Raw genomic sequence first — 55,010 nt, 5'->3', positions numbered from 1 at the left:
ACGGCGAAGAGCGTACGGTACTGCCTGGAACGACCCTGGAGGATCTGATCGTCGCCATGGACCTCGCCGGGAAACGTGTGGCCGTCGAGCTGAACCTCGAAATCGTGCCACACGGCGACTATGGTTCCCGGGTCCTCCAGCCCGACGACCGGGTGGAAATCGTCCACGCCATCGGGGGGGGGCAGGGCGATCCGCTGGTGATCGCCGGGAAGGCATACACTTCACGCCTGCTGGTCGGGACTGGCAAATACAAGGATCTGGCGGAAACCCGGGCCGCGGTGGAAATGTCCGGTGCGGAGATCGTCACGGTGGCGATCCGGCGCACCAACATCGGCCAGGACCCGGGCCAGCCCAGTCTCCTGGACGTGATCCCGCCCGACCGCTACACCATTTTGCCCAATACCGCCGGCTGTTACACGGTCGAAGACGCCGTGCGTACCTGCCGGCTGGCCCGCGAGCTGCTCGGGGGGCATCGTCTGGTCAAGCTGGAGGTGCTGGGCGACCCGACCACCCTCTTCCCGGACGTGACCGCGACGCTGGAGGCGGCGGAGATCCTGGTGCGCGATGGATTCGATGTCATGGTATACACCAACGACGATCCGATCATCGCCAAGCGCCTGGAAGAGATCGGCTGCGTCGCCGTGATGCCCCTGGCCGCCCCCATCGGATCGGGGTTGGGGATTCGCAATCCCTACAACATCCTGACCATCGTGGAAAACGCCAAGGTCCCGGTCCTGGTCGACGCGGGCGTGGGTACGGCTTCCGATGCCGCCGTAGCGATGGAACTCGGCTGCGACGGCGTGCTCATGAACACGGCGATCGCCGAGGCTAAAAATCCAGTACTGATGGCATCGGCGATGAAGAAGGCGATCGAGGCCGGGCGTGAAGCCTTCCTGGCGGGCAGGATGCCTAGGCGCCGGTTCGCGTCGGCTTCGTCCCCGCTGGCGGGGTTGTTCTTCGATTGAGCACCCGTGAGGGTGGGGTGGTTTCGGGTGCCGACGAGTTGAAAGCGGCAATCCGGCAGCCGTAGTGTACCTCCCATGCCCTTCCTTCGGCAGCGGCTCGCCGGAACGCAGGGCTTTCATCAGGGCGCCCGGCCCGAGGTTGTAGGCGGTCAGCGCCTTCTCCGTGTCCCCGCCGAACAGGTCGGTCAGGTCCCGGAGATACCGGGCCGCGCCGTTGGCGGCCTGCTTCAGGTCGTGCGGGTCGGTCACGCCGTACTGGGCGGCGGTCGCCGGCATGAGCTGGAACGCCCCGCGGGCGCCCTTCGGGCTGACCGCCGCCGGGTTCAGGCCGCTCTCGACCAGCCCCACCGCCTTGAGCAGGGCGGGATCGAGGTTGTTGTCGATCGCCGCCTGGTGGATGACCGCCTCGGCGTCGGACGGGGCCGCGGGGGCGGAAGCGGGGGCGGAAGCGCCGGACCCGGCGTCGAGCATGCGCTCGATGTCGAAGGCGTCCCGCAGCCGCAGGCCGCGCTTCTGCTCGTAGCGCGCCCGGTCCTGCGCGAGCCGGCGCTCGAGGGCGGAAGCGGCGAAGCGCCGGTCCGCGTCCTCGGCCGCCTGGGCGCGGACCATCGCGTCCTGGTACAGCGCGTTGCGGTTCGCGGCCTGGAGCCCGGGGCTGACGCCGGCGAAGGTCTCGTTGCCGTAGGGATCGACGGAGATCTGGACGCCGTTGGCGGAGAGCCGGGTCTGGGGAAGGGCTACCATCTTGACCAGGTCCTCCGGGGGGAGTCCGTTTTGCGCCGCGAGGCCTAAAATCTGTTGGCGTTCTTCAGGAGTCCGGGCGTTCTGGAGAATGCCTGCCACTCGGCGAAGCTTCGCCTGATTCAGACGGGTATTGACGTAATCGGCCAGGCCGCGATCCTTCGCGTAGAGCGAAGACATCACGGCGTGGTGCAGCGTGTCGGCGTTGACCAGCTTGACTGGATCGTCGTCGCGGTTGGTGCGCCCTTCGGTGATTGGCCCGTGGGACAGCACGTTGCCGTCCCCGTCCAGCCAGGACACCCGCAGGCCGTAATGCGGGTTGCCCCGGTCGTCCTTGCCCGTGGGCACCACCTCATCGACGCGCACCTTGGCGACGTTGTCGGGCACGCCGTGCTTGAGCTGGCCCTGGAAAAACGGATGGTTGAAAAGCTCCAGCGCCTCGGGGGACCGCAGCGCCTCGTGCGCGTCCTTCGTGACGAGGTTGCCCGCCGGGTCCGTGGTGGTGTACAGCGAGAGGTACTTCCCGGCGACATCCTGCGCGTCCCGCAGTTCCGCCGCCTCGCGCCGTTGACGGTCCTGTTCCTGGAGGGCTACGATGTCGCGGTAAGCGCCGAGAAAGCTACCGAATGGATCGCCGATGTTGTACAAAGCCATGAAGAACTTCCTGTTCCTGGTTGCGCTGTTTCCCGTGACGGCGGCTGCCTTCGACCCTGCTGTAGATTCGAGCGATCCTTACGAACGGGAACTCGCCCGCCGCCGCGCGGCCAACGGAGGGTTCTACCCCTTCCACGATCCTATGGACGACATCCGGGAACGGCAGCGCCGCTCCGCGATCTATGACGTCTGGGAGACGGACTCCCAGGGCCACTACCGCCAGTACCTCGTCATTCCGGACGAGTACGGCAGGCCGAGCCGCATCACGCCCGGATTATCCTCGGGCCGCTAGGAAGGCTGCAAACCGTCTGGCGGGTCCTGCGCCACCGCCTCCAGGAACGGCCTGAGCTTCCCGCTCTGCCGCGCTACCTCGTCCCAGACGAGTCCGGTCTTCGCCTGCAGGAGCCGGTGCGCGTCGGGGTAGTTCTTCCGGATCCATTCGACGCGCTCGACCTCGGCCACGGAATTCCCCCACGCGGTGCAGGTCGCGCAGTCGAGCGAGTGGGTCACGCCCTAGAGACGAACGTTGTCTGGGAACTGTTCGCAACTCCCCCCTTTTGATGCTCAAGATCGCCCTCGCTTCAGAAGATGTCGAGCGCACTCTGCCGGTCCAGGATGATCCGACCGTCACGGAGCGAGGCTTCTTGCCTTGTGGCTTTTCGCGCACCTTCGGAGACAGGGAATCACCTTGCCCCTGATGGGGGGCTGTCGTGTCTCGAATAGTCGCGTAGTCGGTCGGCTGCCGACGATGACCCGCATCAAGCAGGGAGGGCTTAAGCCGCCTCCTTGACTTATTGTTGATCTCTCTACATTCTTTTCTCCATCTCAAATCCGGGTGAGATGGATCTCGCCGTTGAAGGGAGGAATTGGGATGGTACGGCGAACCATTTGGGCCGCACTGGCCCTCATCTGTATCCTGAGTTTTTCGCGCCCGGCCGGAGCCGCGGGATGCCCAAGCGAACCCGACTGGTCCTACAGCGGCGCCAACGGCCCCAGCAACTGGAACACCCTGTTTCCCATTCAGTGCGGGACAGGTTCGCGGCAGTCTCCATTCGATATCGTCACCGCCAACGTCACCAAGGCCGACCTGCCCAAGCTTAGCTTTCACTACAATGTCGCCGACGTGTTGTTTCTCGACCACGACGATCAGGTCGCCTTCAACCACGGCAACGGCAACTTCATAAAGATCGGGAAGGATCGCTTCGACCTTATCAACATCCACGAGCATACCCCGAGCGAATACACTCTAAACGGCCAACAGTTCCCGATGGAGATTCATCTCGTCCATCAGAACAAGCAGACCGGGCAGCTCGCGGTGATTGGCGTCTTCGTCGTCACGGGCAAGGAAAACAAGGGCGTCAAGGAGGCTCCGAGCTTCAACGACCCCTCGACGGTCGCTCTTAAGCTGACCGGGTTGATTCCCAAAAAGCGCAATTATGTGCGCTTCAACGGTTCCCTTACCACCCCAGGCGAAAACATCGCTCTGCCCAGATGCGCTGAAGGTGTGCTGTGGACGGAGATGCTGACGCCGATCGCGATGTCCTCCGACCAGATCGCCGCTTTCCAGGACTCGGCCCAGGTCTGCTGGGGCACCAGTATCACGAATCGTCCCCTCCAGCCCTCCAACAACAGGTTCCTGCTCTCGCCCAGGAACGTCGATCCGTGAGCCGCCCGCGTTTAACGCGCAGGCCGAAGGATAACCTCAGCGCGTGCGCTTTGCGCTTGCGCAGCTCGACCCGCCTGATCTTTCCGCTCACGGTCTTCGGCAGTTCGTCCAGGAACTCGATTTCCCTCGGATAATACTTGTAAGGAGCGGTCGTCCGCTTAACGTGCTCCTGAAGATCTCTCGCCAGGGTGGCATCCTTCGCCCCCCCCCCCCCCCGGTTTGAGGCGCACGAAAGCCTTTCACGATCGCGCCCCGATCCGGTGTATTCATAGTACGCATTGAACGCTAGCCCAAGATTGGAGGCGTCCCCTGGCTCTCCGGTGGGAATAAGCGTAGTTTTCCGATATGGGATGATGACGGGAAAGGCGGGCCGATGAGCATCGGCCCGCCCCATTAGCGGGGTTCGTCCCTAAACCCGACTTCCGTCTCAGGGCGCGGCTTTCAAGTGGGTGACGGCTTCCTCGGCCGATTTCTTGGCGATGTCGGCGTGCCCCATCTTCCCGTGCTCGATGGCGCTGTTCAGGCTCGTGATCGCAGCGTCGTAGTGGGGACTTTTCTTTTCCGCATTGGCGGCGGCGGCATGGGTCTTCGCGGCCTCCGCATGTTCCGCCACGCCTGCCGCATTGCCGGCCGCCACCGCGGCTTCGGCATGTTTCAACGCCTCTGCCTTGTGATCTTCCGCCGCCTGCGCCGCGCTCAGGCCGAGCATCGTGGCGAATGCCGCGGTCAGCAGCCCTTTGATGATGCCTCTGTTCAGAACGTTCATCGTGCTTTCCTCCTCTCGTGGGTGGTAAGGCTTCATGGTCGTCGGATGCATTGCACTCGGTATGTCCGACGGGAACACGGATACCACAGTCATTTTTCGGCGTCCATAGGAACTCTCCGGCCGTCGTTCGGAGCCGGCCCTGTCATCCGCCTTTAACTTCGAGCAAATAAGATCGCCCGCTCATCCGGACGGTGCAGGCCGTACGGTATAAAGATCATCATAATATTTCGAGGGGTTTGAAGATGATGAAAAAAAGATTTCTGGCTACGGCGGTCGGTATGGCTCTGGCGGGTGCGGGGGCATCCCCTGTCATCGCCGCCGTCAAAGGCGCGATTCCGGTGAAGTCAGTGGAGTTCATCGGGATGGCGGCGCCCGAAACCGCCGAACAAAGGGCTGCTGCCTACACCAACGCCAAGGCGAAGGTCACTTTCAAGAGCGGAGGGAGCCGGATCTACGATCTCAATTACAACACGCTCTTCTATAACACCGACACCATTGGCGGCGTGACTGCCGGCGCGATCTATGATGTGACCGGTACGCCATTGCTGGATTCGAACGGCAATCCGATGATCTCCGAAAGTCCGGACGCGAATAGTCTGATCCGCATCCCCGCCAGGGGCGGTGACAAGCTTTTTCTGGTTACCCATTTCGAATACGACTGGCTGGACACTGCCGGCGTCGATCAGTACGGCAAGCAGCCGATGACCATGAGCCTGGCGAGCATCGCGCAGGACGGGAAAACCGGGGCGCTGGCGGCGACCGGCCTCAAGAACATCGACATGTCGGCCATCGATGGCTTGTGGATTCCCTGTGCGGGCTCCCTCTCGCCCTGGAATACCCATCTCGGCAGCGAGGAGTATGAGCCGGACGCCCGTTGCCAAGTGGAAAGCTCCTGTGCAAGCGGATCCATTGGTCTGGAGGGGATGGAGCGTTATCTTGCCGGGACCAAGGTGGCCAACGTGTACAACTACGGCATCGTGCCTGAAGTGACAGTCGACGGAAGCGGCGCAACCCGCGTCGTCCGCCATCGGGCCCTGGGTCGCGTGTCCCGCGAGCTGGTTCAGGTGCTGCCCGATGAACGCACGGTGTTCCAGGGCGATGACGGTACCTATAACGTGCTGACGATGTTTGTGGCGGACCGGAAGCGTGATCTGTCTGCCGGGACGCTGTATGCCGCGAAATGGCAGCAGATCAGCGCCGAGAATGGCGGCGAAGCCGATCTGGCATGGGTCCGTCTCGGCCATGCCAGCGATGCCGAGCTGGATTCGCTGGTGGCGAGCGGCGTGACCTTTGCCGACATCTTCGAAACCGCCCCGGTGAACAAACTGGCCGATGGTTCCTATGAAGCGCCTCCGGCAGGTTTCAGGCAGATCATCGCCGGCCACAACAAGGGGCTGGTGGAAAATCTGAAGCTGAAACCCGGGATGGAAACCGCGGCGGCCTTCCTGGAGACACGCCGCTTCGCCGCGTATATGGGGGCCACCACGGAATTCGAAAAATTCGAGGGCGTGACGGTCAACGCCCGCGACCGGAAAGTCTATCTGGCGATGACGCGCCTGAGCAGTGGCATGGAGGACAAACCGAAGGATCCGGCCAACCACATCCGTATCCCCAAATTGCTGGCAGGCGCGGTCTACCAGATGGATCTCGCGACCTGGAAGCTGGACACCGAAGGCCGCAGGATCGACAGCAAGTACGCAGGGACTCACATGAAGGCCTTGGTGCTGGGACAGGACATCGCCAAGGATGCCGCGGGAAATACCGCCGCTGTCGACAGGATCGCCAATCCGGACAATCTGAAATATTCGGAAAAGATGCGCACCCTGTTCATCGGGGAGGACAGCAGTACGCTCCACATCAACAACTTCCTGTGGGCCTACAACGTGGACACCGGCAAGCTCTCGCGCATCCTCTCCCTGCCGGCGGGGGCCGAGAGCACGGGGCTCCAGGCCATCGACTCCCTCGGTGGCTATTCCTACATCATGAGCAACTACCAGCATGCGGGCGAATTCTCCTCCAACATCGACCCGGCCCTCAAAGGCCAGCTCGAGCCGCTGATCGACAAGTCCAAGGCGGCGGTCGGCTATCTGGGAGGCATGCCGGCTTTCAAGTGAGCGGCGTCAGCCTCGATCCACAAAAAAACGCCGGGGTGACCCGGCGTTTTTTCATTTTGCGATGGTGATGCTGGGCGTCCCGAAAGTCGGCAGATCGGTCACCGTCATCTGGTAAAGCTGGTAAAGGAGGCGGAAGGCTTCCAGATTCCATTGATGGCCGGATTCAGGGCGCAACGAGTAGTAACGGCCGTCGAATTCCACGGCGAGTCCCGCGGTCGACGGACGCGAATCCGTCTCCACGATGCCGACGGTTGACACGGGATTCTCCTTGACCGGCGGTGTTCTGGGGTCCGGGGCGACGTCGTACTCCGGTTCTTCCGCAATGGAGTTGCCGATGAAGCCGAGAATGCTGTGGAAGCTGCGCAGCCGGAACGTGCCGTGGATCGGGAATTCGCCGCCGGGGTAGTCCTTGCGGATATCCACCGCGATTTCGTTGGGCGGGCCGGTTTCGGCCTCCCGGTTCAGCCGGATGCGCTCCGCCTCGGGCAGGTTGTTTGGATCGTAGTTGGTAATCATCAGGCGGCCGGTGACCTTTTTCGACAGGACGTAGCTGTTCGTGTCCGGATCGAACCGGACCCCATAGTCTTTCTCCAGTCCCGCGAACCCTTCCGGAGTCATTGTAGAGGCCGGGAGCGTCCAGGACTGGGTGAAAAACAGCGGTTCCACGTACAGCCGGTTGCGGTCCTGGATGGAGGACAGGTGCAGGACGAGGCGCCGGAAGAATGAATAGCCGGCCCGGTCGGAGGGTTTATTGACATAGGCGACTTCTTCGCCTTCGCGGAACGTTCGGAACTCCTGCGCCATGAGACGTAGAGCCATGTCCACGTCCATGCCCTGGCGCAGCAACAGGGTCAGTTTGTTTTCCTGCAGCGGCGCCAGCATGCGCTTGGTGAAGGCTTCCCCCTCGACGGGGACGATGCTCACGGTCGGATTTTCGGCGACGGAGCCGCCAAAGACCGGCATCATCAACCCGCCCGAGTTGCCTGTCAGTGCCGGTGTGGCGCCTGCATTGAACGTGACGTTGTAGGTCGCCGCGATGCTGGACAGGGCGGTGAAATGAATCGGCTGGTGGCGGGCGGCACGGGCGATGTTCAAAAGGATCTGTTTGTCGATGATGTCGGTCGCGGCTTCGTTATAGGCTAGGACGGCATGGTCGAGTGCCGTCGGCGCCAAGCATCCGGAAAGGTTGGCGGCGGCCAGCCCCACGAGCCCTGTACGCCGAAGGGATGACAGGGAGGTTTTCATCGCACCGAAGGACATTTTCACAAGGACGTAGCGCGGCGGCCCGATTTCTCTGACATTGCCGAAAAAAGAAAGGGATGAAGTATAGCCCAGGCCGTACCGTGGTTCGTGTGGTTTTCCCTGTCAGGCAAGGTATCGACAAATCTCGCTGCGGCGTCATGAAACCGTCACAGCAACCTGATAGCTTGAACGGATAACACATATCTTGCGGATATCCCACCAATTCGCGTTTTCCTTTTCTCAAACACTCGATATGCGTTCAGCCAAATCAAAGCGCGTGCTCCCTTTTGCACTGACTCCAGATGACCGGCGGGCCTTGCAGCGGGCGTTCGATCACCTTGAATACCCCAGCTTCGCGGCGAGGCTGTCCGGCGTGGTCGGAACGCCCATCGAAATGGCCGTGAAGCTGCTGCCGCGCTCGTGCTACATGGCGTGGCATCGGGGCGTCGATGCGGCCGTTGCCAAGGCTCTGAGCATGGCGATCGGCAGCCTGAGCGCGTCGGCCGCGCCGCTGGCCGACCGCCGCTACTGGATGATGGGTGCCGTGTCCGGTGCCGTCGGTGGCTTCTTCGGTGGGCCGGCACTGCTGCTGGAAATCCCGCTGACGACGGTCCTCATGCTGCGGGCTATCGCCGACATTGCCCGGCAGGAAGGAGAGGACGTGGAGTCGCTCGAAGGCCAGCTCGCCTGTCTCGAAGTCTTCGCGTTGGGGGGACGATCCAGTGAGGACGATGCGGCCGACACAGGCTATTACGGCCTCCGTCTTGCGCTGGAGCTGCCGCTATCCAGCGCCGCCCGGCATATCGCGCGACGTGGCCTGGACCGCAGGAGTGCGCCGGCCCTGGTCAATCTGGTCGGCCATGTTTCCGAACGTTTCGGCGTGGCGCTTTCGGAACGGGCCGCCGCGAAACTTATTCCCGTTGTCGGCGCCTTGGGGGGCGCACTTATCAACAGCGTGTTCATTCAACACTTTCAGGATACCGCGCGCAGCCACTTTACTATTCGTCGATTAGAGCGAAAATATTCGAGATCGCTTATCGAAGCGGAATACAAGAAGTTGAAACGCCGGCCCGGAAAAGCCTCCGTCCGGTATACTGCATTGGCTGCCTGAGGAATTTGCCATGCCCCCGATCAAAGAGTTTTTCGACCAATTGCCGCCGGTCAACGAGGTTTTGAACAACGACATCGTCAAGGGTGTCGCGATCGGCGCTGGCGTCGTGGCCTTGGCCGGTCTGGCGCTCCCCGCCGCTGCGCGGGCCGCGCGGCCGATGGCGCGGTCGACCGTCAAAGCCGCCATCCTGCTTTCGGAAAAGGGGCGCGAAATCTTGGCTGAAGCCGCCGAGAATCTCGAAGACATCGTCGCGGAAGTCAAGGCCGAACTCGCGGCCGGTGCCGCTGCCGGTGCGGCGGCGGGTGAAACCGCGGCAGAAGCCAAAGGAGTCGAGGCCGCCGACTGATATGCTGAGGGCGGAGATCGTTCACTGCCTGCCCGGCAGGCTGCGGCTGCGCGTCGCCGAAAAACGCGGCGATGAAGCGGCGTTGCGGGAACTGGCAAACGGTTTGGCCGCGCATCCGGAAGTGGCATCGGTGGAAGTCCGGCCCGTAACCGGCGGTCTGCTGGTGGTCCACAATCTGGGCGAGGCGTGGCAGCCGATCACCCGCTATGCCGCCGACCGGAACTTGTTCGCCGTCACCGCGCCCGCGGCGTCGGTTTCCCCGCTTTCCATCGCAGATGCCACCGTAGCTGGCCTCAAGGTCATCGATCGCCGGTTGCGTCGGGCGACCGGTGGTGCGCTCGATTTCCAGTCCGCGATGTTTCTGACGTTCGTCGGGTTCGCGGTTCATCAGGCCCGGCAAGGCCACATGCTGGGTCCGGTGTCGACCCTGTTGCTCAATGCCTACGGTTTCCTAAAAGAGAAGGGCCGCTGATCCTAGGCGGCCGGCATCGGCCCGTTGCGGGGACAGGCGTCGGCAATGTTCTGCGGGATCGGGATATGTCGTCCAATTCATGAAGTTTCTTCTGGTCTTCATCCCGCTGGCCGTCATTTTCGAGCATTTGGCCTCGGTGCCGGCGGGTTTTCGGTTCGCGGCGGCCGCTCTTGCCATCATCCCGCTGGCCGCGGCGATGGTGGACGCCACTGGACGGGTATCCCATCGGGCGGGCCCGACGGTTGGCGGTCTGCTCAACGCCACTTTCGGCAACGCTCCGGAGTTGATCATCTCGCTCATGGCCCTGCGTGCGGGGCTGATCGAAGTCGTCAAGGCGTCGATCGTCGGGGTCATTCTCAGCAATCTCTTGTTCGTGCTCGGGCTGGCCTTCCTGCTGGGAGGATTGCGTTTCCATGTCCAGAAGTTCAATCGGCATGGCGCGCGGATTCAGCGGGCGGTATTGATGGTCGCAGCCATCAGCATCGTGGTGCCGAGCGTATTCGACAATTTCATACCGCCGGAAATGATCGATCGCGAAGACGGCCTCAATGTCTGCGTCGCGTTGGTGCTTTTGGCGACCTATGCGATGACCCTGGTTTTCATGCTGAAGACTCACCCCGATTATTTCGTGTCGGAAGAAACCGCTCCGGACGCGAATGTCGAGCCGGGCCGTACGGACGCCAAGTTAGCCGTGGCGCATCTGGCGATCTCTTCGGCAACACTCGCGATGATGAGCGAGATACTGGTCGGTTCGATCGAGGAAACCGCGGCCGGCCTCGGTATGTCGAAGGCATTCATCGGCGTGATCATTCTTGCCTTGATCGGCGGCGCTCCGGAAAGCGTGGCGGCGGTGACCGTGGCCCGCAGGAACAAACTGGATCTCACCATGGGCATCGCCGTCGGCAGCAGTGTGCAGATCGCACTGTTCGTCGCCCCGCTGCTCGTGCTGGCGAGTTATTTCATGGCGCCCCGGCCGTTGAACCTGATGGTCGGTAATGCCGGCATCATGATCATCATGCTCCCGGTTCTGTTGCTGTCCATGCTGGTCGGAGACGGCAGGTCGAACTGGTTCAAGGGGGTGCAGCTGTTGAGCGTGTACCTCCTCATCGCGCTTTTTTGCTATTTCCTCCCCGATACTCCGGGCACGTCTTTCTCCAGCCCTTGACGCAGCGGACGAAAAAGCGGTCCGGGGACCGCTTCTTTTGGGTGACGGGGAGACGCCCCCTCAATGGCTATGCTGTCCGGTTATCGCCATGGTCTTGTCGTTGCCCGTGGCCGAGTCGTGGACGTTGACGTACAAGGTGCCGGCATCGGCGCCGAAATAGATGCCCGTACCCACCGCCTCGGCATCCTTCAGCGAGGCGAAAAGCTTCACGCCGCTGCTCAGGCCGCCGGCTTCCGTATGGGTATCCGCCACCCAGATGTCGCTCGGCTGAGTGTCCTCCGTGATCCAGAGTTTCCCGTCGGGTCCCGCCGCGAGGGTTTCCGGACGGAAGAAGCCGGTGATTCCAGCTGCCGCATTCTGGATGGGAACGTTCTTACCGACCTCGACGAAATAGGCCACTTTGGGCTTGTTGCCCAGCGTGACGGACAGGATCACCCCGGGGCCGTCGACGCCGTCGATGCGGGGTTCGCACTTCACCGCCACGTACAATTTCTGGCCGATCAGTTCGATGTCCTCCGGATTGCAGTAGGGTGTCGCATTGGCTGCGCGCGCCGCCTCGTGCGCATCGATCCGGGCCTGGTTCATGTTGAGCGGAACCCATTTCGCGCTGCCGGTCTGGCCACCGTTCTTGACGCGCAGCGCGTATAGTTTGCCTTTGCTCAGGTTACCGCGCTTTTTCGGCACGAACTTATAGATGTAACTGTCCCGGTTCGAGCTGGACAGGTAGACATTGCCTTTGTGGTCGAACTCGACCGCTTCGTGGCGGACGGCTCCCAGCGAGGGCAGGGCCGTTACCGACTGGGCCACGGTGGGGTCGTCCTTGTTCAGCTTCAGCTCGTAAACGAGACCCCGTTTGGCATCGGGATAATCCGGATCGGGGTATTGCGGCTCGTCGGTTTCCTCTGCGAACAGCAAGGAACCCCAGGGCGTCCAGGTCAAGCCGTCCAGTACCTCCCAGTCGGCGCGGGTCGCCAGCAACCGGGTGGCGCCGGTTTCCAGGTCGACCACCGAAAGCGCCCCGCCGGATCTCCCGTCCAGATGGGCGTCCTTGCCCGGATAGGTTTCATGGGTGCGGTAGAGGTAGCGGCCTGCCAGCGGGCCGGTTTCGTTCGTGACGATGAAGGCCGGCCGGTCGTTGAGCTGGTAGATGTCCAGATCGGTTTCGTCCGAGACGATGCGCTGGGAATAGCCATCCGGAATGAGCCAGGGCACGGTGTCGAGGATCGTCTTGTCGGTCGTGGCTTCCGCGTAAGCCGAGGCGGGAATCGGGTCGAAGTCCATTGCTTCGGCTTTGGCAGCGCCGACGTAGCTGCATATTGCAGAAGCCGCGACGGTGGTAAGGATGTTTCGCATCAAATATCTCCGCTGTTGTCTTTCTTGGCAGCCTTCCGTTGTTCCCAAAATGAAAAACGCGCTACGGTGAAATGGGTTGGCTGATACGAAGGAGTTAGAGTGGATGTTCCGGGAAACGTTCCGCTGTCGTATGGGCAGTTGGCGTGCTGTCCGGAAACGAGGAGGATGCGACGCCGATCCGGCCGCTCGCCGTGAGTCGATGTGGAGCGGGTGATGGGAATCGAACCCACGCTATCTGCTTGGGAAGCAGAGGTTCTACCATTGAACTACACCCGCCTTTGCGGAAGCCAACAGTAGCATTGTAGGGCGTCTCTGGCAATCTCCTCGTACCGTTCAGGGAGCAGGCAGCGTGCGGCGCAGAAAGTCCAGGGCCAGCGCTGCGCTCAGTGCTCGCCGGTATCCGGGGTTTCCGGCCAGGCTGTGCCGCACCCTGGCGGTTCCTACCTCGGAGGCGACCGCGATGACCAGTTCGGACGGATTTCGCGGCGATTCCATGCAGGCCAGCGCGTGGCTCGTGCCGTGCCGCCTGCGCAGGTGTGTGGCGATCGCTGCCACATCCAGAGGACCGTCGGACGGGCCGTTGCCGGGGGACAGTTCGAGGTGCTGGACGACGGCGCGGCCGTCGGGGACGACCAGCCCGTAAGTCCACCAGCCGAAGGCACCGCAGAGTTGGGCCAGATGGCCGCGGCTCACGGTTTCCAGGGTCGCCAAGCTGGCGTCGGCGTGGCGCATCAGCCGGTCGACGCATTCGATCAACGTGCCCTCCGGCCGCTCCGGCGTGTCGATGCTGAAGACTGCAGTCCCGATGGCGCGCCGTATTTCGTCGATCAGCAGATCGCGTTCCGGGACCGGAAAATCCGCCGGGAACTGCAGCTTGACGTGGTTTTCCGGCGGAACGGTGCGAAAGCCCAGCTTGATCCCGGGCGGCAATGCGAAGGGATCGAGCCGCTGCTGGAGGGTGGATTCCCCGATCCCGAGCACTCGCAGGGTCACCCGTTGCATCGGTCGGGTGGGGAAGCTCGACTGGATGTCCGCCTTCACGAGGCGTTCGAACATGCATTCCATTTCGTGGGGGACGCCGGGCAGAAAGAAAAACCGGCAGCCGCCGTGATCCAGTGCGAAACCGGGCGCTGTGCCACGAAGGTTGTCCAGCCGCCGTGAGCCTTCCGGCAGAAATGCCTGCTTACGGTTCGGCTCGGGCATGGGGTCGGCCCGGCCGGCGAACCAGGCCTGGATCTGCCGCAGGGCCTCCGGATCTTCCTTCAGGGGGCGGGCGAAGGCCTGGGCTACCGCTTCCGCCGTCAGGTCGTCGAGGGTGGGACCCAGGCCGCCGGTGCAGACGCAAAGGTCCGCGCGTGCAGCGATTTCCCGGAGAACTGTGGTCAGGGTGTGGACTTCATCGCCCACCGTGGTATGCCGCGTGACGGCGAATCCGAGTTCCGTCAGCCGTTCCGACAGCCAGGCACCGTTGGTGTCGGCGATCTGGCCCATTACCAGCTCGTCGCCCTGGGAAAGGATTTCGGCCTGGGGCTGCGTCATGCCGGGCTTCCGATGAAGGTTCCGAGCAACAGGTGCCAGGCGGGCAGAGACACTAGGGCAAGCAAGGTGGTCGTCGTTGCGAGCATCGCGTACAGCCCCGCATCCAGCCGGTAGCGGTCGCAATAAACGATTCCCAGCAGCATGCTGGGCATGCCTGCCTCCAGCACCAGCGCGGCGCGGGTGTCTCCGGCAATGCCCAGACCGTGGGTCAGGCTCAGGCCGAACAGGGGCAGGGCGATCAGTTTCAGTCCCGATGCCAGGGCCACCAGCCGAGTGTTTTCCTTGCGCCAGGAGTTCCATCGCAGACCCAGCCCCAGGGCTAGCAGCATGAGGGGGGCGACGGCCGAGGCGGCGGTTTCCAGGAGCGGTTCCAGGACGGCTGGCCGTGGAATGCCGAAGTCGCCGAGCATCAGAGCCGCGAACGCCGTCCAAAGCGGGGGATTGAGTAACAGCGCCCGGAGCGCAGTGGAAAGATTCGCCCGCACTTCACCGTAACGGGAGGCGATGTACACGCCCAGCGTGAAGACCAGCGGAGCGGTGGAAAACAGATCGATCTGGATGACGATGGGGCGGGCGAGTTCCGGGCCGAAGAGCCGTTCCAGCACCGGCAGTCCCAGAAAGGTCACGTTGGAGAAGGCGATGCCGAGCAGGGTCGCCCCCGTTTGCCGTCGGTCCAGGTGCAAGGCCCGGTCCAAGCATAGCGCCACGCTGAGGCCGAACAGGACGGTCGCCGCCCCGAACAGAGATATCTTCCATCCCTGGGGATGTGCGCCGCCGCCCCAAAGCGCGGACAAGACGAGCGCGGGAAGCAGGGCATTGAAGACGAGACCGGTCACGGTTCGACGCAGGCGTTCGGGGTCGACGCCGAGAGGCTGAAGCCGTTGCAGGGCCATGCCGCAAAGAATCAGGGCGCTCATTTGCGCCAGTACGCCCGTCATTGAGATGCCGTCCGGAAACTGCGATGTGCCCATTTTATCGGCAGTCGCCCTCATTGGGGGCGCAAGGGTCCTAGGCAAAGCACGCCGTTGGCTCCATAATTCGCCGTGACGGCGCGAAAGGCGCCGTTTTTCTTGACTGCCCCGACGAACCCGACATGCCGAATTTCCTTTCGAACAAGCCCATTCCCGTGGCCGATCGCCTGATCATGGCGCTGGACCTGCCGGATGTCTCCGAAGCCAAGACCTTGGTGGAACGCCTCGGCGACGCCGTGAGCTTCTACAAGGTGGGGCTGGAGCTGTTCATGTCCGGCGACTGTTTCGCTTTGGTGGATTGGCTCAAGGCCAAAGACAAGAAGGTTTTCGTCGATCTCAAGTTCTTCGACGTGCCGGAGACCGTCGGCCGCGCGGTCAAGGCGCTGAGCCGGCGCGGGGTGGATTTCGCCACCGTGCACGGCAACGATGCGATCATGGAGGCGGCGGCCCGCAACAAGGGGAGCCTCGGCATTCTGGCGGTCACGGTCCTGACCAGCCTGGACCAGGGGGATCTGCGTGATCTCGGCTTCCAGTGCGACGTGCAGGAACTGGTCTTGTCCCGTGCCCGGCGCGCCCTGGCAGTGGGTTGCGACGGGGTGGTGTCGTCCGGGCTCGAGGTCCCGCTGTTGCGCGGTGAGATCGACCACGAGCTAATGGTCGTGTCGCCCGGCATCCGGCCTGTCGAAAACCGTCCTGAGGACGACCAGAAGCGGGTGGTGACGGTCGATCAGGCGTTCCGCAACGGTGCCGATTACATCGTGGTGGGCCGGCCGATCCGCGATGCAGCCGATCCCCGCGAGGCCGCCCAGCGGGCACAGGCGCAGATCCGCGACGTGTTCGCGGCAGGCTGAACTCGGTGGCCGGGGCGTTTCGGCCTGTCGGCCCCCGGGCATTTCTGGTATCGTTTCGCTCCCATGCACCCTATCGAACAAGCTTTTAGCACGTCCTATCTGGTCGCTCTGCTGATGGGACTGTTCAGCGCACTGCACTGCCTGAGCATGTGCGGCTCCATCATCGGATCATTGACGCTGAGCCTGCGGCGGGAGATCCGTGACAACAAGGGCTTGTTGATGCCTTTCGTGCTGAGTTACAACATGGGGCGGATCACCAGTTATGCGATCGGTGGCCTGATCGCCGGACTTCTGGAGCATGTCCTGTCCATCCCCCTGGGCGAGGGGCACGGACACCGCGTATTACAGATCCTCTCGGCGCTGGTGATGCTGGGCGCAGGGTTGCACATCGGAGGCTGGTTTCCCCGTTTCGCCTACATCGAAAAAGGCGGAGCCCTGTTCTGGAAGCGCATCGAGCCGTACGGACGCCGGCTGATTCCGGTGGAGACCCTGCCACAGGCTTTCTTCTTCGGCATGGTCTGGGGCTGGCTACCGTGCGGGCTGGTCTATACGGCGCTGGCTCTGGCCGCCACCACGGGGGACGTCGTCCGGAGCACGTTCACCATGCTGTCGTTCGGCATCGGGACTTTGCCGGCGGTGGTCGGTGTCGGTATAATGACCAGCCTGCTGGTGCGGTTATCGCGGATGCAGAAATTCCGTCAGATCGCGGGGATTACCCTCATCGTACTGGCAGTGCTGGCCGCTTTCCCGGGCTTGAATCCGCTGGTGCTGCACCACCTCGAATATTAAGAAAGTTGGGTGAGGTTATGTTTGATACACTGATTGGACAATCACCGAGCTTCGAAGCGCTCACCAGAAGCGCAAAACTGGTCGCGGCGACCGATGTCACCGTCCTCATCGTCGGCGAGACCGGAACCGGCAAGGAGGTTCTGGCCAACGCTCTTCAAATGCACAGTCCCCGGGCGGAAAAGCCGTTCGTCACGCTGAATTGCGCGGCTCTTCCCGAGGCGATTGCTGAATCCGAGCTTTTCGGCCACCGTCGGGGTTCATTCACCGGCGCGGTCTGTAACCAGACCGGCCGCCTCCCCGCCGCCGATGGCGGCACGCTGTTCTTGGATGAAGTGGACTCTTTGTCCCTGCCTTTGCAGGCAAAGCTTCTGCGTTTCCTGGAAACGGGCGAAATCCAGCCGGTGGGTGAAACCCAGACCTACAACGTGGACGTGCGCATCATTGCCGCCACCAACGCCAATCTTCACGCCAAGATCGAACGCGGCGAGTTCCGCAAGGATCTCTATTACCGACTGAACGTGGTTCCCCTGGAAATCCCGCCACTGCGGGAACGGATGGGTGACATCGTCCTGCTGTTGCAGCATTACATGGAGCGGTTCGCCCGCGAACACGGGCTGGCGCCCGCGACCTTCAGCAAGGCGGCATTGAACCGCCTCTGCAATTACAGCTGGCCGGGCAACGTCCGGGAACTGCGCAACGTCTGTGAGCGGCTGTCGATTCTGCTGGCCGGCCGGGTGATCGAGGAAAGCAACCTGCCCCTCGAAATCACCCATCGGGCGCCTGCCGCCAAAGGTCTGTTCCCGTTGCCCGACATGGGCATCGAACTGGAACAGGTGGAAATGGATCTGATCCGCCAGGCCTTGAACCGGACCAACGGCAACCGCAGCCGTTCCGCCCGTCTGCTCGGCATTTCTCGGGACACACTGCTCTACCGGATGCAGAAATATGGCATCCATTGACCACCGTCCCGGTTGCCGGACGAAAAAGCCCGCGTAATGCGGGCTTTTTCGTCCGAACGTCCGTCAGAACCCCAACGAGCGCGCGCCCTGATAGAACACGAAGCTCGTAAGCCAGGCCAGCAGCAGCGACCAGAATATGGAGCCGAACATGAACGCACGGCTTTTCGACTCGGTGCGCAGGGTGGCCACTGTCGACAGGCACGGCAGATAGATCAGGGTGAACAGCATGAAGCTGTAGGCCTGCACCCAGTCGAGCCTCTGTGCCATCAGTCCCATCAAAGCATCGCCTTCCAGTCCGTAGATGGCGGCAAGCGAGCCGACCACGATTTCCTTGGCGATGAAACCGAAGATCAGAGCGAGGCTAAGCTGGGCATCGATGCCGATGGGGGACAGCACTGGTGCCAGCCAGGCGGCGATGTGACCCGCCAGCGTATCCACGCTGCCGGCCGGGACATCGGTCGGGAGGTGGGTGAGCAACCAAACCGCGACCACGCCGGCCGTGATGAACTTGGATGCGCGTCTCAAAAAATGCCGGACTTCATGCCAGCCGCGTAGGAAGATCTGGCGCCAGGTCGGCAGGCGGTAGGGAGGAAGCTCGATGACGAAGGGTTCGTTGCTGACGAACCGGTTTTTGAACGCCACCGCGGTCGTCAGTGCCGTCGTGAAGCTCAGGAGATAAAGGCTGAACAACACCGCCGGCGCCGTTTCCACGGTGAACAGTGCCGCCGTGATGAACAGGAACACCTGCAGCCGCGCCGAACACAGCGAAAACGGGATCACCAGCATGGTGAGCAGACGCAGGTCCCGTGAGCGCATGACCCGTGTCCCCATCAGTGCCGGCACGTTGCAGCCGAAGCCCATGAGCAGCATGACGAAGCTGCGTCCGTCCAGCCCCAGTCGGGCCATCAGGGCGTCCATCAGAAAAGCGACGCGCGACAGATAGCCGCTGTCTTCGATCAGGGTCATCACCAGGAAGAACAGGATGATGATGGGCACGAAGGCGGCCACGGTACCGACACCATTGTAGATGCCGTCCAGAAGCAGTCCGCTGGCGAAGGCCGGGAGGCCGGCCGTCAGCGGTTCGAGCCAGAGTGTACGCAGCTCCGTCAATGCCCAGGCCACCCCGTCCTGCATCGGTTTTCCCAGCGTGAAGATGAATTGGAATAGCAGGAACATGAACAGGAAGAACAGCGGGAGTCCTGCCCAAGGGTGGAGGAGGAGGCGATCGATGCGCGTCGTGGCGTTTTCCGGCAATCGTCTTGGAACCCGGACCGCGGCACGCATGACGGCCGCGGCCGCCGTTTCGATCTGGTGGTCCTCCGAGAAGGTCTGCGCCACGTCTGGCGGGGCATGGGCGGTGCCTGAATCGAGGGCCCGCAGCAGGGTCTGGGTGACGCTCTGGAAGCCATTGCCGTACTTTGCGCTCAGAAGGATCACTGGCATGCGCAGCAATTCGGCCATCCGCCGGGCATCGATGCTGATCCCCAGATGGCGGGCTTCATCGGCCATGTTGAGTAGCAGGACGGTAGGCAGTCCGAGCCGCGCGACCTGGAGCGCGAAAGGGAGCTGGCGGTCGATCTGGGTGGCGTTGAGTACGACAGCGACCAGGTCCACCGGGTTGTTCTCCAAAAAGTCGCGAACCACCTTCTCGTCTTCGGAAAAACCGTGGAAGCTGTAGATGCCCGGCAGGTCTACCACTTGCGCGACCGTGCCGCCGAGGATAATCCTCGCGCTCAGCAGGTCGACCGTGATGCCCGGCCAGTTGCCGACCCGGGCGGATGCTCCGGTCAAGCGGTTGAAGAACGTGGATTTGCCGGTATTCGGCATGCCGACCAGGGCGATTCTCTTCATCAGGCTGTCTTGGCGATGACTCGGATTCTTTCGGCGTCGCTGCGCCGCATGATGATGTCGGTATTTCCGATCCGGACCTGCAGGGGGCCCTTGAACCGGCCGTGGCGGACGACGGCGATGGGCTTCCCGACCCGGAAACCGAGGCCGACCAGGCGGTGGTAGAGGGCGCCTTCCGCACTGATGGCACGGATGATCGCCGATTCGCCTTCTTTGAGACTGTTCAGGTTCAGGTTGGAATCCATAGGCAAACCCCGCAAATGATAATTATTCTTGAATATATCATATCCACGGGATTTGGCGAGGGCGGCGTTTCGTCACAGCCGCGATATTGTGTTTCCCGGCGCGGCTCGCCGTGCCGGGGCGGCATCTTGATGGTTATGCGAAGCTCGCGCCTTTCCGGCCGGCGATGCGCAGGCGCAACGCGTTGAGCTTGATGAAGCCTTCCGCGTCCTTCTGGTCATAGGCGCCACGGTCGTCCTCGAAGGTGGCGATGTTCATGTCGAACAGGCTGTTGGACTCCGACTTGCGGCCGACGACGCTGACATTGCCTTTATACAGCTTCACCCGCACTACACCGTTCACCGGTGCCTGGGAGGCATCGATCATCTGCTGCAGCATCCGGCGTTCCGGGCTCCACCAATAGCCGTTGTAGATCAGGCTGGCGTAGCGTGGCATCAGCTCATCCTTGAGATGGGCGACTTCCCGGTCCAGCGTGAGGGACTCGATGGCGCGGTGCGCCTTCAGCATGATGGTGCCGCCGGGGGTCTCGTAGCAGCCGCGCGATTTCATGCCGACGTAACGGTTTTCCACAATGTCGAGCCGGCCGATGCCGTTGGCACCGCCCAACTGATTCAGGCGGGCCAGAACCGCCGCGGCTGTCATCCGTTCGCCATCGATGGCGACGATGTCACCGTGTTCGTAGGTCAACTCGACATAGGTCGGCCGGTCCGGAGCGTTTTCGGGCGAGACGGACCAGCGCCACATGGTTTCCTCCGGCTCGGCCCAAGGGTCTTCCAGGATGCCGCCTTCGTAGGAGATGTGCAGCAGATTGGCATCCATGGAATAGGGCGAGGTTTTGCCGCGCTTCATTTCGATTGGGATGCCCCGGCTTTCGGCATAGGCCAGCAGGGTTTCGCGCGAGGTCAGTTCCCACTCCCGCCAGGGGGCGATGACGCGGATGTCCGGCCGCAGGGCATAGGCGCCCAGTTCGAAGCGCACCTGGTCGTTGCCCTTGCCGGTGGCGCCGTGGGCGATGGCATCGGCGCCGGTTTCGTTGGCGATCTCGATCAGGCGTTTGGCGATCAGCGGGCGGGCGATGGAGGTGCCCAGCAGATATTCGCCTTCATAGATGGCATTGGCGCGGAACATGGGGAAGACGAAGTCACGGACGAACTCCTCGCGTAGGTCGTCGATGTAGATTTCCTTGACGCCCATGGCCTGGGCTTTGGCGCGGGCAGGCTCGACTTCCTCGCCCTGGCCGAGATCGGCGGTGAAGGTCACGACTTCACAGCCATAGGTTTCTTGCAGCCACTTCAAAATGACCGAGGTGTCGAGGCCGCCGGAGTAGGCCAGAGCGACTTTCTTGACGTTTGAGCTTGACATGATGGGGCGAACCGCGCGGTTACAGGACGAAAATAACCAATTATAGCGTGAACCGTGACATCGATCTTCCGCAAATTCTGCTTGCCGGGCGCGGTTTCGGGGTGAGGCAGTTCACCTTCCTGATCGAGGGAAATCACGTGTTCCCTCCGGATCGAAAGGCGGCCAGGAGGAGAGAAGCCTTTGATTCATCTGATCACGGGGGTGTCGTCAGCGGATGGTTCGATATCTGCATCCAGTGTTCTGGCCCTCGTGGTCATTAATGTCAAATCTATCCAAATACATAAAATTATAAAAATGACTAAGACAACAAGAACCCGGAATATCGTACTGACGGCCGTGACGATGGCCGCCGCCGTCTATGCCTCTCCCGGAGCCGCCATGATGGGCGGCGGATGCATGATGGGCTGCACATCGACCACCGTCATCGACCCGCCCCGCGGAGCGGCGTTCGCCGATCCACCGACGCTGCCCAATCTGTCGATGACCCCGGGCGTCGTCGAAGTCAACCTGGAAGCGAAAATCGCACCCGTCAACGTCAACGGGACGACGGCAAACCTGCAGACTTACAACGGCTTCTTCCCCGGCCCCACCATCAAGGTGAAGAAGGGCGACATCCTGAAGGTCCATTTCAAGAATTCGCTGCCCTATAGCGGGGTGAACGACATGGGGATGCCCCGCGACATGACCAATCTGCATACCCATGGCCTGCACGTCTCGCCCGCCGGGAACGCCGACAACGTCCTGGTGCATTTCCCGTCCGGTGAGACCTTCGACTACGAATACGATCTTTCGCTTCACCGGGGCGGGAACCTCAACTTCTATCATCCGCACGTACATGGCAATGTCGCGGAACAGGTCTGGGCAGGCCAGGCGGGAGCGCTGGAGGTGGCGGACGAGGGAACGGCGCTCTCGGGCTACGAAACGCACATCCTGGTCCTGAAGGACATCACTCTCAGCGGCGGCGCGCCGGAAGCCCACACGTCGGCGGACTTCATGAACGGCAAGGAAGGCGACACGATGCTGGTGAACGGCCAAGTCAACCCGGTGCTGGCGATGCGGCCAGGGCAGGTGCAGCGCTGGAAGATCGTCAACGCCAGCAACGCGCGGTTCTACAAGCTCAGCCTGGGCAGCCATTCGCTGCGGGTGGTCGGCACGGACGGCGGCCTGCTGGACAAGCCCTATGCGCAGAGCACCGTGCTGCTGTCGCCGGGCGAGCGGGTGGACGTCCTGGTGAAGGCTTCGAGCACCAAGGGTTACTACAAGTTGCAGGCCTTGCCATACAACCGGGGGGCGGGCGACTCGGCCAATCAGCAGATCACCCTCATGACCGTGAACGTCACCGGCTCATCGCTGAGCCAGAACCTGCCGGCGATGGTCGATCCCAGCGCGACTCGGCTGAACGTGCCGGCCAATGCGGTCACCCGGCAGATCACCCTGAGCATGGGGATGGGCATGATGGGCGGTGGCTCGGCCTCCATCAACGGCATCGCCTTTTCGGACACCGAGGCCTATACCATCGTTTCGGGACGTGAAACCTACGAGGTGTGGGAAATCTACAACAACAGCATGATGGACCATCCCTTTCATCAGCACGTCAACCCGGCGCAGGTGATTTCCATCAGCGGCGGCGATTCGGCCTACAAATCACTGTATACCACGACGCCGGCCTGGAAGGACACCGTCATCGTGCCGGCCATGGGGAGTGTCAAACTGCTGGTGCCGGTGAAGGATTACGGCGGTGTCACGGTGTTCCACTGTCACATCCTCGAGCATGAGGACATGGGTATGATGGGGCTGTGGGACATCCAATAGGGAGCCCGGAATCCGGGGCAGGGCTGCCCCCTTCCGTCACACGCCCAGCTTCTTCCTTTTGCGCCATAGCGTCGCCCGGCTCATCTGCAGCAGCCGGGCGGCCTGGTCGATGCGCCCGCCGGATTGCCGCAGCGCCGTGCGGATGCGATCGGCCTCATCCGGCACGGCTTCCATGGACGTTTGCGGCCCGGCGCGCTCGTCGCGGAATTCGGGCGGCAGATCATCGAGTTCCAGCACCTCCCCCCGCCCCACGGCGAAGGCGTATTCCACCACGTTCTGCAATTCGCGCACATTACCCGGCCAGGCATGGTCGAGCAGCCGGCGCATGGCATCGGGGTCGATGCGGACGATGCGGCGCAGGCCGCGGGCATTGTGCCGTTCGATGAAATGCCAGAGCAGCAGGCCGATGTCGCGGCGGCGCTCACGCAAGGGTGGCAGGAAGAGGGGGACTACCCGCAGACGGTACATCAGATCCTCGCGGAAGCGGCCCTCGCGCACCGCATCCCGCAGCGAGCGATGGGTCGCTGCCACGATCCTTACATCCACGCTGAGCGTGCGGTCGCCACCGACCGGAACGAAGCTTCGTTCCTGAAGCACGCGCAGCAGCTTGGCCTGCAGCTCAAGCGGCAGTTCGGCGACTTCATCGAGGAACAAGGTGCCGCCGTCGGCGCGCTGGAACAGCCCGGCATGGCTGCGCACGGCGCCGGTAAACGCGCCGCGGACATGCCCGAACAGTTCGCTTTCCAGGAGTGAGGGTGCCAGCGCGGCACAATTGACCGCGAGAAACGGCTCCCTGGCGCGGTGACTCTCGGCATGCACGGCGCGGGCGACCAGTTCTTTGCCGGTGCCCGATTCGCCGCGGACCAATACCGTGGCCTCGGTTTCCGCGACATTGCGGATGAGACGGAACACCTGTTTCATCGCCGGTTCGCGCGTGAGCAGTCCATGCAAGATCTCGACATCGGCTTCCGCCAGAGGGGTACCGATGGTTTCGATCGCGGTGAGTACTTCCAGGCGGCCCCGGGCGGCCCCTTCCCGGTCCCGGAGGGGATGGTACCGGCGTCGCAACAGCAGCGCCGAGCCATCCGCCCGCTCGACCCGGATTTCGTCCTCGCCTCTGCCGTCGTCAGCTCGAGGGGGGCCATAGCCGGGCAGCAGCCGGGCGATGGATTCGCCGGTCGCAAATTCACCCGTGTGGCCCGTCAGCTGCTCGGCAGCCGAACTCCAGTAGCTCACCCGCTCCTCCTCGTCCAGGAGGTAGAGGGCGCCGGTGCATTCGAGTCCGGCCAGCGCATCGAGCAGGCAGCGTGTGTCGAGGGGGAGACCGGAGGGGGTATCGCTTCGACGTTTCATAGTGTTTCATGAATCGTAGCACGTGTTTCATGAGCGTATCAAAAAATGAAACGTCCTCCGGAGCAATTCCACTGGTTTGTCATGAATCATGTGATCAGCGCTCGTGGCACGACTTTTGACTTCCTTAAAAATATGTGAGACGAGGATTTTTTGCTGGAGGGCCGGATGATTTTCAGACAGCTGTTCGAGACCGATACTTCGACTTACACCTATCTATTGGGTTGTGAACGTACCCGTCGCGCCGTGCTGATCGATCCAGTGGACACCCAGGTCCCGCACTACGAAGGGCTATTGCGCGGACTGGGACTCAGGCTGGTCTACACTTTGGAAACCCATGTGCATGCCGATCATGTCACCGGTGCTTCGCTCCTCAGGGAACGCCTGAACAGCAAGAGCGTGGTGCACAGAGACGCCGGAGCCGGTTGCGCGGACCTGCTGGTGACCGACGGGGTACCACTGCAGGTGGGTGATCTGGAATTCGAGGTGCGTCACACACCGGGCCATACCGCCGGCTGCGTGAGCTATGTCATGAGCGACCGGGTTTTCACCGGCGACGCCTTGTTCATCGATGGCTGCGGCCGCACCGATTTCCAGGAGGGCGACGCCGGGACGCTCTATGACAGCATCCAGCGCCAGCTTTTCTCCCTGCCGCCGGAAACGCTGGTTTATCCGGGACACGATTACCACGGCAACACGGTCAGCACGATCGGCCGCGAGATGGTCCGGAACCCCCGCTTGGGCGGCGGCAGGAGCAGGGAAGAATTCATTGCGATCATGCGTGCTCTGGAACTGGATTATCCGAAATACATCGATCGTGCGCTGCCCGCCAACCAGGCCTGTGGACGGCTGCCGGCGGCGGATCCTCATGGGTTGATCAGCCGATGACCTGGGCGCTAGTGTCGGCTCTGGGGATCGGGCTCCTTCTGGGACTATTGGGCGGGGGCGGATCGGTGCTGATGGTGCCGATGCTGGTCTATGTCGCCGGTTTCGGCCCGAAAGAGGCGATCACGACGTCGCTCGTCGTGGTCTGCCTTACCAGCTTGGCGGCGCTGGCCGGCCATATCCGGGGCGGCCGGGTCTGCTGGAAGATGGGAGCGGTATTCGGCCTGGCGGGAATGGCGGGCGCCTACGGCGGCGGCCGGACCGCTGCGGCGTTGCCTGGCGGAATTCTGCTGATCCTGTTCGGACTGGTGATGCTGGCGACCGCGGTCGCCATGCTGCGAGGACGCCGCGGCGATGCGGTTCCTCCGGGCCGGGCACCGCAGTGCCCGTTGCGGTTGCCAGTCTTGGCCGTTCTGTTTGATGGCGGAATGGTCGGAGCTTTGACGGGACTGGTCGGGGCGGGCGGCGGCTTCATGGTCGTGCCGGCGCTCAACCTGCTCGGCCGTTTGCCCATGCATGCGGCTGTGGCGACGTCGCTCATGGTGGTCGCCATGAATTCGCTGGCGGCCCTGTTGGGCTATGGCGGGCATGTCCAAGTCCGCTACGACCTGGCCGGGCCGATTGCCGGCGCAGCAGTGGGCGGCAGCGTGGTGGGCGGATGGCTGGCCGCGCGCGTGGGCGGAACGACCTTGCGTCGGATGTTCGGCGGATTCGTCGCGCTGATCGCGGTGTTCCTGCTGTACCGTGAGCTCACGCCGGAAAGGCTGGAGGCGGTCGGCGGGCTGGTGGCGGCTCACGCGGATTTTTTCCGCGGCGCCACGGCTGTGTTGGTGGGGATGTTGTTGTCCCGGCTGCGTGGATGGCTCCACACACGCTACTTCGGCACCGGTCGTACGGCCCATTAGAGGGAGGACGGGCCGATGCCGGAACAGGATGCGGGTCGTGTGGTGAAAATCCCGAAAAGGTGTACGATTGGCGCATTCGCGCCAGCCGGCCGCGGCTAGCGGCCTGATTCCGACGGTATGCGAGGGATCTCATGAAGCCATACGACGGATTTCGCTTCGTCTCAACGGCCGCGCAGCAGGTGGATGCGGCCGCGTTTCGGCGCGTGGGCGCACCGGGCCGGCGTTCTTCGCTGGCGCGGGAGCTCACGCTGGCGTTGCTGTTCAAGATGATCGTGCTGACAGGATTGTGGGCGCTGTTCTTCCGCTCACAGCCGGAAGGCCGGGAACCGCCGTATCCGGCGATTCTGATCGGTTCCAGTCCCCTTTCCTCTGCCAACCAGGAGGCGCTCAAGCCATGATCGGTGAAGACATCGTCAACCTTTCCAGGCTGCAATTCGGCCTGACCGCGCTCTACCATTTTCTGTTCGTGCCGTTGACCTTGGGGCTGGCTTTCCTGCTGGCCATCATGGAATCGGTCTACGTGATGACCGGCAAGGAGGTGTACAAGGACATGACCCGCTTCTGGGGGAAGTTGTTCGGCATCAACTTCGCCATGGGAGTGACGACCGGCATCACCCTGGAATTCCAGTTCGGCACCAACTGGTCCTATTACTCGCACTACGTCGGCGATATCTTCGGCCCCATCCTGGCCAGCGAAGGCTTGGTGTCGTTCTTCCTCGAATCGACTTTCGTCGGCCTGTTCTTTTTCGGCTGGGACCGCATGAGCCGGGTGCAGCATCTATCGGTCACCTGGCTGCTGGCGCTGGGCACCAATACTTCCGCGTTGTGGATTCTGATCGCCAATGCCTGGATGCAGCATCCGGTGGGCACGGAATTCAACTACGAAACCCTGCGCATGGAGCTGACCAGTTTCGCCGAGGTGTTCTTCAATCCCGTGGCCCAGGTCAAATTCGTGCATACGGTCGCGGCTGGCTATGTCACCGGAGCGATGTTCGTCCTCGGCATATCTTCCTGGTATCTGCTGAAGGGGCGGGACGTCGGTTTCGCCCGCCGTTCCTTCTCGATCGCGGCGGCGTTCGGACTGGCTTCGGTTCTCTCCGTCATCGTGCTGGGCGATGAGAGCGGCTACACCGACGGCGAGGTGCAGAAGGTGAAGCTGGCGGCGATCGAGGGTGCTTGGGATACCGAGAAGCCGCCGGCAGCGTTCACGGTGGTCGGATTCCCGGATCAGGACAGGGAGGAAACCCGCTATGCATTCAGAATACCGTACGTGCTCGGCCTGATCGCCACGCGTTCCATCGACGAAGAGGTCAAGGGACTCAAGGAACTGCGGGCGTCCAGCCTGGCCCACATCCGCAGTGGCCAGATCGCCTATGGGGCGCTGGAGAGGATGAGGGGAGGGGACGCCAGCCCGGCGGTGAAGGCGGATTTCGAGCAGCACAAGGCCGATCTGGGTTTCGCCCTGTTGCTTGCCAAGTATACGGACCGCATCGCCGGGGCGGGGGAAGACCTGGTGCAGAAGGCGGCCGCCGATACCATTCCGAGCGTAGCGCCCTTGTTCTGGACTTTCCGCGTGATGGTGGCCTGCGGCTTCACCCTGCTGTTCATCTTCGTGATGGCCTTCTATTACTGCGCGGTGCGGGTGGCGGACCGCAAACGCTGGCTGCTGAAGCTGGCGGTCTGGTCCATCCCGTTGCCTTGGATTGCGGCGGAAACCGGGTGGTTCGTCGCCGAGTACGGCCGCCAGCCATGGACCATTTCCGGTGTGCTTCCCACGCACCTGAGTACCTCCTCACTCAGCACCGGGGATCTGTGGTTCAGCATCGCGGGTTTCGCTTTCTTCTACACGGCGCTCCTGGCGATCGAGCTTTATCTTATGGTCAAGTACGTCAAGCTCGGCCCCAGCAGCCTGCACACGGGGCGATATCATTTCGAGCGGCCGGCGGCGGCGCTCTCCGGTTCAGCAGTCTGATGCGCAGCGGGAGGTTCCCATGTTCGACTATGAAACCATGCGGGTGATCTGGTGGGTGATCACGGGAGCGGTGGCGACGGGATTCGTCCTCACCGTCGGATTCGACTTCGGCATCGGCGCCTTGCTGCCCTTCATCGGGCGCAACGACGTCGAGCGGCGGGTGGTGATCAACACCATCGGCCCGACCTGGGACGGCAACCAAGTCTGGCTGATCCTGCTCGGCGGCGCCATTTTCGCCGTCTGGCCGGCGGTGTACGCGACGCTGTTCTCGGGGCTCTACATCGCGATGCTACTGGTACTGTACACCCTGTTTTTTCGGCCGGTCGGTTTCGATTACCGCAGCAAGCTGGAGTCTCCCCAGTGGCGCAACGCCTGGGACTGGGGACTGTTCATCGGGGGTGCGGTGCCGCCGGTCCTCATGGGGGTTCTGGTGGGCAACCTGCTGGTCGGCCTGCCGTTCCATCTCGATGGGAGTCTGCGCACGTTCTATGATGGCAGCTTTTGGGGTCTGCTGACGCCGTTTCCTCTGCTCTGCGGCGTGATCGGCCTTTTGGCCTGTGTGTTTCACGGCGCGGTTTATCTCGGCTGCCGGACCGAACGGCCGATCGAGCAGCGCGCCCGTCGCGTCGCCGCGATCGGCGGTGTGGTCCTGGTCCTGCTGATGGTCCTCGCCGCCGCCTGGGTGATTCTCGGCATTCCGCGCCCGGAAATCCTGACCATGGCCGGGCCCAATGCGCCGTCCAACCCGATGGCGAAAACAGTCGATTTTTCCGGAAGCTGGCTGGGTAATTTCCTGGCACATCCGCGCCTGTTCGTCGCTCCGGCGCTGGCCGTGCTCGGGGTGTCCGCAGCGGCAGCCCTCGCCGGCAGCGGCCGTTCCGCCGCGGCTTTCGCCGCCAGCGCCGTGGGCATGGGTGGCCTGCTCTGGACGGTAGGCTTCGGTCTGTTTCCTTTCATGCTGATCTCGACCACCGATCCCCGCAGCAGCCTGACGATCTGGGACGCCAGCGCGAGCCATCTGAATCTGCAATGGTCGCTGGCGATCACCTTGATGTTTCTTCCCATTGTACTGCTCTATACCCGATGGGCCTATCGGGTGATCTGGGGAAAGGTCACGGCGGCGGACATCGCCAAGGGCGACCATACGCTTTATTGACGGCTCGACACTACGATCGGGGAGGTGTGGGATGTGGTATTTCGCGTGGATACTCGGGGTGGGTTTCGCATGTGCATTCGGTGTCATCAATGCCATGTGGTTGGAATCGGTCTGTGACATCGACGACCCGGCGGCGGGCGGTGCGGAAAATTGACGGCGCAGCCGCATGGCCGGAACCTCGCGGGTGTCCGGCCGGTCGAACGGGTTCCAAAGAGAGGATTTTTCCGGGAGTCGCATCATGAAGCTCAAGATTGCAAATGTCCTTGTCTCCGCCAGTGTGCTGGCACTGTCGGCCGGCGTCACGGCCGGTGAAGACCTGACCGAACAGGAGGTGCCGAAAGCGGTGCTGAACGCCTTCAAAACGGTTTATCCGGCGGCGACGGACGTCGAGTACGAGAAGAAGGTGAAACACGGCGAGACGGTCTACGAAATCGAGTTCAAAGACAAAGGCGTGGAGCGTGAGATCGTGTACAGCGCAGACGGGAAGGTGTTGAAAGCCGAACTGGAGGATTAAGGACGACCGGCCTGGGCGCGGGCCGGGAGACGGCCCGGTCCCAGCCGCGGTTCCTGTTCGAAGACGGTCGAGAAGGCACTCTGTCCACCACTGTGCGGCTGATCGCCGAAGATGGCGAACTCGATCTGGCGGCGGGATTCCTCACGACGGATGAGCGGGCGGTCCTCGGCGCCCGCCTGCTCCGCGAACTGGCCTGGCAGAGCGAGGAGATCCTGCTGTTCGGACGGCATGTGGCGGTGCCGCGCCTCGTGTGCTGGTACGGCGACCCCGGCGCCACCTACCGATATTCCGGGGTGTCGCACCAACCCTCGCCCTGGCACGAGGTGCTGGCCGATTTGCGGACCCGCATCGAGGCGTTCAGCGGTCATGTGTTCAATGCCGTCCTTTGCAACCGCTACCGCAGCGGCCGGGATTCGATGGGCTGGCACGCCGACGACGAGCCCGAACTCGGCGAACGTCCGTTCATCGCCTCCCTGAGTCTGGGTGCGGAACGCCTGTTCCGGATTCGCCATCGCGGCACGGGGCGGACCCTGGATGTGCCGTTGCGGGATGGCGACCTGCTGCTGATGGGTGGAGAGCTGCAGTCCCATTGGAGGCATTGCGTGCCCAGGACCGCCAGGCCCTGCGGCGAACGCATCAACCTCACGTTCCGTCGCATCGTGCTGCGTTCCTGAAAGACGCCGGCTCAGAACGGGTGGTACTGGTATAGCCAGGTCTCGGACATCACCTCGTCTTTGTGGCGCAGATAGCAGCGGATTTCGACCGGATCCTGCCCCGTCACCGCCAGGTCGAAATGGGTACGCCAATGGCCCGGGACGTCGTCCGGCACGGCTTCGATCTCGATTCGCGACAATTCGCCCCGGGTCGCGGTAATCACGGGTTCCGGTTTCTCGCCGTAAGGAAGCTTCGCCAGCGGCTTGCCCAGGAATTCGACCATGAATTTGCGCACGCCCTTGGGGCGCGGTTTGCCGGGCTGGCCGCCGTTGCCGAGACGGGTTGCCACGCAGCGCGCCAGCGGGCTGGGGAATGCCTCGTCCGCCAGCCAATGGATGCGGTAGCGCAGGTCATAGGTCTTACCCGCCGTGGCGGGCTCCTTCGGCACCCACATTGCCACGATGTTGTCGTGGATTTCGTCGTCGGTGGGGATTTCAGTGAGCTGCACCGCACCCTCGCCCCAGTCACCGAGCGGTTCCACCCAGGCCGAGGGACGCAAGTGGTAGCGCACGCCGTCCTGGTAGTGGTCGAGCACCCGGTCGCGCTGGCTGAGCCCAAAGCCTTTCGGTGACTTGTCGGCAAAGCTCGATACCATGATGTGCGACGGATTGTTGATCGGCCGCCAGATGTGTTCACCGACGCCGGTCCACAGCGCCAGTCCGTCGGAGTCGTGCACTTCCGGCCGCCAGTCCACGCCGGTGGGTTTGGCGGTTTCGGAGAACCAGTACATGGACGTCAGCGGCGCGATCCCCAGACGTTCGATGTCCTTGCGCAGGAACAGCGCAGCCTCGATCTCCATGACCACGCCCCGGGTCCGCCGCAGCAAGAAGCGATAGGCGCCGGTCAGGCTGGGGCCATCGAGCAGGGCGTAAACGGTCACCGGATCGTCGGTTTTCGCGGCGGGTTCGAACCAGAAGGAAACGAAATCCGGAAATTCTTCCGGGTTGGAAGTGCCGGGATTCAGCGCGATGCCGCGTGCCGACAGGCCGACCTGGCCCAGTTCGCCGATAGCGCGAAAGTACGAGGCTCCCAGGAAAGTGACCCAGGGTTCCCGCGTCTTCCAGTCGGAACCCTTGCGGCTCTCGTGTACCCAGAACCCGGCGAAGGCCGAAGGGCTGGCCGGAAGACCCTTGGCCACGTGATCCGGTCCCATGGTGAAGAGACGGGGATCGTACAGGATTTCCCGCGCCGTGCCTTTCTCGACGACGTTCATGATCACCGTTTTGGGGAAGAACATGCCCACGTGCTGGAAGGAAATCGGGTAGCTGCCGCCGCTTTCGGCCCAGAGCGCGGCCTCCTTGCGGTACTGCAGTTTGCCGTGGGCGTCGTAGTCGATCTGCTTGACGATCGCTGGATCGGGTTGGGGCGGCGGGGCGTATTCCCGGCCGGCCCGTTCGCGCGCCAACGTCTTGAGCGTCTCGAACGAGAAGGGGGAGGGGGGGCCGAATTTCAGTCCGATTCCGGGTTCGGCATTAACCATGCCGGCTTTGAACAGTGAAAGCGCATTCACTGCGACGGCGAGTTGGAGGAAATGGCGGCGGCTCAGACTCATGGGATCGAATCGTCCTGCAGGGTCGTTGTTGAGGAGAGCGGCGAGGCGTCGAGGCCCCCCGCCGGAGCGGCGCATATTCTAAGGCCGCGCTGGCGGTACTCAAGGGGGGTCAGAGCACGAACTTGCAGCCGATCAGCAGGAGGAGCGAGGCGAGCGCGGGGCGCAGCAGCCATTCCGGAATCTTGGCACTCAGCTGGCTGCCCAGGTAGATGCCGGGGAGCGAGCCCAGCAGGAGGCTGCCGAGGAGGGTGAAATCCACATTGCCCATGTGCAGGTGGCCCAAGCCGGCGACGGCGGTCAGCGGGATCGCGTGCGCCAGGTCGGTTCCCACGACGCGCACCGTCGCCAGGCGCGGGTACAGGAACAGCAGTGCGACGGTGCCCAGGGCACCGGCGCCGACCGAGGAGAGGGTGACCAGCACCCCCAGAATGACGCCGACCAGCACCGTTAGTGCTCCCTGCCAGCGTCCGAAACGCTCGGTATGGGTCAGGCGCCGAATCGCTGATTTCCGCGACAGCCGTTTGCGCAGGAGCAAGGACAGACCGGTGAAGATCAGGGCGATGCCCAGTGTGGTGGTGATGATCGCGGTCACTGCCTCGTCTTTCTTGAATACGGTCTCCAGCAGATAGACGACGGCCAAAGCCGCGGGAATGCTGCCCAACGCCAGTTGCAACACGATTTTCCATTCCACCGATCGGTGGGAACGGTGATGGACGAGGACGCCGCTGCCTTTGGTGATCGCTGCAAACAGCAGATCCGTTCCCACCGCCGTTTTGGGGGCGAACCCGAACATGAACACCAGCAGCGGTGTCATCAGTGAGCCGCCGCCGACGCCGGTCAGACCGACCAAGAACCCCACCAACAGTCCAGACATCGCGTATGCAGTAGTCATGACCTTTCCCAATGAAAAGCCGGCAGTCTATAGGATGAGCCATATATTGATCAGGAATTTTTTAATATATATTTATAAATATACGGAATAAATCGGGCGGATCTGTCGAGCAATACCCGGCGGGGATACGGAAGGGGGGCGGATGATCGGGGGAGGCCGGGACTATCTTTTCAGCCGGTTTTCCTGGAAACTAGCCGTCGGTGAACAAACACTTGGCTAGATGGATAAAGCAACACGTCCGTCCGTACCGCTTCGGATCGCAGGCATCACCGTGCTGGCGCTGGCTGGAGCGGTGCCCCTACTTCTCGCGGCACCGCTCGACGTCTGGCTTGCCTATCTCAGGGGCGCGCGCGCCGGGTTCGAGGACATCGGACTCTGGGCGCCATTCGTGTTTATCGTGGTTTCCGCGCTGCTGACGGCCATCGGCTTCCCGCGCCTGATTTTCTGCGTTTTGGGGGGGCTGCTGTTCGGTGCGGTTTGGGGCGCGCTGTGGAGTGAACTAGGCACCGTGCTCGGGGCCTACTGCACATTCCTGTTTGCGCGCTGGTCGGCCCGTGAACTCGTGCTGCGGCGCTATCCCAAACTGCAATCCCTTGCCGCCCGCGTGCAAGGCCGGAAAGGTTGGTGGTCGGTCGTTCTGATCCGGCAGATTCCGGTCGCAGGGCTCTACAACGACATTCTGCTGGGCATCAGCGCGATCGGCCATCGCGACTTCTGGATCGGCACCGGCCTGGGTTTTCTTCCCCAGGGCATCGCAGCGACCCTTGTCGGCGCCGGGATGGTGCAGACGGATTTCGTCGCGCTCGGTCGTTATCTTGCCGTCGCGGCAGCCGTCCTCCTGGTCTTGACGCTGGCCTGGAACCGCCTCGTCGCCCAGGCCGGCAAGCAGCACGCCGCCTAGGCGGCCGCCTGTCCCGCCACCAGTTCGCTCAAAGCGTCGAGGAGAATCTGGCACTCCCCTTCCGTTCCCACGGTGATGCGGAGGAACTGGTCGATCCTCGGCAGCTTGAAGTGGCGGACGATGATGTGCCTGTCCCGCAGCGCGGCCGCCAGCTCTGCGCCATCGTGCCTGGGATGGCGGACGAATACGAAATTGGCGGCCGACGGCAGCACTTCGAAGCCCAACTCGGCGAGTCCCCGGCTAAGCCATTGCCGGGTCCACATGATGGCCTGCCGGGACCATTCGAAGTGGTCACGGTCGTCGAAGGCCGCGACTCCCCCCACGATCGCCAGGCGGTCGAGCGGATAGGAATTGAAGCTGCCCTTGACTCGCTCCAGCGCCTCGATCAGTCCCGGCTCGCCGAGTGCGAAGCCGACGCGCAGACCAGCCAGCGATCTCGATTTAGACAGCGTCTGGATCACGAGCAGATGGGGGAATCGGTTGACCAGCGCCGCTGCCGATTCACCGCCGAAGTCGATATAGGCCTCGTCCACGATCACGACCGAGTCGCGGTTCTTCGACAGCAGCGTTTCGATGTCCGCGAGCGGCAACAGCCGGCCCGTCGGCGCGTTGGGATTGGGAAAGACGACGCCGCCGTTGGGCCGCAGGTAATCTTCGATCCGGATCTCGAAACTTTCGGTCAGGGGTACGGTCTCGTGAGCGATGTCGTACAGCCCGCAATAGACGGGGTAAAAACTGTAGGTGATGTCAGGGAACAGGATGGGCCGAGTCTGTTTCAGCAAGGCCTGAAACGCATGCGCCAGGACTTCGTCCGAGCCATTCCCGACGAACACCTGGTTCGCACCGACGCCGTGATAGCGCGCGATGGCCTGTTTGAGCAGTTCGGCGTTCGGGTCTGGATAGAGCCGCAGGGATGCACCGAGTTCGCCGCGGATCGCGGCCAACACTTTGGGCGAGGGCGGGTACGGATTCTCGTTGGTGTTCAGCTTGACGAGATTGTCCAGCTTGGGCTGTTCGCCGGGTACGTAGGGTTTCAGATCCCGGACCAGCGCACTCCAATAGGGATTCATAAACTTCTCGGAACGTAGCGGAAGCACAAAAGATAGCTGACGGGAGCCGCGCGGTCTATGTCGGCACGACGGGTTACGACGTCATGTGCTGGATTTCCCGGGCAACGACCGCCGTGGCTTGACATGGGGCGTGCGCTCGTGGAAAGGTAGTCCATTCGAGCAGGAAAACCGGAACGGCACGCAAGGATGCGCACGGCAGGCCATCGTCAAGAATCATCTCGTGATCTGTAGCATAATCCTTCGCCGCGCCGGACCCTGGCAGCGAGCATTGACCTTCCTCCACGACCTCCACCAATGACCCAGGCAGTATCGAGAAAGACCGAGGCGGAACCGCTCGTGCCCGCCGAGTTGTTGCAGGATCCTGACGGCTATGGCCGATTCGCCGATGCCCTGCTTCGGCGCGGCAAGGTCCGCGAAATGGATCTGGCAAGGGCGAAGCGCCTCGCGGCACAGGCGGACGAGCTGCGCCTCCCCGCCTTGCTGGTCAAGCTGGGCGTGGTCTCGGAGCGTGACGTGGCCGAGACCCTGGCCGAAGCCAGCGGTCTTCCCCTGATCGGTCCCACCGATTATCCCGACGTGTCGCCCTTGCCGGAAGGCATCGCGTCCCGGTTTCTCAAGGATCGTCATGCCGTCGGCATCGCGGCCAGGGCCGACGGTTTCGTCGTGGCGGTGGAGGATCCGTTCGATGCCGAGCTGATCCATGCGCTCGGGCTGGCCTGTGGTCAGCCGGTCCATCCGGTGGTCGGTCTGGCCTCGGAGATCGACCGGGCGCTGGAGCAGCAGATCGGCTCGGGCCGTTCGGTGATGGGCCAAATCGTCGAAAACCTGGGCGGCGACGAGGACGCCGACGAGGCCGACGTCGAACACCTGAAGGATCTCGCCAGCGAAGCGCCGGTGATCCGCATGGTGAACCTCATCATGCAGCGCGCGGTGGAATCGCGCGCCTCGGACATCCATGTCGAGCCCTTCGAGCAGACGCTCAAGGTACGGTTCCGCATCGACGGCGTGTTGCGCGATGTGGAAGCGCCGCCGGTACGCTCCACCGCGGCGGTGATTTCGCGCATCAAGATCATGGCCAAGCTCAACATCGCCGAGCGGCGCCTGCCGCAGGACGGCCGGATCAAGCTGCAGGTGCAGGGGAAGGAGCTGGATCTGCGCGTTTCCACCGTGCCCACGATGTACGGTGAGAGCGTCGTGATCCGGCTTCTGCACAAAGAGAGCATCACCTTCGATTTCGGCACGCTGGGATTCGATGGTTCGGTGTTGCGGCGTTTCCTCGAGATCCTCGAGCTACCCCACGGTATCATCCTGATCACGGGACCCACCGGCAGCGGCAAAAGCACCACGCTGTATACCGCCCTGCACAAGATCAACACGCCTTCGCGCAAGATCATCACGGTCGAGGACCCGGTGGAATACCAGCTGGAAGGCGTCAACCAGATCCAGGTCAAGCCCCAGATCGGTCTGAATTTCGCGAGCGCGCTGCGCTCCATCATGCGTCAGGACCCGGATGTGATCATGATCGGTGAGATGCGCGATCTGGAGACGGCCCGTATCGCCGTGCAATCGGCGCTGACCGGCCACCTGGTACTGTCCACGCTGCACACCAATGACGCCGCCGGCGGCGTGACCCGTCTTTTGGACATGGGGCTCGAGGACTATCTCATCACCTCGACCGTGAATGGTATTCTCGGCCAGCGTCTGGTGCGGCGGCTGTGTCAGAGTTGCCGCGAACCACATCCGGCGCTGGAGGAGGTCGCGGAAGAAATGGGGCTGCGGCGGTTCCAGCGTGACGGCGAGGTGGTGCTGTACCGGCCGGTCGGCTGCGAACAATGCGGCGGCACCGGTTTTCGTGGACGGCTCGCGATCCTCGAGTTCCTGGTCATGTCCGACGAGGTGCGGCGGTTGGTGATGAGTCACGCCCAGGCGCGGCAGATCGAGGAGGTCGCCCTACGCGAAGGCATGCATACCATGTATGACGATGGTGTCCGCAAGGCTTTGATGGGGCTGACCACCGTCGAAGAGGTCCTGCGCGTCACCTCGGATTCCTGAAGGCGGCGATGAAGCCGCCGTTCCCCTGTGCTTTGAGGCCGAGGTAACTTTCGTGCCGCTCTATTTTTACAAGGCCGTGAACCGCGACGGCGAATCAGTGGAATCGGAGCGGGAAGCGCCCGATGAGATGAGCCTGGTCCTGGCACTCCAGGGTGAGGGGCTGATCCCGATCCGGGTGGCGCCCGCCGGCGCGCGCCCGTTTGCCTGGCTCAGCCTGTCGCGGCGCCGCAACAGGATTTCGCAGAAACAGATCGGCATCTTCACCCGGGAGTTGCTGACGCTGCTGCAGGCCGGGCTGCCCCTGGACCGGGCGCTATTCGTGCTGGAAGACCTGACCCGGGAGGATGTGGCGCTCAATGGCATGATCGGGCGCGTCATCGAACTGGTGAAGGGCGGTTCTCAGCTCTCGGCGGCCCTGGAACGGCAGGAGGGCGTGTTCTCGCGTTTCTACCTGAACCTGATCCGCGCCGGCGAGGCGGGCGGGGCGCTGGAGGACGTGCTGGAGCGCTTGTCGGATTATCTCGAACGCTCCAAGGAACTGCGGGACACCGTTTCGACCGCGATGATCTACCCGGCGATCCTGCTGACCATGTCCGTCGGCTCCTTGCTGCTGCTGCTCACCTTCGTGGTGCCCCAGTTCGAGGAGATGTTCGAAACCGCGGGCAAGGAGCTGCCGGTGCCGACCCAGATCGTGGTCGGCATCGCCGAACTGCTCAAAAATTACTGGTGGGCGCTCTTCGGTGTAGTGCTGGTGCTGGTGGCGTGGGGGCGCTACGAACTCGCCGAGCCCTCGCGCCGGCTGGTGTGGGATCGGCGTTTCCTCGGCTGGCCGTTGTTCGGCGATCTGGTGCGGAAGGTCGAGGTGGCCAATTTTGCCCGGACGCTGGCAACCCTGCTCGGAAACGGCGTGCCTCTCCTGGGCGGTCTTTCGATCGTCAAGGAGACGCTGGGAAACCGGGCCGTGGCCGAGCGGGTCGATATTGCCATGGACAATCTGAAGGAAGGGGGCGCCCTTTCCGGTCCCCTGACCGATGCCGGCGTTTTTCCCACGCTGGCGCTGCAGATGATCAAGCTCGGCGAGGAGTCCGGGCATCTGACCGAGATGCTGGAACGGGTCGCGGTCACTTACGACAAGGAGATCAAGATCACGGTCCAGCGCATTCTCGCACTGCTGGAGCCGGCGCTGATCGTGGGGCTCGGCATCATGATCGGCGGCATCATCGTCTCCATACTGATGGCGATCGTCAGCGTCAACGATCTGGCCTTCTGATTCCCTCAACCCTTTTTCCCTGATCGAGGTTTTTCCATGAAGCATCGACGTTTCGTCCGTAGTCGCAGCGGTTTCACCCTGATCGAGCTGCTGGTCGTGCTGGCCATCATCGGGCTGCTCGCCGGACTGATCGGTCCCCAGGTCATGAAACATCTGGGCGAGTCCAAGTCCAAGACCGCCCGTCTCCAGATCGAAGAACTGGCTTCGTCGCTGGACATGTACAAGCTGGACGTGGGCCGTTATCCCACCACCGATGAAGGGCTGAACGCCCTGATCGAACAGCCCAGCACGGCGCGGGTCTGGAATGGCCCTTACCTGCGCAAGAAGAAGGTTCCGCTGGATCCCTGGAACAACCCGTTCCATTACGTCTCGCCGGGACAGCACGGTAAGTACGACCTCTGGTCGCTCGGCCAGGACAACGCCGAGGGCGGCGAAGGCGAGGATGCCGATATCCTCGGCTGGGAATAGGGTGCACGGGGGGATGCGGCGTCGTGGCTTCACCCTGCTGGAGATGCTGCTGGCGCTGTGCATCGGCGCAATCCTCATGGCGGTCGCGGTCCCCAATGTCATGCCTGCCATCGAAGCCGCCCAGCTCGGTTCAGCCGCCCGGGACGTGGCTTCCGGGCTGAGGTTCGCCCGCGGCCAGGCCCTGAGCCGGCGCCAGGAGGTGCGGTTCACGCTCGATGTGCCGGGACACCGTTACCGGGTCAGTACCCGCCCCAAGGTATTCGGCCTCCCTGCCGGGGTGGGGCTCAGGCTGTTCACCGCGGCCGGCGAGGTCGAGGGCGAAGGGGTCGGCAGCATCGTCTTTTTTCCGGACGGATCTTCGACCGGGGGGCGGGTGACCCTGGAGGCCGCCGGCCGGAAACGGCTGATCGATGTCAACTGGCTCACTGGCAGGATTTCATCCAGTGCGGAAGAAGCGGACGATTCCTGAAGCCAAGGCGCAGTCCGGCTTCTCGCTGTTGGAGATGCTGGTGGCGTTTTCCATCATGGCCATCGCTTTGGGCGTGCTGCTGCGGGTGTTCGGCGGTGCGACTCGTTCGGCCCGGATAGCCGAGGAGTATTCCCGCGCCGTGATTGCCGCGGAGTCGGTGCTCGATGACGTCGGCGTGGAAACGCCGCTGGCGCCCGGCGTGACCGAAGGCCGTTTCGGCGATGAATTCCGCTGGATTCTGCGGATCGCCCCCGTGCCCATCCCGGCACTCGAGCAGCAGGTAAGGCCCGACAACGCGCCTCTGGCGGGATCGCCGCTGGCCGGTCTCAAACTGTTCGCCGTGGACGCCAGCGTCGTATGGGGAGAGGGCGAGGAGCCGCGGGAGATCACCCTGAGCACCCTGCGGCTGTTCAACGAGAACCCTTCCGGCGTCCCCGGCCGCCTGCCGGGCGGTCCTTTCGGACCGCGCATGTAACCATGGCCTCCCGTGGTTTTACCCTGATCGAGGTGCTGATCGCGACCAGCCTGCTGGCGGTAATGTCGCTGATCCTCACTGCAAGTCTGCGCATGGCGGCCGCTTCATGGGAAAAGGGCGAGGTGTCGGTGGAGCGCGCCAGCCGCGCCCTGGTGGTGCAGGAGTTTCTTCGCGCCCGGTTGGCGACGGCTTTGCCGATCCGTGAGCCCGGCGAGATGAACCGGATGGTCCTGGCGTTTCGCGGCACTTCGCAGACCCTGAGTTTCGTGTCCACCCTGCCGGCTTACGTGCGGGGCGGTCTCCACCGGTTCCGGCTGTATCTGGCGCAGCGGGAAGACGGGACGGACCTGCGGGTTGCCGTCCTGCCCTTGACCAACAATCCCCAGGATCCGGTCGCTCCCATCGACGACGTGCTCGTCCTGGAAGGAGTGACGCAGTTCCGTTTGTCCTATCTGGGGCAGAACGAACGCAACGGTGAACTGGTCTGGGTCGAGGAATGGAATGAGCCGGTCATGCCGCGGATGGTCCGCTTCGTGATCCAGCCGGAAGGCGAGGACCCGTGGCCGCCGTTGCTGGTCGCGCCCCGCCTCGAGGTGGCGCGGTGAGTACCGCCGGGATACCAATCCGCTACCCTACGAACACACTCCTGATACAAAACCATGGTTAACTCTTGTCCGTGGCTGAAGGTTCCCAGCCACATGAAGGTAGCTTGTTCATGCGTCTTCATCTCTCTCCCTTGACGGAGTGGCCGGCTCCCCCCTTCATGCACCCTCTTGCCGCCGGCCACTTCGCTTTTTCCCTCGCTCCAGGAAATGAAGCCGGCTGCCCGCCGGAGGGGGCGGTGACCGTCCGCGGCCAGAAGGGCATGGCGCTCGTCTTGGTTCTGTGGATGCTGACGCTCCTGATGATCATGGCTGGAAGTTTCTCCCTCACCTTACGCCGCGAATCGGAACTGGTCAGCAGTGTCCGTGGGACGGCCCAAGCGCGCGCCCTGGCCGAAGGCGGCCTCTACTATGCCATGCCCATGCTGGTCGAAAGAGATCCCGCCAAGCGCTGGAGGACCGACGGAACCCCTTATTCGGTCTCGCTGGGCACCGGACGCCTGACGATCCGCGTGCTGGACGAGGAGGGAAAGCTGGACATGAACGCCGCGTCGGACGCCGCGCTGCGGGAGCTGTTCCTGCGGGTCACGGGTGACGAAGATCTGGCTCAGCGCCTGTCGGATGCCATCGTCGACTGGCGCGATCCTGACGATCTCAAACGGCCCAGGGGAGCCGAGCGCGGCGACTATGAAGCGGTGGGAAGAGTGGGTCCGCGCAACCGCCCATTCCAGGTGACCGACGAACTGATGGAGGTGCTCGGTCTGACGCCCGCGGTCTATCAGCGTGTCGAGCCGCTGATCACGGTATACACGGGGCGCGACGGCATCAATCCGGCCAAGGCCGGACCGGAGATGCTGCGCATCGTGTTCAAGGGTGACGAAGCCGCAGTCAGCGAGTATCTTGCGCAGCGTTCCGTCGCGATCGGGAGCGCTCCTCCGCCGATCCCAGCCAATCGCGCCAACAGTCCGATCAAGCTGACGACTGGAGGCGATACGGCCTACGGCGTTTGGGTCGAGGCGGAGCTTCCCGAGGGTGACCGGGCCGCCGTGGAGGCGGTGCTGAAACGCCAGCAGAATATCCAGAATTTGCCGTTTTCCATATTAAATTGGAAAATTCCCCGTTTACATGCGTCTTCCGGCGGTTCTTCCCCCTGGCCGGGGAATGCTGCCGGCTCTTAGCGACGGGCAGGGACACCGACTTTTCAGCACGATGGTGGATTTCAGCAAACCGATAGAACTGGATGTCCAGGCTTTCCTGCGATGGTGGGCGGGGGAGCTGGCCTTTCTGGTTCCGGATCACTTCCGGCGCCTGTTGGGGGGGCGGGCCTCCTGGATCTTCTTGACCTGGCGGGGGGAAACGCTTGATGCGGTTCACCGCACCGCCAACGGGGCGCGTCCGCTCGGCTCGTTCACACTGGACGACGTCGGCCGTGAGGCCTGGCGCCGGCTGCTGGAAGCGGAGCCCGAACTGGCCGAAAGCCGGACGGTCCTCCGGCTTCTGCCCGATCAATGCATGACGCGCGTGGTCAAACTGCCGCTGGCGACGGAAGAAAACCTGCTGCAGGTCATCGCCTTCGAACTCGATCGTCTTACGCCGTTCAAGCCCGACCAGGTGTATTTCGGGGCACGGCTGATCGAACGGCTCAAGGCGGCGGGACAGATACGGGTGAGTCTCGCCGTGGTGCCGCGGGAAAAGCTGGATCTGATGCTCGAATCCATGATCGCAGCCGGCTGGCGGCCGGATTACGTGGACGTGAGCGAGGACCCCTTCAAGCGCTCCCACCAGTTGCTGCCCGAGCGGTTCAGGGTAAAAAAAAGCCGCTGGAACCGCTGGCTCAACATTGGCTTGGGTGGGCTGGCAGTGGGGCTGATCCTGGCGCTCCTGATCGTGCCGGTCTGGAAAAAGAGCCAGTGGGTCGAGCAACTCGAGGTCGAGGTGCGCAAAGCGGGCAAGGTGGCCAAGGAAGTGGAGGCGCTGCGGCAGGAGGCCGAGCAGATGGTGCACGAGATGGGATATCTGGCACAGAAGAAGCGCAAGGACCCGATCGTACTGGACGTGCTCAATGAACTGAGCAAAGTCATGCCGGACGATACCTGGCTTAATGGCCTTCAGTACAAGGAGGGGCATCTCGTCGTCCAGGGACAGTCGCCGTCGGCGTCCAGTCTGATCGCCCGGATGGAGACTTCGGAGGAGTTCAAGAACACCAGTTTCGTGTCGCCGGTCACCAAGGACGTCTCGAATGGTCTGGAGCGGTTCCAGATTGCATCGGATGCGGTCAATGGGAGGTCTTCTGAAGCGTCTGCTCAATCTGAAAATCCAGGTCAGTAAGTCCAGGGCCGCGGCCCTGGCTTTGCTGGCGCTGACTGTCCTGGCCCTGTACGGGTTGATCATGGCGCCACTGTGGGCCTTGTCCTCCGGCTACGACGAGTCGATCGAGAGTCTGCTGTTCCGGCTGAAGCGTTTCCAGACGGTGGCGGCCGAAAGATCGTACTGGGAGGGACGCCTGCAGGAAATCCGCAACGAGGGCGAGCAGGCGAAGAACCTGTTTTCCCAGGCCACGCCCGCCCTGGCGGCGGCGGACCTGCAGTCGCGCATCAAGGATACCGTGACCTCCGCAGGGGGCGAGCTGATCAGCACCCAGGTGATCCCCGAGCGCAAGGAAGACCAGTTCACCCGCATTGCGGTGAAAGTCCGTCTGAACGGCAGCACCGAAGTGCTGCGGCAAGTGCTTTACGAGATCGAGTCGGAGCAGCCGGTGCTGTTCGTGGAAAACCTCAACCTCCGCCCGATCCGTGTTCCGCCCCGGCCCGGCCAGAAGCAGGCGGCCATGCCGGACAAGCTGAGCATCGATTTCGATGCGGTCGGGTACATGTCGCAGAAAGCGCCCTGAACATGAAATGGGACATCGGAAAGCTCAGTGCCGAGCTGAGGCTGTCGCTGCTGCTCGCCTCGGTCTGTGCGGGGCTGGGACTGTTGCTGGGGGTGGAGTGGTACAGCGTGGACCGCATGCACCGTATTCCCGAGGCTCCAAAGGCCGTGGACAAAGCCGCGGTGGACGAACCGGAGCTCGCTCCTTTCGAATTCCCGGACCTCGGCGAATTCGAAGAGCTGGTCGAGCGCCCGCTGTTCGTGGAGGGACGCCGGCCGCCGCCGGAAGTGGTGGAAGAGCCGCCGCCGCCGGTCAGCCGGACGCCGCTCGACCTCAAGCTGATGGGGATGATCTTTTCCCCGACCGGAAAAACCGCCCTGCTGGTCGATCCCAAGGGCAAGTACAAGCGTGTCAAGGAAGGCGGCGTCGTCAGTGGCTGGGTTCTCAAGGAGCTGAAGACCGATCGCGTCATCATGCAGCAGGATGGGGAGATCAAGGAACTCCCGCTCCTGAAGGTCAAGCCGAAACTTGCAGCCGGCGGAGCGCCGCAGCCGCCCCAGGAGGCCAAGCCCGGCAAGAAGCCCCCGGCCGGCAACCAGTCCCCGGATGCCGAGACACTGGAAGAGGAGGAGGGCGAAATGGGCGAGCCCGACGAGGATACCGAAAGCGACGGTGCCGAAGACACAGAGGATCAAAGCGATGAGTAAGCCGTTCAACGAGTTGCAAGCGACCGTGCATGCCTAAGTTCATTCAAAGAATCGCCGCCGTCTCGGTAGCGGCGGCCCTCGGCCTGAGTGGCTGCGAGTCGCTGCTGCCCGACTTTTACAAAAAGCCGGTTTCACCGGAGAGCCTGAAGATCGAGAAGGTGTCGACCGAGCCTCCGCCCGCGCCGCTGGCGGAGGCCCAGACCGACATGCTCAAGAAGCCGGAGTACTATCCGCGGAAGGGGGCCGTGGTCAATCCGCCGTCCGCCGGCGGTGGCGGCTACCCGGGTTCCGCCACCACGTCCTCCGCCGGCGGCGGTGCGACCGGGAAAGGAGGCGGCCGCACCTCGCCCCGGAAAGAAGGCAAGTACACCCTCAATTTCGACGACGCCGACCTGTCGGAAGTCACCAAGGTCATCCTCGGCGATACGCTGAAGGTGAATTACGTCCTGAGTCCCAAGGTCACCGGCAAGGTGAGTCTGCAGACCACCCGGCCGCTGACCGAGGACGAGATGATCCCGACGCTGGAGACCCTGCTGCGGATGAACGGGGCGGCGCTGATCCGGGAGGGCGGCATGTACAAAATCGAACCCGACGCCCAGGCGGCGATCAGCGCCTCCGGTCCCGGGGTCGGGGTGGGAATGATGGAGCCGGGTTACCAGTTGCGGGTCATTCCTTTGCGTTACATCAGCGCCGCGGAAATGCAGAAAGTGCTGGAGCCCATCATGCCGCCCAAGGCCGTGCTGCGGATGGACGAGACCCGCAATCTGGTCATGGTGGCCGGTACGGCGGAAGAGTTGGGCGGCGTCATGGAAGCGGTGCAGATTTTCGACGTCGACTACATGCGGGGCATGTCCGTGGCCCTGTATCCGGTCAAGAACGCCGACGTGCCGACCATCGCCGACGAACTGACCAAGGTCCTCGGGCTCGGCGGCAAGGGCGCCATGGGCAACGTGCTGCGCATCCTGCCGATCGAACGCCTCAACGCCATCCTCGCCGTGGCTCCTGAGATGCATCTCCTGCACGAAGTGCAGGACTGGATCGAACGGCTCGACCGCTACAACACCACCCGTACCGGCAATGTCCACGTCTATCGCTGCCAGCACGTGGATGCGGGCGAGCTTGCCCACACGCTGGGCGGGATCTTCGGAGGCGGCGCGGGACGGCAGGGGCCTTCGCTGGCGCCAGGGCTGACCGGAATGGACGTCGGCAGTGGCATATCGAGCGCCTTCGGCTCGGCCTCTGCGACCGCAGGCGGTTTTGGGGGGTCTTCTGCCGGCTATGGCGGCTCGGGAGGATCCTTTGGCGGCTCGGGGAGTTCATTTGGAAGTTCCGGCAGCAGCGGTTCCAGCATGGGGAGCACGACGGGCAGCATGGGAACTTCCGGCAGCAGCGGCGGACTCGGCCGCTCCGGCAGCGGTGGTTTGGGCGGTTCTGGCGGCGGCCTGGGTACCAGTGGGGGCAGTTTCGGCGGCGCGCGGTCGGGTGCGGGCGGTCAGGGAGCAAGCATGACCCAACTCGGCAACAATGCGCGGGTCGTCGCCGATCCTGCCAACAATGCGTTGATCGTGATCGCCAAGCCCCAGGACTGGAAGGAGATCGAAGCGGTGATCAAGGCCTTGGATGTCTTGCCGCTCCAAGTGCTCATCGACGCCACCATCGTCGAGATCAGCCTGAAAAACGATCTCCAGTACGGATTGAAGTGGCTGATCAGCAGCGGTAGCAGCACGGAGGCACTGGGCAGCCCGCTTGCTGCCTTGGTAAAGGATTTCATCAACGGGGCCGCATCCGCGAGTGGGGGATTCAGCTATGCGCTGATCGCCAACGGCGGTAATGTCAAGGTTCTGCTTAACCTGTTGGCGCAGGAAAATCTGGTCAATGTGATTTCCTCACCTTCGCTCATGGTTCTGAACAATCAACAGGCGAAGATCAATGTCGGTGATCAGGTACCGGTGCTAACGGGTACGACGGCCAGCGCGACCATCGGTACCACCCAGTTCAATCAATTCCAGCAGCAGCAGTCGGGTGTCACCCTGCAAATCCGGCCGCGGGTCAATTCAGGCGGCCTCGTTTCGCTGGAGATATTCCAGGCCATATCTACTCCTTCTCCGGTCGAAGTCGGAAGCGGACAGAAAACCTTCCAATTCGCCAATCGGGAAATCCAGAGCGTCGTCGCCGTGCCCAACGGGCAGACGCTGGCCTTGGGGGGACTGATCTCCGATAAGCGCTCCGAGACCCAGACCGGTCTGCCATACCTGAACCAAATCCCGATGATAGGTTGGATGTTCGGGTCCACCGAGATAAAGCCCGAGCGCACCGAGTTGGTGGTGCTCATCACGCCGCGGGTCGTGGAAAAGAAAGGCGACATCAACTCGATCAGCAACGAATTCCGCCGCAAGCTGACCAACCTATACAGAGGCGAGCCGGACGCCCAGCCGGCGGCGGTGGAGCCTTCGACGCCGTGAACTGGAGACCCGCGGCGCGGCTCAGGCCCTCGCCACGGCCCATACGTCGATCCGCTCGACGCCCGCTGCCCGCAGCGTTCGCGCCAGTTCGCCCGCCGTTGCTCCCGTCGTGACCACGTCGTCGAAAATGGCGACGTGGCGGACGTTGACCGCCCTTTCCATCCGGAAGGCGCCGCGGATGTTTTTTCTCCGCTCTTCTGCGGACAGTTCGGCTTGCGGCCGGGTGGTGCGGTTTCGTGTCAGGGCGCGAAACTCCAGAGGGACCTGCAGGTTCCGGCTCAGGTGCCGGGCGATTTCCAGCGACTGGTTGAAGCCGCGCTCGCGGTAGCGGGAAGCGTGCAGCGGAACCGGAACGATGAGTTCGGGCATTTCCGCATGTAGCATGAAGTGGGCGGCGGCCAGTTCTCCCAGCGTGCGGGCGCAGGCATGGCGATGACCGAACTTGAGCCCGTGGATCAGATGCCGTATGGGCTCCTCGTAGCGGAACGCCGCGCGGCAGCTATCGAACGGCGGCGGATGCCGCAGGCAGCGTCCGCAAGGGCTGGGGGCGCCTTCGGGCAGGGCCTCGCCGCAACGCAGGCACGCGGTGCCGGTCCTGGGAAGCTGGCGCTCGCATGCCCCGCACAGATCCAGTCCCCTTTGCCCGTCGTTGCCGCACAACAGACAGGTGGGCGGATAGATCCAGTTCTGTATAATATTCAGCCAACCGTTTTCAATTTTCATGTTTGCGCGTCGACAGAGGCTGTCGGCGTGTCCATATCCTGAATTGCGATATCGGGTCGTGTGTGAGTTTGGTTAGGCTTGCCCTCATCCCCATCCCTTCTCCCAAAGGGAGAAGGGGCTGAATCACAATGCCGTTGAAATGAGCCGCAGAGGTTCGTCGCCACGGCAGGGAGGCCGGGGTCCAGGCGCCATGGACGGTAGTCGGGGCTCACGTCCCTGTGTTTTGGATGCCGGTTTCCTTGCCGGTATGACGGTTCTCCGATTCATAATTCAACAACATGGGGGCTGACTTCCCTCTCCCTCTGGGAGAGGGACAGGGGTGAGGGGGCTGCCCTTTGCACACGGCCGGTATCCGGGCCATCCACTGGAGATCGAGTGTAATGCATGCCGAAGTAGCGGTAATGACGAACCAGGAACGGGCGGAAGAGCCCGTGCTGCGCCACGACTGGACCCAGGGCGAGGCCGAGGCCTTGTTCGCGCTGCCGTTCAGCGAATTGCTGTTCCAGGCCCAGACCATCCATCGGCGCCATTTCGACCCGAACGAAGTCCAGGTCAGCAGCCTGCTGAGCATCAAGACCGGCGCCTGTTCGGAAGACTGTGCCTATTGCCCCCAGAGCGCGCATTACGAGACCGGCGTCAAGCGCGAATCGCTGATGTCGCTGGAAGATGTGCTGGAAGCCGCCCAGCGGGCCAAGGAAGAAGGCGCCACACGGTTCTGCATGGGCGCTGCCTGGCGCAGCCCCCGCGATGGCGACCTGGAGGCCATCGCGGCGATGGTCGAAGGCGTCAAGGCGCTGGGGATGGAAACCTGCGTCACTGCGGGGATGTTGAGCGATGAACAGGCCCGGCGGCTCAAGGAAGCGGGGCTGGATTACTACAACCATAACCTGGATACCTCGGAAAGCTATTACGGCGAGATCATCACCACCCGGACCTACCAGGACCGGCTGGATACGCTGCAACGGGTGCGCGATGCCGGCATGCACGTGTGCTGCGGCGGCATCGTCGGCATGGGCGAATCCGCCGCCGACCGCGCGGGCCTGCTGATCGGGCTCGCCAATCTGCCGCGCCACCCGGAAAGCGTGCCGATCAATCTGCTGGTGAGGGTGGAGGGCACGCCGCTGGCCGATACGGCGGCGCTCGATCCGTTCGATTTCGTGCGTACCGTCGCCGTGGCGCGGATCATGATGCCGGCATCCCGGGTACGGCTGTCAGCCGGCCGTTCGGACATGAGCGACGAGATGCAGGCCCTGTGTTTCCTGGCCGGAGCGAATTCGATCTTCTACGGCGACAGGCTGCTGACGACGGAGAATCCGCAGGCCCAGCGCGATCGGCGATTATTCGCGCGATTGGGGCTGCGCATGGCGGGCTTGGGCTGCTGAGTTCCATGACATTCGATCTGGCCTCGGCCTTGGCAGAGATCAAGGCGCGCGATGCCTACCGGTGGAGGCGTATCGTCGAAAGTCCCCAGGACACCCGGGTCGTCATCGACGGCCTCCCCCGGGTCAATTTCTGCAGCAACGATTATCTGGGGCTGGCGAACCACCCCGCGGTGAGAGAGGCCTTTCGGCGCGGCGTCGACCGCTGGGGTGTCGGTTCCGGAGCTTCCCACCTGGTCTGCGGCCACTCTGCGGCGCACCATGCGCTGGAAGAAGAACTGGCGGAATTCACCGGTCGTCCGCGGGCTTTGCTTTTCTCCACCGGCTACATGGCCAATCTCGGTGTCGTCTCCGCCCTGGCCGGGCGCGGCGATACGGTGTTCGAGGACCGGCTGAACCATGCTTCGTTGCTGGACGGCGGCCTCTTGTCCGGCGCCCGCTTCCGGCGCTACCGCCATGCCGATGCCCGCGCTCTCGAAGCCGCCCTGGCCGAGTCCCGCGCCGAGACCCGGCTGGTCGTCACCGACGGTGTGTTCAGCATGGACGGGGATCTGGCGCCTTTGCCGGAGCTGGCGCGCGTCGCCCGGGACGGGCGGGCGTGGCTGATGGTCGATGATGCGCACGGCCTGGGCGTCCTGGGCGCCGAAGGGCGCGGAACCCTGGAGCATTTCGGCCTGGGCGCGCCCGAGGTTCCGGTACTGGTCGGCACCCTGGGCAAGGCGCTGGGTACGTTCGGCGCCTTCGTAGCGGGTTCGGAGTCCCTGATCGACTATCTGATCCAGCGCGCCCGTACCTATGTCTACACCACCGCGCTGCCGCCGGCGGTCGCCGAGGCGACCCGGGTCAGTCTGCGTCTCGTGCGCGAGGAGCCCGAGCGGCGCGAGCGGCTGCGTTGCAACGTGCGGCGTTTCCGTGCCGGCGCCGCGAGTCTGGGGTTCGGACTGGGCGACCTGCCCGGTCCGATCCAGCCCCTCGTGATCGGCGCCAATGCCGACGCCCTCGAAGCCAGCCGTCGCTTGGGCGAGCGGGGCTTTCTGGTGAGCGCCATCCGTCCGCCGACGGTGCAGGCAGGCACCGCCCGGTTGCGGATCACTCTGTCCGCGGCGCACTCGAACGAGCAGATCGACGGCCTGCTCGAGGCACTGGCCGACGCCGTTCCTCAGGAGGCTTGAATGGGGCTGTTCATCGAGACTTCGGGGCGCGGGCCCGAGGTGGTCCTGATCCACGGCTGGGGCATGCACGGCGGCATCTGGTCCGGTTTCGTGCCGTGGCTGACCGACCGTTTCCGGGTCACGCGGATCGATCTGCCGGGACACGGCCACAGCCCGATGCTGGCGGACTGGTCGCTCGAAACCGTAGCGGGGGCCGTTCTGGAGGCCGTGCCCCGGCCGGCGCACTGGGTCGGCTGGTCGCTCGGCGCGATGGTGGCGCTGGAGGCCGCGCGCATGGCGCCGGGGGCCGTGGCCTCGCTCACCCTGCTGTGCGGCACGCCCCGCTTCGTCGCCGAGCCCGGCTGGCCGGGAATGGAAGCCGTCACGCTGATGCGCTTCGCCGACGGCTTTCTGTCCGACTACGAGGATGCCTGCCGGCGCTTTCTGGCTCTGCAGGCGTGGGGCATGCCGAACGAGCGGGAATTGCTGCGCGGCGTCCGCAGCCAGCTGTCCGGACGGCCGCCGCCGGAGCGGCCGGCGCTCCTGGCCGGTCTGGAGGTATTACGCCACGCCGATCTGCGCGGAGTGTTGCGTGAGCTTCCCCAACCGGTGCAGGCGCTGCTGGGCCGGCGTGACCGACTGGTGCCGGTCGAGCTGGGGGATGCGCTGGCCAGGCTGAAGACCGGCCTGGTCAGTCACCGCATCGACGATGCCCCCCATGTTCCATTCCTGACCCACGGAGAACGGACGGCCCGCCTGATCCATGAATTCATTGCCTCGTCCTGACATCGGGCCGTTTGCCGATACGCCCGAAAAGCGTTGGGTCGGCGTCTCGTTCGGTGCGGCGGCCGTCGGCTATGACGGCGTCGCGGCATTGCAGCGGGAGGTGGGCGAGTCGCTGCTGGCCGGCATCCGCCATCTCGGGCCGCCACCGGCCCGCATGCTCGATCTCGGTGCGGGCACCGGCCATTTCTCCGGCTTGCTGGTCGCCGCTTTTCCCACTGCCGAATGTCTGGCCTTGGACATCGCCGAAGGCATGCTCCGGTTCCTGCGCTCCCATCGGCCGGGCGCCGATGGCATGGGCCTCGTCGTGGGCGATGCCGAGGCCCTCCCACTCGCGGACGAGTCGGTCGACCTGATTTTTTCCAACATGGCTTTTCAATGGTGCGAACGGCTGGACCGTGCCATTTCCGAATGCTGCCGGGTGCTTCGTCCGGGCGGCAGGCTGGCGTTCAGCACCTTCGGCGAGGCCACATTGGGCGAGTTGCGGATGGCCTGGCGCGCCGTCGATGGGTACACCCACGTCAATGCCTTCGCGACGCGCCGCTCGGTGGAACAGGAGCTGCGGGCGCAGGGATTCACGAAAATCCGGCTCGACGCAAGGACTCTCCGGCGTGGCTATCCTTCGGTGCTGGCGCTGATGAAAGAGCTGAAGGCGCTGGGAGCGCGAAACCTGACCCGGAACCGGCCGCGCCATCTGCTGAGCCGGCACACGCTGGAACGGGTGAGCGAAGCGTACGGGCGTTTGCCGGGCATGGCGTCCGCCGTGACCGCCAGCTTTGAAGTATTGACCGCATTGGTCGAAAAATGAGGGTGCATCGTGGCACAAGGTTTTTTCATCACGGGAACGGGCACGGGGGTCGGCAAGACCCGAGTTTCCCTGGCGCTGATTCGCGAACTGCGCCGGCGGGGATTACGGGTCGCTGCGATGAAGCCGGTGGCGACCGGCGCGGTGCGGAGGAATGGCAGCCTGCGTCATGAGGACGCCGAACTACTGATGGCGGCGGCGGACGTCCAGGCGTCTTACGAAGATGTCAACGCTTTCGCCTACGAAATGCCGACCTCACCCCATATCGCTGCCAGTCTGGAGAGGCGGCCCATCGACATCGGCGCGATCGTCGCCCGCAGCGAGGCATTGGCGGGCGCGGCCGACTGGGTGATCGTGGAAGGCGTCGGTGGATGGGAAGTGCCTTTGAACGACCATGAGAGGGTATCCGACCTCGCAGAAGCCCTGCATTGGCCGGTAGTTCTGGTCGTGGATCTGCGCCTCGGCTGTCTGAACCACGCGCTGCTCAGCGCCGCGGCGATCGGCCGGTCCTGCGTACGCCCGGCCGGATGGATCGGCAATGTGATCGACCCCGAGTTCCCGTATCTGGACGAATATCTCCACACCCTGGACGAATCGCTGCCGGAGCCGCGTCTGGCCCTGCTACCCTGGTGCCCGGATGGCCATCCGGAATCTTCCGGCCTGGTCCTTTCGGCGGCATTCGAACAGTGGGTGGTATGAGGCGTCGAGGGCTGGTCAGGCGGCCGGTTCGGTGATACCGTCCGCCGTGCTGGAATTCCCCAGCGCACCAGAACGATGTTGAGGAGTCGCAAGATGCGTAAACCGATTGAAAGCCTGATCCTGGTCTGGGTCGCGGTTGCAGGACTCGCCGGCCCGGTCTGCGCGGAGGAGCCGAGTGCAAGCCCGAATCCCCACGCCTCCGGCGGAATGGGCGGCATGGGGCCCGGCATGATGGGGGGCGGTGGCATGATGAGCGAGGAGCAGATGGATCAGCGCATCAAGATGATGCAGGATCACATGCTGCAGATGCACGAGATCATGGACAAGATCCAGGCGGCGACCGACCCTGCGGAAAAGGAGAAGCTCAAGCAGCAGCAGCGCGACATGATCAAGCAGCACATGAAGTCGCACCATCAGATGATGATGCAGATGCAGCATCAAGGCGGAATGAGTCACGGCGGAAGCGCGGGGGCTGCGGCCAAGCCCTGATCCTCCATGGAACTGGGCTTCATCGGCGCCACCGGGACCGTCACCGGTTCCAGATATCTGGTGACCGAGGGGCAGTGCCGCATCCTGGTGGATTGCGGGTTGTTCCAGGGGTTCAAGCAGCTCCGGCTGCGCAACCGTGAACCTTTCCCGGTGGCGCCGGACAGTCTCGCCGCACTGGTCCTGACTCATGCGCATGTCGACCACAGCGGCTATATACCGCTGCTGGCGCGCAACGGTTTCGCCGGACGCATCCATTGCACGCCGGCGACCTTCGACCTGTGCCGGATACTGTTGCCCGACAGCGGCCACCTGCAGGAGGAGGAAGCCGAGTATGCCAACCGGCGCGGTTTCTCGCGCCACCATCCGGCCTTGCCGCTGTACACGCGGGAAGATGCCGAGCGCTGCCTCGATCTGTTCGAGCCGGTCGATTACGGCCGCGAGGTGCGTCTGGGCGGCGAATTCCGGTTCCGCTTCCAGCCGGCGGGACATATCCTCGGGGCGGCTTCGGTGGTGCTCCGGGGCCTGCGTTCCTCCCTCGCCTTCTCGGGCGACCTGGGGCGGCCGAATGATCCGACCATGCGTAGCCCGGCGTCCTGCCCGGCGGCCGATTTCCTCGTGGTCGAATCCACCTATGGCAATCGCCGTCACGCCGCGGAAGACCCGGTGGAAACTTTCGGCGACTATATTGGACGGACCTTTCGCCGCGGCGGCGTCGTGCTGATCCCGGCCTTCGCCGTCGGCCGCGCCCAGAGCGTGCTGTATTGCATTCACCGTCTGAAGGCTGCCGGGAGGATGCCGGACGTTCCCGTTTATCTCGACAGCCCCATGGCTGTCGACGCTACCGAGCTGTTCCGCCGTTACCGCTCTGAGCACCGGCTTTCGTCCGCGGAGGCCGAGGCGGTGTGCCGGACCGCGCGCTACGTCAATACCGCCGAGGAATCCAAGGGGCTGAGCGCCCGGCGGACGCCGATGGTCCTGATATCGGCGAGCGGCATGGCGACCGGCGGACGCGTGTTGCACCACCTCAAGGCCTTCGCTCCGGATCACCGCAATACCGTGCTGTTCACGGGCTTCCAGGCGCCGGGGACGCGAGGCGCGGCGATCCTGGGCGGCGCCGAAGCGGTCAAGATCCATGGCGAATACGTGCCGGTCCGTGCCGAGGTGGGGCTGGTCGAAAACCTGTCGGCCCATGCCGATTACAGTGAGATTCTCGACTGGCTGCGGCAATGTCCCAAGCCGCCGCTCAAGACGTTCGTCACCCATGGCGAGCCCGAGGCTGCGGACTCGCTCCGTTTCCGGATCGAGCATGAACTGGGGTGGGATTGCCGGGTACCCGAATACCGGGAAACGGTCGGTTTGGGATGACGGATTCAGGCCGGGTTCGCACTCGGGATGAAACGGCACTCGACTTCCAGATCGCGTCCGATCCGTTCCATCAGGGCCTGAATGCCGAACCGCTCGGTGGCATTGTGACCGCCTGCATACATGTGTATCCCCGCTTCCTGCGCCTCGTGCCAGTCGTGTTCGCTCATTTCCCCGGTGATATAAGCGTCCAGGCCCGCCTTGGCCGCCTCGGCCCAGCCGCCGTTGGCGCCGCCGGTGATGATCCCGATCGTGCAAACCGGAGCCGTCGCATCCGGCGTGGCCAGCAGCACCGGATGTTCGAGGACCTCCGCCAGCCGCTCGCGCAGCGCCGAAGCCTGCAACGGCACCCGCAGCGTACCCTGGACACCGGTCGGGCAACCCTGATGGTCCCCGAATGGCGCCTGTTCGCCCAGGCCGATCCTGTGTCCCAGCACCGCGGCATTGCCGAGTTCCGGGTGGGCGTCGAGTGGCAAGTGGTAGGCGAACAGATTGATGGCATTGCGGACCAGCGGAAACACCCGCCCCGCGAACGGTCCGACCAGCGGTCGTGCACCGTGGAATCTCCAGAACAGGCCGTGATGCACGATCAGAGCGTCGGCCCGCCAGTCGACGGCCGCAGCGACGGAATGGGCGGTCGCGGACACCGCGAAGGCGATCCGCCGGATTTCCTCGCGTCCCTCGATCTGCAGGCCATTCGGGCCATAATCGGCGAACGCGCCGGGACTCAGCAGCGCAGCGAGGAATCGTTCGAGAGTGGAGCGGGTGATTGCCATGGAACGCGTTGCAAGGAGTGTTGGAAACTCGGATTATCCCCCAAGTCGCAGTGGCTCTATCATCTTCAATCTCCAGGACCTTGAGACCAGCCCATGACCTTCCCCCTTTTCGCCGATCAGCCGACGCGGTTTCTGGATCGCTCCCTCGAGGATTTGATGGCCGAGCGATTGGCCTGCGATCCCGGCGCTGCCGCGCTGTCGCTGTTCCTGCGCGCGGCGGCGGAAGTGCCGGCCTACCGGGCTTTTCTGGCGGCGCACGGGATTCGTCCGGACGCGGTGCGGACCCTCGCCGACTTCGCGCTCCTGCCTCTGACCGACAAGCCCTCCTACATGCATGCCTATCCTCTGCCCGAGCGGTGCTGGGGCGGGCGCCTGGCGGCCTGCGACAGGGTCGCGGTGTCTTCCGGTTCGACCGGCAAGCCGACCTTCTGGCCGAGGGCATTGCACCACGAACTCGACGTTGCATTGCGGTTCGAGCAGGTGTTCCGGGATGCCTTCCAGACCCACGCCCGCAGCACCCTGGCGGTAGTCTGTTTCGCCCTGGGAAACTGGGTCGGCGGCATTTACACCACCTCCTGCCTGTGGCATC

General features: G+C 63.5%; 56 protein-coding genes, 1 tRNA gene and 1 pseudogene (2 of these 58 running past the window's edge). 40 read left to right on the top strand and 18 right to left on the bottom strand.

The features are described 5' to 3' along the window. Positions 1–965 carry the 3' portion of a sulfur carrier protein ThiS gene (thiS, locus tag ACSHWJ_RS03580; RefSeq protein WP_218801357.1) on the top strand. The gene continues 16 nt to the left of window position 1, outside the view, so 965 of the gene's 981 nt are visible here — the last part of the coding sequence; its start codon lies beyond the left edge, outside the window; its stop codon occupies positions 963–965. A 114-nt stretch (positions 966–1,079) separates the two neighbouring features. Here thiS and ACSHWJ_RS03575 read toward each other — a convergent pair. Continuing rightward, positions 1,080–1,436, bottom strand: a pseudogene (locus ACSHWJ_RS03575) (transglycosylase SLT domain-containing protein); the annotation flags it as partial. A 907-nt stretch (positions 1,437–2,343) separates the two neighbouring features. Here ACSHWJ_RS03575 and ACSHWJ_RS03570 point away from each other — a divergent pair. Beyond that, entirely contained in the window at positions 2,344–2,652 is a 309-nt protein-coding gene (locus ACSHWJ_RS03570) for a hypothetical protein (RefSeq protein ID WP_432539318.1), read from the top strand. On the opposite strand, the gene ACSHWJ_RS03565 is transcribed toward ACSHWJ_RS03570, so the two are convergent. After that, positions 2,649–2,870: a hypothetical protein gene (locus tag ACSHWJ_RS03565; protein WP_432539317.1), complete on the bottom strand. Its 222-nt coding sequence runs from the start codon at positions 2,868–2,870 to the stop codon at positions 2,649–2,651. The two genes, ACSHWJ_RS03570 and ACSHWJ_RS03565, sit on opposite strands and share 4 nt — an antisense overlap. 361 nt (positions 2,871–3,231) lie before the next feature. Here ACSHWJ_RS03565 and ACSHWJ_RS03560 point away from each other — a divergent pair, with 361 nt between their 5' ends. Next, on the top strand, positions 3,232–4,026 hold the full coding sequence (locus ACSHWJ_RS03560) for a carbonic anhydrase (protein ID WP_432539316.1): 795 nt from the start codon (positions 3,232–3,234) through the stop codon (positions 4,024–4,026). Here the strand turns inward: ACSHWJ_RS03560 and ACSHWJ_RS03555 are convergent. Together ACSHWJ_RS03555 and smbP are read right to left on the bottom strand one after the other, a co-directional pair. Then, a complete protein-coding gene (locus ACSHWJ_RS03555; RefSeq protein WP_435928692.1) occupies positions 3,959–4,420 on the bottom strand; it encodes an AMP-binding enzyme in 462 nt (153 codons plus the stop codon). The two genes, ACSHWJ_RS03560 and ACSHWJ_RS03555, sit on opposite strands and share 68 nt — an antisense overlap. A 33-nt stretch (positions 4,421–4,453) precedes the next feature. After that, entirely contained in the window at positions 4,454–4,792 is a 339-nt protein-coding gene (smbP, locus tag ACSHWJ_RS03550) for a small metal-binding protein SmbP (RefSeq protein ID WP_010960380.1), read from the bottom strand. A gap of 242 nt (positions 4,793–5,034) precedes the next feature. Between smbP and ACSHWJ_RS03545 the strand changes: the two genes are divergently transcribed. Further along, positions 5,035–6,906: a PhoX family protein gene (locus ACSHWJ_RS03545; RefSeq protein ID WP_432539314.1), complete on the top strand. Its 1,872-nt coding sequence runs from the start codon at positions 5,035–5,037 to the stop codon at positions 6,904–6,906. 51 nt (positions 6,907–6,957) lie between these two features. Here the strand turns inward: ACSHWJ_RS03545 and ACSHWJ_RS03540 are convergent, their stop codons facing one another. Beyond that, complete coding sequence (locus tag ACSHWJ_RS03540) at positions 6,958–8,079, bottom strand: hypothetical protein (protein ID WP_432539313.1); 1,122 nt, start codon at positions 8,077–8,079, stop codon at positions 6,958–6,960. A 274-nt stretch (positions 8,080–8,353) separates the two neighbouring features. On the opposite strand from ACSHWJ_RS03540, the gene ACSHWJ_RS03535 reads away from it, so the two are divergent. The 4 genes from ACSHWJ_RS03535 to cax all read left to right on the top strand — a co-directional run bounded on the left by ACSHWJ_RS03535 (position 8,354) and on the right by cax (position 11,242). After that, complete coding sequence (locus ACSHWJ_RS03535) at positions 8,354–9,259, top strand: EcsC family protein (protein ID WP_432539312.1); 906 nt, start codon at positions 8,354–8,356, stop codon at positions 9,257–9,259. A gap of 10 nt (positions 9,260–9,269) precedes the next feature. Beyond that, complete coding sequence (locus ACSHWJ_RS03530; RefSeq protein ID WP_010960384.1) at positions 9,270–9,605, top strand: DUF5132 domain-containing protein; 336 nt, start codon at positions 9,270–9,272, stop codon at positions 9,603–9,605. Continuing rightward, positions 9,538–10,077, top strand: coding sequence for an HMA2 domain-containing protein (locus ACSHWJ_RS03525; RefSeq protein ID WP_432539311.1), 540 nt, complete (start codon positions 9,538–9,540; stop codon positions 10,075–10,077). The genes ACSHWJ_RS03530 and ACSHWJ_RS03525 overlap by 68 nt, the downstream gene beginning before the upstream one ends. 79 nt (positions 10,078–10,156) lie before the next feature. Beyond that, positions 10,157–11,242, top strand: a complete 1,086-nt coding sequence (gene cax / locus ACSHWJ_RS03520) for a calcium/proton exchanger (protein WP_432539310.1) — start codon at positions 10,157–10,159, stop codon at positions 11,240–11,242. A 60-nt stretch (positions 11,243–11,302) separates the two neighbouring features. On the opposite strand, the gene ACSHWJ_RS03515 is transcribed toward cax, so the two are convergent. The 4 genes from ACSHWJ_RS03515 to ACSHWJ_RS03500 form a co-directional block, all read right to left on the bottom strand. Further along, entirely contained in the window at positions 11,303–12,595 is a 1,293-nt protein-coding gene (locus ACSHWJ_RS03515) for an alkaline phosphatase PhoX (protein ID WP_432539309.1), read from the bottom strand. 202 nt (positions 12,596–12,797) lie between these two features. Then, positions 12,798–12,871: transfer RNA gene (locus tag ACSHWJ_RS03510), tRNA-Gly, on the bottom strand. Positions 12,872–12,928: 57 nt separating this feature from the next. Then, complete coding sequence (locus tag ACSHWJ_RS03505) at positions 12,929–14,134, bottom strand: competence/damage-inducible protein A (protein WP_432539308.1); 1,206 nt, start codon at positions 14,132–14,134, stop codon at positions 12,929–12,931. Then, entirely contained in the window at positions 14,131–15,072 is a 942-nt protein-coding gene (locus ACSHWJ_RS03500; RefSeq protein ID WP_432539307.1) for an AEC family transporter, read from the bottom strand. Before ACSHWJ_RS03500 ends, ACSHWJ_RS03505 begins: the two co-directional genes overlap by 4 nt. Before the next feature lie 155 nt (positions 15,073–15,227). Here ACSHWJ_RS03500 and pyrF point away from each other — a divergent pair, with 155 nt between their 5' ends. From pyrF to ACSHWJ_RS03485, 3 genes are all read left to right on the top strand, one after another. Next, positions 15,228–15,956, top strand: a complete 729-nt coding sequence (gene pyrF / locus ACSHWJ_RS03495; protein ID WP_010960389.1) for an orotidine-5'-phosphate decarboxylase — start codon at positions 15,228–15,230, stop codon at positions 15,954–15,956. Between the two features lie 63 nt (positions 15,957–16,019). Beyond that, positions 16,020–16,745 (top strand): sulfite exporter TauE/SafE family protein, encoded by a 726-nt coding sequence (locus tag ACSHWJ_RS03490; RefSeq protein ID WP_041360872.1) that lies wholly within the window; start codon positions 16,020–16,022, stop codon positions 16,743–16,745. A 17-nt stretch (positions 16,746–16,762) separates the two neighbouring features. Then, on the top strand, positions 16,763–17,704 hold the full coding sequence (locus tag ACSHWJ_RS03485) for a sigma-54 interaction domain-containing protein (protein ID WP_218801196.1): 942 nt from the start codon (positions 16,763–16,765) through the stop codon (positions 17,702–17,704). 63 nt (positions 17,705–17,767) lie between these two features. Here ACSHWJ_RS03485 and feoB read toward each other — a convergent pair whose 3' ends face one another. The 3 genes from feoB to ACSHWJ_RS03470 all read right to left on the bottom strand — a co-directional run bounded on the left by feoB (position 17,768) and on the right by ACSHWJ_RS03470 (position 21,157). Beyond that, positions 17,768–19,555, bottom strand: a complete 1,788-nt coding sequence (gene feoB, locus ACSHWJ_RS03480; RefSeq protein ID WP_432539306.1) for a ferrous iron transport protein B — start codon at positions 19,553–19,555, stop codon at positions 17,768–17,770. Next, on the bottom strand, positions 19,555–19,797 hold the full coding sequence (locus tag ACSHWJ_RS03475) for a FeoA family protein (RefSeq protein ID WP_010960393.1): 243 nt from the start codon (positions 19,795–19,797) through the stop codon (positions 19,555–19,557). Before ACSHWJ_RS03475 ends, feoB begins: the two co-directional genes overlap by 1 nt. A 133-nt stretch (positions 19,798–19,930) precedes the next feature. Continuing rightward, positions 19,931–21,157 carry an argininosuccinate synthase gene (locus tag ACSHWJ_RS03470; protein WP_218801198.1) on the bottom strand — a complete coding sequence of 409 codons (1,227 nt, stop codon included), beginning with the start codon at positions 21,155–21,157 and terminating at the stop codon, positions 19,931–19,933. Positions 21,158–21,451: 294 nt separating this feature from the next. Between ACSHWJ_RS03470 and ACSHWJ_RS03465 the strand changes: the two genes are divergently transcribed. Then, positions 21,452–22,969 carry a multicopper oxidase family protein gene (locus ACSHWJ_RS03465; RefSeq protein WP_036246578.1) on the top strand — a complete coding sequence of 506 codons (1,518 nt, stop codon included), beginning with the start codon at positions 21,452–21,454 and terminating at the stop codon, positions 22,967–22,969. Between the two features lie 36 nt (positions 22,970–23,005). On the opposite strand, the gene ACSHWJ_RS03460 is transcribed toward ACSHWJ_RS03465, so the two are convergent. Continuing rightward, positions 23,006–24,322, bottom strand: coding sequence for a sigma-54 interaction domain-containing protein (locus tag ACSHWJ_RS03460; RefSeq protein WP_017365135.1), 1,317 nt, complete (start codon positions 24,320–24,322; stop codon positions 23,006–23,008). Positions 24,323–24,487: 165 nt separating this feature from the next. Here ACSHWJ_RS03460 and ACSHWJ_RS03455 point away from each other — a divergent pair, with 165 nt between their 5' ends. The 8 genes from ACSHWJ_RS03455 (at position 24,488) to ACSHWJ_RS03420 (ending at position 30,425) form a co-directional block, all read left to right on the top strand. Next, entirely contained in the window at positions 24,488–25,207 is a 720-nt protein-coding gene (locus ACSHWJ_RS03455) for an MBL fold metallo-hydrolase (protein ID WP_010960397.1), read from the top strand. Continuing rightward, the gene (locus tag ACSHWJ_RS03450; RefSeq protein ID WP_017365133.1) at positions 25,204–26,109 is read left to right on the top strand and encodes a sulfite exporter TauE/SafE family protein; all 906 of its coding nucleotides are present in this window, start codon (positions 25,204–25,206) and stop codon (positions 26,107–26,109) included. The genes ACSHWJ_RS03455 and ACSHWJ_RS03450 overlap by 4 nt, the downstream gene beginning before the upstream one ends. Positions 26,110–26,240: 131 nt before the next feature. After that, entirely contained in the window at positions 26,241–26,507 is a 267-nt protein-coding gene (gene cydP, locus ACSHWJ_RS03445; RefSeq protein WP_017365132.1) for a cytochrome oxidase putative small subunit CydP, read from the top strand. Then, positions 26,504–28,081, top strand: a complete 1,578-nt coding sequence (locus ACSHWJ_RS03440) for a cytochrome ubiquinol oxidase subunit I (protein ID WP_017365131.1) — start codon at positions 26,504–26,506, stop codon at positions 28,079–28,081. The genes cydP and ACSHWJ_RS03440 overlap by 4 nt, the downstream gene beginning before the upstream one ends. Positions 28,082–28,100: 19 nt before the next feature. Continuing rightward, positions 28,101–29,237, top strand: coding sequence for a cytochrome d ubiquinol oxidase subunit II (cydB, locus tag ACSHWJ_RS03435; protein ID WP_017365130.1), 1,137 nt, complete (start codon positions 28,101–28,103; stop codon positions 29,235–29,237). Positions 29,238–29,268: 31 nt separating this feature from the next. Further along, positions 29,269–29,391, top strand: a complete 123-nt coding sequence (gene cydX, locus ACSHWJ_RS03430; RefSeq protein ID WP_010960401.1) for a cytochrome bd-I oxidase subunit CydX — start codon at positions 29,269–29,271, stop codon at positions 29,389–29,391. Positions 29,392–29,475: 84 nt separating this feature from the next. Further along, positions 29,476–29,751, top strand: a complete 276-nt coding sequence (locus ACSHWJ_RS03425; RefSeq protein ID WP_036246676.1) for a PepSY-like domain-containing protein — start codon at positions 29,476–29,478, stop codon at positions 29,749–29,751. A 92-nt stretch (positions 29,752–29,843) separates the two neighbouring features. Further along, entirely contained in the window at positions 29,844–30,425 is a 582-nt protein-coding gene (locus tag ACSHWJ_RS03420) for an alpha-ketoglutarate-dependent dioxygenase AlkB family protein (protein ID WP_017365128.1), read from the top strand. Positions 30,426–30,436: 11 nt separating this feature from the next. Here ACSHWJ_RS03420 and ACSHWJ_RS03415 read toward each other — a convergent pair whose 3' ends face one another. Then, a complete protein-coding gene (locus ACSHWJ_RS03415) occupies positions 30,437–32,017 on the bottom strand; it encodes a glucan biosynthesis protein (protein WP_010960404.1) in 1,581 nt (526 codons plus the stop codon). 109 nt (positions 32,018–32,126) lie between these two features. Next, positions 32,127–32,909 (bottom strand): sulfite exporter TauE/SafE family protein, encoded by a 783-nt coding sequence (locus ACSHWJ_RS03410; protein ID WP_432539305.1) that lies wholly within the window; start codon positions 32,907–32,909, stop codon positions 32,127–32,129. A gap of 220 nt (positions 32,910–33,129) precedes the next feature. On the opposite strand from ACSHWJ_RS03410, the gene ACSHWJ_RS03405 reads away from it, so the two are divergent. Continuing rightward, positions 33,130–33,810: a TVP38/TMEM64 family protein gene (locus ACSHWJ_RS03405; protein ID WP_218797555.1), complete on the top strand. Its 681-nt coding sequence runs from the start codon at positions 33,130–33,132 to the stop codon at positions 33,808–33,810. Here the strand turns inward: ACSHWJ_RS03405 and hisC are convergent. Next, positions 33,807–34,880, bottom strand: coding sequence for a histidinol-phosphate transaminase (gene hisC, locus ACSHWJ_RS03400; protein WP_010960407.1), 1,074 nt, complete (start codon positions 34,878–34,880; stop codon positions 33,807–33,809). The genes ACSHWJ_RS03405 and hisC overlap by 4 nt on opposite strands. A 294-nt stretch (positions 34,881–35,174) precedes the next feature. Between hisC and gspE the strand changes: the two genes are divergently transcribed. The 11 genes from gspE (at position 35,175) to gspD (ending at position 46,254) form a co-directional block, all read left to right on the top strand. After that, on the top strand, positions 35,175–36,932 hold the full coding sequence (gspE, locus tag ACSHWJ_RS03395) for a type II secretion system ATPase GspE (RefSeq protein ID WP_010960408.1): 1,758 nt from the start codon (positions 35,175–35,177) through the stop codon (positions 36,930–36,932). 52 nt (positions 36,933–36,984) lie between these two features. Continuing rightward, the gene (locus ACSHWJ_RS03390; protein WP_017365123.1) at positions 36,985–38,202 is read left to right on the top strand and encodes a type II secretion system F family protein; all 1,218 of its coding nucleotides are present in this window, start codon (positions 36,985–36,987) and stop codon (positions 38,200–38,202) included. A 36-nt stretch (positions 38,203–38,238) separates the two neighbouring features. After that, positions 38,239–38,670, top strand: coding sequence for a type II secretion system major pseudopilin GspG (gene gspG, locus ACSHWJ_RS03385; RefSeq protein ID WP_010960410.1), 432 nt, complete (start codon positions 38,239–38,241; stop codon positions 38,668–38,670). A 13-nt stretch (positions 38,671–38,683) separates the two neighbouring features. Beyond that, positions 38,684–39,139, top strand: a complete 456-nt coding sequence (locus tag ACSHWJ_RS03380; RefSeq protein ID WP_041360890.1) for a GspH/FimT family pseudopilin — start codon at positions 38,684–38,686, stop codon at positions 39,137–39,139. Beyond that, complete coding sequence (locus ACSHWJ_RS03375) at positions 39,114–39,614, top strand: type IV pilus modification PilV family protein (RefSeq protein ID WP_041360893.1); 501 nt, start codon at positions 39,114–39,116, stop codon at positions 39,612–39,614. The genes ACSHWJ_RS03380 and ACSHWJ_RS03375 overlap by 26 nt, the downstream gene beginning before the upstream one ends. Before the next feature lie 2 nt (positions 39,615–39,616). Then, positions 39,617–40,219 carry a prepilin-type N-terminal cleavage/methylation domain-containing protein gene (locus ACSHWJ_RS03370; protein ID WP_010960413.1) on the top strand — a complete coding sequence of 201 codons (603 nt, stop codon included), beginning with the start codon at positions 39,617–39,619 and terminating at the stop codon, positions 40,217–40,219. 110 nt (positions 40,220–40,329) lie between these two features. Then, positions 40,330–41,394 (top strand): general secretion pathway protein GspK, encoded by a 1,065-nt coding sequence (locus tag ACSHWJ_RS03365; RefSeq protein ID WP_432539304.1) that lies wholly within the window; start codon positions 40,330–40,332, stop codon positions 41,392–41,394. Continuing rightward, a complete protein-coding gene (locus ACSHWJ_RS03360; protein WP_228370289.1) occupies positions 41,378–42,544 on the top strand; it encodes a PilN domain-containing protein in 1,167 nt (388 codons plus the stop codon). The genes ACSHWJ_RS03365 and ACSHWJ_RS03360 overlap by 17 nt, the downstream gene beginning before the upstream one ends. After that, positions 42,495–43,106, top strand: coding sequence for a type II secretion system protein GspM (gene gspM / locus ACSHWJ_RS03355; RefSeq protein ID WP_010960416.1), 612 nt, complete (start codon positions 42,495–42,497; stop codon positions 43,104–43,106). Before ACSHWJ_RS03360 ends, gspM begins: the two co-directional genes overlap by 50 nt. Before the next feature lie 2 nt (positions 43,107–43,108). Next, positions 43,109–43,792 (top strand): hypothetical protein, encoded by a 684-nt coding sequence (locus ACSHWJ_RS03350; protein ID WP_041360895.1) that lies wholly within the window; start codon positions 43,109–43,111, stop codon positions 43,790–43,792. Between the two features lie 29 nt (positions 43,793–43,821). Continuing rightward, positions 43,822–46,254 (top strand): type II secretion system secretin GspD, encoded by a 2,433-nt coding sequence (gspD, locus tag ACSHWJ_RS03345; protein ID WP_282213443.1) that lies wholly within the window; start codon positions 43,822–43,824, stop codon positions 46,252–46,254. A gap of 21 nt (positions 46,255–46,275) precedes the next feature. Here the strand turns inward: gspD and ACSHWJ_RS03340 are convergent, their stop codons facing one another. Next, positions 46,276–46,977 carry a ComF family protein gene (locus ACSHWJ_RS03340; RefSeq protein WP_282213442.1) on the bottom strand — a complete coding sequence of 234 codons (702 nt, stop codon included), beginning with the start codon at positions 46,975–46,977 and terminating at the stop codon, positions 46,276–46,278. Between the two features lie 380 nt (positions 46,978–47,357). Between ACSHWJ_RS03340 and bioB the strand changes: the two genes are divergently transcribed. The 7 genes from bioB to ACSHWJ_RS03305 all read left to right on the top strand — a co-directional run bounded on the left by bioB (position 47,358) and on the right by ACSHWJ_RS03305 (position 53,648). After that, positions 47,358–48,359, top strand: coding sequence for a biotin synthase BioB (bioB, locus tag ACSHWJ_RS03335; RefSeq protein WP_282213441.1), 1,002 nt, complete (start codon positions 47,358–47,360; stop codon positions 48,357–48,359). 5 nt (positions 48,360–48,364) lie between these two features. Further along, positions 48,365–49,528: an 8-amino-7-oxononanoate synthase gene (gene bioF, locus ACSHWJ_RS03330; protein ID WP_432539303.1), complete on the top strand. Its 1,164-nt coding sequence runs from the start codon at positions 48,365–48,367 to the stop codon at positions 49,526–49,528. Next, positions 49,529–50,293, top strand: coding sequence for a pimeloyl-ACP methyl ester esterase BioH (bioH, locus tag ACSHWJ_RS03325; RefSeq protein ID WP_010960421.1), 765 nt, complete (start codon positions 49,529–49,531; stop codon positions 50,291–50,293). It begins immediately after the preceding gene. Further along, entirely contained in the window at positions 50,271–51,098 is an 828-nt protein-coding gene (gene bioC, locus ACSHWJ_RS03320; protein ID WP_026045911.1) for a malonyl-ACP O-methyltransferase BioC, read from the top strand. The genes bioH and bioC overlap by 23 nt, the downstream gene beginning before the upstream one ends. 9 nt (positions 51,099–51,107) lie before the next feature. Further along, positions 51,108–51,794 (top strand): dethiobiotin synthase, encoded by a 687-nt coding sequence (bioD, locus tag ACSHWJ_RS03315; RefSeq protein WP_010960423.1) that lies wholly within the window; start codon positions 51,108–51,110, stop codon positions 51,792–51,794. A gap of 93 nt (positions 51,795–51,887) precedes the next feature. Then, entirely contained in the window at positions 51,888–52,283 is a 396-nt protein-coding gene (locus ACSHWJ_RS03310) for a hypothetical protein (RefSeq protein WP_143708475.1), read from the top strand. Between the two features lie 6 nt (positions 52,284–52,289). After that, complete coding sequence (locus ACSHWJ_RS03305; protein WP_010960424.1) at positions 52,290–53,648, top strand: MBL fold metallo-hydrolase RNA specificity domain-containing protein; 1,359 nt, start codon at positions 52,290–52,292, stop codon at positions 53,646–53,648. Positions 53,649–53,653: 5 nt separating this feature from the next. On the opposite strand, the gene ACSHWJ_RS03300 is transcribed toward ACSHWJ_RS03305, so the two are convergent. After that, positions 53,654–54,421, bottom strand: a complete 768-nt coding sequence (locus ACSHWJ_RS03300) for a Nif3-like dinuclear metal center hexameric protein (RefSeq protein WP_432539302.1) — start codon at positions 54,419–54,421, stop codon at positions 53,654–53,656. A gap of 93 nt (positions 54,422–54,514) precedes the next feature. On the opposite strand from ACSHWJ_RS03300, the gene ACSHWJ_RS03295 reads away from it, so the two are divergent. Next, positions 54,515–55,010: the start of a phenylacetate--CoA ligase family protein gene (locus ACSHWJ_RS03295; protein ID WP_432539301.1), read on the top strand. 1,001 nt of this gene lie beyond the right edge of the window; the window shows 496 of its 1,497 coding nt (coding positions 1–496); it begins with the start codon at positions 54,515–54,517; its stop codon lies off the right edge, out of view.

Origin of the sequence: Methylococcus sp. S1M, from assembly GCF_051295855.1 — a bacterium.
Lineage (GTDB): Bacteria > Pseudomonadota > Gammaproteobacteria > Methylococcales > Methylococcaceae > Methylococcus > Methylococcus capsulatus.
Note: the sequence above shows the minus strand (reverse complement) of the source record. Positions and strands in the feature narration are given on the sequence as shown.

Bases quoted from the DNA above. Each gene is read 5' to 3' on its own strand.
- ACSHWJ_RS03570 (WP_432539318.1), top strand. From the start codon at position 2,344: ATGTTGTACAAAGCCATGAAGAACTTCCTGTTCCTGGTTGCGCTGTTT.
- ACSHWJ_RS03560 (WP_432539316.1), top strand. From the start codon at position 3,232: ATGGTACGGCGAACCATTTGGGCCGCACTGGCCCTCATCTGTATCCTG.
- ACSHWJ_RS03555 (WP_435928692.1), bottom strand. From the start codon at position 4,420: ATGGGGCGGGCCGATGCTCATCGGCCCGCCTTTCCCGTCATCATCCCA.
- smbP (WP_010960380.1), bottom strand. From the start codon at position 4,792: ATGAACGTTCTGAACAGAGGCATCATCAAAGGGCTGCTGACCGCGGCA.
- ACSHWJ_RS03545 (WP_432539314.1), top strand. From the start codon at position 5,035: ATGATGAAAAAAAGATTTCTGGCTACGGCGGTCGGTATGGCTCTGGCG.
- ACSHWJ_RS03530 (WP_010960384.1), top strand. From the start codon at position 9,270: ATGCCCCCGATCAAAGAGTTTTTCGACCAATTGCCGCCGGTCAACGAG.
- cax (WP_432539310.1), top strand. From the start codon at position 10,157: ATGAAGTTTCTTCTGGTCTTCATCCCGCTGGCCGTCATTTTCGAGCAT.
- ACSHWJ_RS03515 (WP_432539309.1), bottom strand. From the start codon at position 12,595: ATGCGAAACATCCTTACCACCGTCGCGGCTTCTGCAATATGCAGCTAC.
- ACSHWJ_RS03505 (WP_432539308.1), bottom strand. From the start codon at position 14,134: ATGACGCAGCCCCAGGCCGAAATCCTTTCCCAGGGCGACGAGCTGGTA.
- ACSHWJ_RS03500 (WP_432539307.1), bottom strand. From the start codon at position 15,072: ATGACGGGCGTACTGGCGCAAATGAGCGCCCTGATTCTTTGCGGCATG.
- pyrF (WP_010960389.1), top strand. From the start codon at position 15,228: ATGCCGAATTTCCTTTCGAACAAGCCCATTCCCGTGGCCGATCGCCTG.
- ACSHWJ_RS03490 (WP_041360872.1), top strand. From the start codon at position 16,020: ATGCACCCTATCGAACAAGCTTTTAGCACGTCCTATCTGGTCGCTCTG.
- ACSHWJ_RS03485 (WP_218801196.1), top strand. From the start codon at position 16,763: ATGTTTGATACACTGATTGGACAATCACCGAGCTTCGAAGCGCTCACC.
- feoB (WP_432539306.1), bottom strand. From the start codon at position 19,555: ATGAAGAGAATCGCCCTGGTCGGCATGCCGAATACCGGCAAATCCACG.
- ACSHWJ_RS03475 (WP_010960393.1), bottom strand. From the start codon at position 19,797: ATGGATTCCAACCTGAACCTGAACAGTCTCAAAGAAGGCGAATCGGCG.
- ACSHWJ_RS03470 (WP_218801198.1), bottom strand. From the start codon at position 21,157: ATGTCAAGCTCAAACGTCAAGAAAGTCGCTCTGGCCTACTCCGGCGGC.
- ACSHWJ_RS03465 (WP_036246578.1), top strand. From the start codon at position 21,452: ATGACTAAGACAACAAGAACCCGGAATATCGTACTGACGGCCGTGACG.
- ACSHWJ_RS03460 (WP_017365135.1), bottom strand. From the start codon at position 24,322: ATGAAACGTCGAAGCGATACCCCCTCCGGTCTCCCCCTCGACACACGC.
- ACSHWJ_RS03455 (WP_010960397.1), top strand. From the start codon at position 24,488: ATGATTTTCAGACAGCTGTTCGAGACCGATACTTCGACTTACACCTAT.
- ACSHWJ_RS03450 (WP_017365133.1), top strand. From the start codon at position 25,204: ATGACCTGGGCGCTAGTGTCGGCTCTGGGGATCGGGCTCCTTCTGGGA.
- cydP (WP_017365132.1), top strand. From the start codon at position 26,241: ATGAAGCCATACGACGGATTTCGCTTCGTCTCAACGGCCGCGCAGCAG.
- ACSHWJ_RS03440 (WP_017365131.1), top strand. From the start codon at position 26,504: ATGATCGGTGAAGACATCGTCAACCTTTCCAGGCTGCAATTCGGCCTG.
- cydB (WP_017365130.1), top strand. From the start codon at position 28,101: ATGTTCGACTATGAAACCATGCGGGTGATCTGGTGGGTGATCACGGGA.
- cydX (WP_010960401.1), top strand. From the start codon at position 29,269: ATGTGGTATTTCGCGTGGATACTCGGGGTGGGTTTCGCATGTGCATTC.
- ACSHWJ_RS03425 (WP_036246676.1), top strand. From the start codon at position 29,476: ATGAAGCTCAAGATTGCAAATGTCCTTGTCTCCGCCAGTGTGCTGGCA.
- ACSHWJ_RS03415 (WP_010960404.1), bottom strand. From the start codon at position 32,017: ATGAGTCTGAGCCGCCGCCATTTCCTCCAACTCGCCGTCGCAGTGAAT.
- ACSHWJ_RS03410 (WP_432539305.1), bottom strand. From the start codon at position 32,909: ATGACTACTGCATACGCGATGTCTGGACTGTTGGTGGGGTTCTTGGTC.
- ACSHWJ_RS03405 (WP_218797555.1), top strand. From the start codon at position 33,130: ATGGATAAAGCAACACGTCCGTCCGTACCGCTTCGGATCGCAGGCATC.
- hisC (WP_010960407.1), bottom strand. From the start codon at position 34,880: ATGAATCCCTATTGGAGTGCGCTGGTCCGGGATCTGAAACCCTACGTA.
- gspE (WP_010960408.1), top strand. From the start codon at position 35,175: ATGACCCAGGCAGTATCGAGAAAGACCGAGGCGGAACCGCTCGTGCCC.
- gspG (WP_010960410.1), top strand. From the start codon at position 38,239: ATGAAGCATCGACGTTTCGTCCGTAGTCGCAGCGGTTTCACCCTGATC.
- ACSHWJ_RS03380 (WP_041360890.1), top strand. From the start codon at position 38,684: ATGCGGCGTCGTGGCTTCACCCTGCTGGAGATGCTGCTGGCGCTGTGC.
- ACSHWJ_RS03370 (WP_010960413.1), top strand. From the start codon at position 39,617: ATGGCCTCCCGTGGTTTTACCCTGATCGAGGTGCTGATCGCGACCAGC.
- ACSHWJ_RS03365 (WP_432539304.1), top strand. From the start codon at position 40,330: ATGCGTCTTCATCTCTCTCCCTTGACGGAGTGGCCGGCTCCCCCCTTC.
- ACSHWJ_RS03360 (WP_228370289.1), top strand. From the start codon at position 41,378: ATGCTGCCGGCTCTTAGCGACGGGCAGGGACACCGACTTTTCAGCACG.
- gspM (WP_010960416.1), top strand. From the start codon at position 42,495: ATGGGAGGTCTTCTGAAGCGTCTGCTCAATCTGAAAATCCAGGTCAGT.
- ACSHWJ_RS03350 (WP_041360895.1), top strand. From the start codon at position 43,109: ATGAAATGGGACATCGGAAAGCTCAGTGCCGAGCTGAGGCTGTCGCTG.
- gspD (WP_282213443.1), top strand. From the start codon at position 43,822: ATGCCTAAGTTCATTCAAAGAATCGCCGCCGTCTCGGTAGCGGCGGCC.
- ACSHWJ_RS03340 (WP_282213442.1), bottom strand. From the start codon at position 46,977: ATGAAAATTGAAAACGGTTGGCTGAATATTATACAGAACTGGATCTAT.
- bioB (WP_282213441.1), top strand. From the start codon at position 47,358: ATGCATGCCGAAGTAGCGGTAATGACGAACCAGGAACGGGCGGAAGAG.
- bioF (WP_432539303.1), top strand. From the start codon at position 48,365: ATGACATTCGATCTGGCCTCGGCCTTGGCAGAGATCAAGGCGCGCGAT.
- bioH (WP_010960421.1), top strand. From the start codon at position 49,529: ATGGGGCTGTTCATCGAGACTTCGGGGCGCGGGCCCGAGGTGGTCCTG.
- bioC (WP_026045911.1), top strand. From the start codon at position 50,271: ATGAATTCATTGCCTCGTCCTGACATCGGGCCGTTTGCCGATACGCCC.
- ACSHWJ_RS03310 (WP_143708475.1), top strand. From the start codon at position 51,888: ATGCGTAAACCGATTGAAAGCCTGATCCTGGTCTGGGTCGCGGTTGCA.
- ACSHWJ_RS03305 (WP_010960424.1), top strand. From the start codon at position 52,290: ATGGAACTGGGCTTCATCGGCGCCACCGGGACCGTCACCGGTTCCAGA.
- ACSHWJ_RS03300 (WP_432539302.1), bottom strand. From the start codon at position 54,421: ATGGCAATCACCCGCTCCACTCTCGAACGATTCCTCGCTGCGCTGCTG.